The sequence below is a fragment of the Streptomyces sp. cg40 genome, assembly GCF_050320165.1.
In the GTDB taxonomy this organism is placed as follows: Bacteria; Actinomycetota; Actinomycetes; order Streptomycetales; family Streptomycetaceae; genus Streptomyces; species Streptomyces hokutonensis.
In genome coordinates, this window is sequence record NZ_CP190128.1 from 4,631,809 (window position 1) to 4,688,939 (window position 57,131).

Consider the following 57,131-nt stretch of genomic DNA (forward strand, 5'->3'; position numbering starts at 1 on the left):
TAGCCGTTCGCCTGCCCGAGCCAGAGCTGCTTGCCGTCGGGCGAGTAGGTCGGCCCTTCCTGGCCGACGGCGCCGCTGCTGATGCGCAGGTCGTCCGCCGTGCTGGTGCCGATCTTCTGCTTGATCTGACCGGTAGTCAGGTCCATGACCACCAGAGAGGCGTCGCCGTCGGCGATGGAGGCCGCGAGACGGGTGCCGTCCGGACTGACGGTCGACGACATGATCTTGCCGTCGTTGATGACGGTGCGGCTGCCGTACGGCTTGATGTACTGGTCGCTGGAGATGACCTGGCCGTCGGCGGTGGTCTGGCCGACCTGCTGGGTGCCGAACTGGTACGTCGAGGCGACCGCCGTGCCCGTGACGCCGAGGGCGACGGCGATACCCGTCGTCACCAGCAGTGCCCGGCGGCCGACGTGTCTGCCGAAGAGGTTGACCTGTTTCTTCTCGCTGATCCGACGCTGGCGGATTACCTGCACGGAACTGTTCCCTTCACTGGGTTTCGAGCAGCTCGACGTTGCCGTCGAACTGCCACAGCGGATTCGGGGCGTCACCGGTCGACGTCCGCACCAGGAAGTAGCCGTTGACTTCCTTGGGACCGTCGCCGTCCGCCACGAACCGCCCGTCCGAGGTGATGTCGAGCTGGTAGATCGCCGACCCGGTGACCGCGACCCCGGGGAGACGCCAGCTCACGACGCAGCGCCAGTCGTTGCCCGCGCCCTCCTGGGCGGCCTGGCCGTCGCTCTTGGTGCAGGCCGCCGAGGTCCGCAGCTGGGCCTCGGTGACGGCGGGCCGGTGCAGCTGCTCGGTCTGGAGCCGGTAGAGGTGGGCGAAGACGGTGGCGAGGGACTTCTGCACCTTCGCCTGCTCGATCCCGGAACCCGTCGAGGGTGTCGCCACGGCCACCACCCCCACGGTGACGGCGGTCAGCGCGGCCAGCGGCAGCACGCCGAAGGTGAACGCGCGGCGCCCGGAGCCGTCGTAGGCCGGGTTGGTGAAGTCCCGCCGTACGAACAGGAGATGGGCCAGCGCGGTGGCCAGTACGGCCCACGCGAGGCTGACCGCGACGGCGATCAGGAGCGGGGTGAGCTGGGCCGGGCTGGTGAACAGGCCGTTCCAGGAGATGAAGGCGTAGCCGGGGAGGGCGAGGCGTACGGCGACGGGCAGCGGCAGCATCTGGGCGACCTGCATCGCGAGCGCGACCAGCACCGGCAGCAGCAGGCCCATCGAGGACCGGCCCAGCGCGACCGAGCCGAGAAGTCCGATCGCGGCGAGGGCGAGGGTCGGGGCGAGGGCCGCGGTCCAGGAGAGCAGGACCGCGCCCGCCGCGTCCCCGGGCGTCAGCAGATGCCCGTCCAGTCCCACCAGCGGCTGGTTGCCGACGGCCAGGAGCCCGCCGACCGTACTGGAAGCGGCCAGCCCCGCCACCAGCGCGAGAATGACGGTGACGCTGGCCAGGGCCTTCGCCGCGAAGATCCGCGCCGGCGAACGGACCGCCACCAGCAGATGCCGCCAGGTGCCCAGCCGGTCCTCGGCCGCGAACACGTCACCGGCGACGAGCGAGGTCAGCAGCGGGAGCGCCCAGGTGCCCGCGAACCCGAGCATGACCAGCGGCCCGGCCCACCCCGTGGCGTGCATCCAGCGGCCGAAGAGGGTGTCGGAGGGGAGGGTGTCCTGTTGGCTCACCCCCGCGACGAAGAGCGCGGGCGCGACCCAACAGGCGAGCACCAGCAGCCGGATCCGCCACTGCGAGACGAGCTTGACGAGTTCGAAGCGGTAGCCGCGCGCGACGGAGACGCGGGGTGCCGTGACGGTCTGTTCGGCCTGTTCGGCAACGGCGGTCGCGGTCATCGACCCGCCTCCTGATCGGTGAGGGCGAGGAACGCGGCCTCCAACGGCGATACCACCGAGGCGAGTTCACGCACCGCGATGCCCGACCGCACGACCTGGGCCACGAGTTCGTCGAGGGCGGGTGTCAGTGCGCGTACGACGAACACGTCCGCGTCCTGCCGTACTCCGGCGCCGTCGACGATCCGGACGCCGACGCTGTCGGCGGCGAGCCGGCGCGCTCCCTCGGGGTCGGACGTCCGCAACCGGTACTCGAGCTCACGGCTCTCGGCGGCCAGCTTGCTCAACGGCCCGGAGAACACGACCCGTCCGGTCGCGAGGATGGTGACCTCCGAGCACAACGCCTCCAGGTCGTCCATACGGTGGCTGGAGAGCACCACGGCGGTTCCGTCGGCGGCGAGTGCGCTGAGCACCCTGTGCACATGTCTCTTGCCCGCCGGATCAAGGCCGTTGGACGGTTCGTCGAGCACGAGCAGCCGGGGTCTGGTGAGCAGTGCGGCGGCGAGCCCGAGCCGTTGCCGCATCCCGAGCGAGAACCCGCGCGCCCGGTCGTCGGCCACATCGGTCAGCCCGACCTGGTCGAGCACGTCGTCGATCCCCGCCGTCCGCGCGTCGTGGCCGCGCAGTGCGGCCAGCGCGGCGAGGTTCTGCCGGGCGGTGAGAGAGGGGTAGAGACCGGGCCCGTCCACGAAACCGGCGACGCCGTCAGGAGCGGCGAACGCCCGCCCGACCTGCTGACCGAGGATCTCCAGCCGCCCGCTGTCGGCGACGGCCAGCCCCAGCAGCAGACCGAGCAGGGTGGTCTTCCCCGCCCCGTTCGGCCCGACCAGACCGTGGATCTGACCCTGCGTCACATCCAGATCGACACCGTCGAGCGCGACGACCTCGCCGAAGCACTTGGTGATCCCGCCCGCCCGGACCGCGTGGAGTGTCTCCATGAGCCCCTTCTCTCCCGAATCCTCAGGGACCATAGGGGCACCACACACCCCACACACAGACAGCCGTCTGAACGCCCATGGAACGGATCGTCAAGTCGTCGGCAAGCCCGGTGAAGGAACGGTCAACCCGCCCGCAGCATCAGCCCGATCCCGGCCACCAGCAGCACGGCGGCGGCGATACGGGGCGCCCCGAACCGCTCCTTGAAGAAGACCGCCCCGATGGCGGCGCCGACGATGATCGATGTCATACCGGGCTCATACAGTGTTTGTCATGAGCCGATCGAAGTTAGCGAGGGCCGCCATCACCCCGGGCGAGCCTGCCGCCATCTACTGCCGCATCTCGCACACCAAGGACGAGGATCAGACCGGCGTCGACCGACAGGAACGCATCTGCCGGGAGATAGCCGACCGACTCCAACTCCGCGTCGAGGCAACCCACGTCTACGTGGACAACAACCGTTCGGCGTGGCAGCGCAACCGCAAGCGGCCTGGCTGGGAAGAGATGTTGAGGGCGATGGGAGACGGCGAGATCCGGCACGTCATCGTCTACCACCCCGACCGCCTCATGCGTCAGCCCAAGGACCTCGAAGAGCTTCTGTCGATAGCCGACGACAAGCGCGTACTCCTGCACGGCGAGGCGAACCGACGCGATCTGTCGGACCCCGACGACCGGTTCATCCTCCGCATCGAGGTGGCCCACGCGTGCCGCTCTTCTGACGACACGTCACGTCGGTTGAAGGAAGCGCTCAAGGACAAGGCCCGCGAAGGCAGACCGCACGTGGGCAACCGTCCGTACGGCTACACCAGCAACGGTCAGGCGATCATCGAGGAAGAGGCGGAGATCGTCCGCGAGGTCTTCCGCCGGTACCTGGACGGTGAGTCGCCCATGGGCATAGCCCAGGACCTGACCGCACGGGGAGTGCTGTCGTCCAAGGGCAAGACGTGGCAGCCGGAGAACGTCCGCCATCTGCTGTCGTCCAACTTCGTGGCAGGTGTCCGGATCCACCAGGGCGAGGAGGTGGGAACCGGGACGTGGCCCGCCATCATCGATCGCGGCCAGTGGGACGAGGTTCAGCGGTTCCGGGAGTACCGGGCCGCGCAGGCTAAGGACAAGCAGAAGCGGCCGACTCGGTACTACGTGCTGCGCGGAGTGGTGACGTGCGCATGCGGGGCCCGCATGGCCGGCACGAACAGCGTCCGGTACGCCTACTACCGGTGCACTCGTGCTGATGACGTCGATCAGCAGAAGTGCGATCGATCTGTGTCCGCTGTCCCTCTCGAAGCTTTCGCGCGGGATGTCGCGATCAAGGTCCTGACCAACTTGGACACCTCTGGCTACGAGCCCGCCGCGACCACACGTCCCGAGGCCGATGTTCTCGCCGACGAGAAGGACCGGGCGAAGTTGGAGGAGCTGAAACAACTGTGGCTCACAGACGACGACTTCACGACCGCCGACTTCCACGCCATGCGCGCCGTCGTCCTCAAGCGGGTGAAGGAGCGCCAGCGGAAGACCGTGAAGCGACCGGTCGTCGTCTTGGAGGGCATCGCCGGGCCGGACGCCGAGACCAACTGGCAGAGGCTGGAACAGGAAGAGGATTACGCGCGCATGAACGCGATCTACCGGTTCCTTTTCGCCGCCGTGGTTGTCCACCCACCGACGAGGAGGGGCAGAGGGTTCGACACCGACCGAGTGGACATCAAGCCGAACCCGCTGGACTAGGCAACCGTCTCAGGTAGTTGGTCACTCGCACGCTCAACGAGGGAGCCCCCACCGATTGGTGAGGGCTCCCCTTGTTAGGCCGCTCCGGTCTCGTCACTTCCTTGCGAGCCCGGTTCGCTTGGTGGCTTGCTGGTGTCGCCCTTCAGAACCTCAAGTACCTTACGGAAGGCATCAATGACGCGGATCAGGTCTGTACTCAGGCTGACCAACTGAGCGCAGATATGCCGTAGGACCGGAAAGCCACTGCTCGCTAGAACAGCAACTGCCGAGACCCATCCCACGGTGACCATGGAGGCTCACTCTCAACCCCCGGTGGCTGTCAGCCAACGGCCGACGATCAATCCACCCCGAGACCCCGATACCGGAGCCCGTCCTTCACAGGGCTATGTCTGTGCGCAAAGGGGCACAGAGCGGGATGGACTTGGCGCAGCAAGGGAGTTGGCTCACAGCACTCTCCTCGTCAAGGGCGGTACAGATCTTCACCCATACGGGCTAATGCGAGCCAAGGTAGAACCACATTGCACTTCTTGTCCAATGTGGCTTGATAGCAAGGGTGCTGAGCGTGGTCCAGACGCTTAGTCCCTCTGCACAGGGCCGAGAAGGCGTGCGAGTCGTGTAGCGCTCTTCGGTCCGATTCGGGTAGGGAACTTGGCCGCTTGGCGCTCTACGGCCCGAGCCCACTGCTCGCTGTGGCGTCTCGTCACAGGGGCGCCTCGCGCTCTTCGCGGGCGATCTCACGGTTCGTGGCGATGTCCTCAGCGATTCCAGCAGCCAGGAGCGCAGCACCAAGGGTGTGGCCAGAATCGATGTAGCGCCAGTGCCGTTCGATAACCGCGTCGGGCATGTCGGCGTGGCCCATGTGGTGGGCGCGTTCGGCGCGGAGTGCTGCGTATGTCGTCGAGTAGGCGCGGGACTTAGTGAGGATGTGGCCCCGGTAGCCGAGCGTGTGTGCCCAGGCCCGGAGGCGGAGAGACTCGTACTCGGGTAGACCGCCGAGGCGCCAGCAGGTGCGCATGAGGGTGCGAACGTGTTCGCTGACGGGTGCCGACTCGATGTCCGCCCAGGTGGTGAGCGGGTGGTCGGTGCCGGCGCCTGTCTCGCTCGCTCCCTTGGTGACGTACTTGGCCACGTAGGCGGCCACAGCGTCATCGTCCGGACCCTCGCCGTCGTCACACAATGGCCGGGCGTCGATCTGGGCGCCCCAGCGCAGGGCGAGTTCACCGACGGCAGGGCTGTAGGGCGTGCAGAGCAGGACCCGTTGTGCGGATGCCCGCACGGCTTCAACAAGCCGGTCGGTCGTGGCCCAAGCAGGGGGTTCATCGTCGGATCCCGCGGGTCCGTCGAGGCGGACGACGGCATGGACGTGGACGGCCGCCCGATTCTGGTACTCGGCGACTCGGGCGAAGGACAGCCGGGCGTACTGCGAGAAGCGGGACTGAACGATGCCTGCCGAGGAGGCCAGGCGCCGCCGTACGTCGATGACGAACCGGTCCCAGAGCTTGGCGGCGTGCGCGTGCCACAGCACGTGACCGGGGTAGTCGTAGCAATCAGCGCACAGCGGCTGACCGACGACCGGCGCATCCGGGATGTGGACGGCGCCGCAGCTGACGGAGCGTCCGTGTTCGCAGGTGCCGCTGTCCCGGCGCGGTCGGCACATCTCCCCAGCGCGGTGGACCGGCCCGAACGACGGTGCGGTCAGGGTGACGAAGAGCCGGGGCCGGTTGCGGACCGTGGCAGGGATGCTCTTGCCGCCGAGGAGACCGGCGCGGACGAGGTGGTAAGTGTCTCCGGCGTGAAGGCGGGAGCAGGGGGCGCAGACTGTTGCGCGTCGGTTGCGGCAGCGGACCAGGAGGCGTTCTCCGGGCTCGGTGCGGGTGTCGTAGTGGTGCAGGATCTCGCCGGTCGTGCCGTCCAGGGTGGTCGTTGAGCCGGAGAGGTGGACGGGGTGGGCACAGCCGCCGGTTGCGGTGATCTGCTCCAGCCAGCGCGGGAATTGAGCGTCTTGAGCGATGCGGATGGCGTCGCGGTCTGCTTCGGGAAGCTGACGCAGGCGCGCCGCGCGGTCGAGGACGGCGCGCCTGTCAGCCGGAGTGAATGCCGGGGTGATGGTGGTGACCTTCCAGGGTGGGCCGCCGAGGCGGCACGGGTGATGGCGGGTGGCGCGCAGTCGGTCATGGGGATCACGTCCTTCTCTGGGTGGTCGTGCGGGTGGGTCAGCGGATGGTTCCGGTACCCCGGCAGACGCGGCAGCGGCGCAGCCGTCCGGTCCAGGTCCTGCGGGCTCCGTCGCCCTTGCAGAACGGGCACCTCACGCGAGACATGGGCATGGTGGTGGGTCCCTTCTGCTCAGGTGTGGGAGAAGCCGCTGATCATCCAGATCACGAGGCCGTGGATGGTGAAGACCACAGGCGTCTGGCCGAGGTAGACACCGAACAGGCCGACACAGACCGCTTCCCAGACCCGTATGTCGCGGGAGCGGACGAGGAGGACGGTGATGATCCCGAAGATCACCGCGAACGTGAACGCCGTACCCTGACTGATCACATCTCCGCTGGTCACTTGTCGTCTCCTTCCAGCGCCGCAAGGGCGCGGTCGAGGGCGGGCAGTTCGGGGGTCATGCCGGAGTACTTCCCTGCCGTCGACACGGCCTCTTCGGTCGGGGTGAGGTGGGAGCGGGCGCGGCTCCACCCGCCGTCAGGTCCGGTGCAGACGGCTACGCCCCGTTCCTCCGCAGTGATCGTCTGAGCGACAGCCACAGCGTCTTTATTGAGGTCGCCCAGGGTCATCTCGGCGGTGCCGGGGTCGTTGACGCGGTGGCAGATCCGGCCGCCGAGTTGGGCGCGTAGGGCGGTGACGCCGGGGCCGAGGTCGGAGCCGACGCGTTGGCCGGCGACGACCAGGTGCAGGCCGAGCGCGGCCCCGAGCTGCCCGATACGCAGCAGGAGCGTGGAGCACTGCTCGGCTTCCGCCTTGCTCTCACGGGTGCCGTCGGACAGGTACAGTTCCGCGATCTCGTCGACGATCACGACGACCGGTGTGGGCCGCAGTTTCTCGGGCAGTTCCCAGATGGAGCGCACGCCGGCCGACCGGCACACGCTCATGCGCTCCTGCATGTCGACCACCAGGGCGGAGAGCACGGCGACCGCTTCGCGTCGGCAGGTGGCCAGCGCGCTCAACCGCCGGGTGAACAGGCCGAGTTCCATGCCGCCCTTGCAGTCGATGCCGACCAGGGCGACGGGCTGAATCGCAAGCTGTGTGATCAGCCGGGCCAGCAGGGTGGACTTGCCCGAGCGGGTGGCCCCGGCGATCAGCCAGTGCGGCACCAGTCTCAGGTTCATCACCCAGGCCCCGCCGGACTCCATCACGCCGATGAGCGCCGAGAGGAGTTCGGCCGGAGCGGTGGCTAAGCCGGGCCGTTGAAGCGGATCGGCAGCTGTCGCCGTGAGCAGCACCAGGCCGCGTTCCGGCGAGGTGACCCGCACCGCGTGGACTCTCCACGCATGGACGAGTGCGTCGGCCGCCTTTATGTACGTCATGGGCGTCTGGCCCGCGTGCAGCCGTACCGTCGCGGTCAGGCCCATGCGGGTGGCACGGGGAAAGGAGATCCGGGGTGCTATCGGGCGCAGCGGATCGCCCTTGACCACCAGGTCCCCGAGCAGTCCGCGCGGCGGACGGCGCGAGACGGCGAGGTCGTTGAGCATGGCCACCTTGCGCCAGGTCGCCAGGACCCTGCACACGGTCACCGGGTAGCCGGTCAGGTACCAGTGCCAGACCGGGCGATGCCGCCGTACCAGGTCGCCGACGACCAGCGCCCAGGCCAGCACGGCGAGTGCGAAGGCGAGCAGGATCGGCCCCATCACGCGTCACCGCCCTTGCCCTGCGCACCAGTTGAGTGCGCGGGCGTGATCGCGTCGGCGCGGAAGCTGACGCCGTGCCGCTCGCCCATCGACCACATGAACGCGGTCAGTCCGGTGACCTTGACGATCTGGCCCGCTTCGAGGCCCTTGGGCTCTCCGCTCACGGCGATCTCAATGACGGAGATCCGCCGCCCGTCCGGCCGTACGGTGACCGCGACGGAGTAGACCGGGTTGCCCTCCCGGTCCTTCTTCACCTCCTGCGTCTCGGAGTTGCTGAACTTCACTTCGGGCACGCCTGCGCACCGCAGTACGCCCAGCCGTGCCGTGTCCACGGGAATGGACTGCATTTCTGTGGCCTCCCTGGCCAGTTGGAACGCCAGTTCTGATTCTGACGTCACTTGTCCTTACGAGTTACGACTATGAGAGTCTGTACGGCGAGAGTGCAAGTACTTATGCTGACGAGTGATGTCGCGCGTGCGACGTGCCTATGACCTCAACTCACCCGGAGATGCCGAGATGTCGGAGATCCAGCGCCCCGGAGCCCTCTACCAGCAGGTCGCCGCCGTGATGCGGGAAGCGATCCTGTCCGGCGAGTTCGCCCCGGACTCCCTCCTGCCGTCCGAAGCCCAGCTGATGGCCCGCTACGGCGTTTCGCGCCCCACCGTCCGCAACGCCATCTCGGCACTGCGCGCGGAAGGCTTGATCGACGTCCGGCACGGCAAGGGCAGCTTCGTACGCTCCAGCGGACAGCCCGTCCTCACGGTCGAGCGCCGCATCAGCCGCACCACCGAGGGCAAGTTCGTGATGCCCAACGGTGACGTCTGGCAGGAGACCAAACAGCCCAGCACCTACCGCACCCACACCACCAAAGCCACCGGCCGACTCCTCCAACTCGACGAGGAGGAAGCCCTGTTCGGCTGTGACCGCCTGCTGATCGACCCCGGCACCGGGACACGCGCCATGCACCGCACGCTGATCCCCTTCGAGGTCGCCGAGGCCGTCCCGCTGCTCGGCAAGGAACCGTGCAAGCCCCCGGCAGCGATCTACTGGGTCCTCACCCAGGCCGGACACAAGCTGACGTGGACCGAGACGGTCCGCGCCCACATGCCGCTGCCCGACGAGCGCACCGCCCTCCAACTCCCCGACGCGACCCCGGTCCTGCACGTGGCCCGCACCGCGCACGACGCCGACGGCCGCCCCCTGGTCCTCGAAGAACTGCGCGTCGGTGCGGACCGTGCCGAACTCGCCTACCGGATCACCGCCGACAAACAGCCCGCCCGACGCACCCGCACCTGAACTCAACCGGGCATCGGTCGAAACAGTCTTCACTTCCTCAAGGGCGCGCCTGCGGCGCGCCGGGGCGCCCTGCCGCCCCGGCCGGGCATGCGGCGTGGCCGCCGGTCCCGTCCGGACGGCAAGCGCCCCGCACCGCAGCACGCTGGAGGAGTCGACGCGTCGAACGGCCGTCGTGGGCAGGGGTGTTGGGGGCTGGGGGTCGCCGGGTGTCGAGACTTTAGGCAGCTCCCATGGGGCGAGCCTCGAAGAACAGGGGGCCGATCGGGCTGAACGCGGGCAGGCTCCAAGAGACTGCCCGATCCGCCGGCGAGCGTAAGGCCCCCTGTTCACTCGCCCCATGGCAGCTACCGCCCAAAGTCTCAACACCCGACGACGTGCCCACCCGCACCGCTCACCAGCGGAAAGACAGTTCACCGCGCACCGCCGTCGGTGTCCGCGAGCGTCTCCAGGAGACCGGCGAGCCGATTCACTGCACCCGGCCACCCCGCCAGGCGGACCACACCGCCACCATCCTGGTTCGTTGAGGCCACAGCCCGAACGGTGGAGAGTTCGAAGCCCGCGCCCAGGAGCGCCCGGTTCAATCGGTCGGCAGCCTCGCGCGCCGCGCGCCACCCCGCGATGTAGTCGACGCCGGACACCCAGAAACCGAAGTCCAAGCCCGCAACGTCCAGACCGTCGTTCGGCCAGTCCTCACCGGAGCCAGTCACCTTGCCCACCTCTGCCCTGATCTAGGTAACGGATCGTCAACTTCTTTTGGGCCAGGGCCAGAACGCAGCACGGCGGCCCCGGTACCATCAGGCACCGGGAACCGCCGTGTTCCCAGCCGGGCCACCCGTTCGCTTACCAGGGCAGTGGGTGGCCCGGCCTATATGGGGGATGTGAAGCGCGGCCCCTCACTCGGGAGGGGAGCCTCCCGAATGTTCGAGAGACCGCGCCCCTTTGGTTGGCCGGAGTGGTCAAACTCCAGCCGGTAACCGGATCGCCGCCCGCTCCCGATCGCGAGGGAGCAAACAGGGGCGGTGACCCGGCGCTTGTCAGGCCGAGTTCTCAGCCCACAGCCGGTCGAGGTCGAGGCGACACCACACGGTCTTGCCACCCTTCACACCGGGCGACCACCACACCGCATCAGCCAGCCGCTGAACGATCAACAGCCCGCGTCCTCGCTCCGGCAACAGCGCCTCTGAGAAGTCACCCGCCAGCTCCGGTGAGATCCACTCGCCAGCCGGCAACTCAGGCGGGTCCGAGTCCTCATCCGAGACGCCGATAACCAACACCTCAGGCACCGTCATGAGCGACACGTCGATCCTCCGCGAGGCACCGGGCGTGGCCAGGGCGTCATCCGGCACCGCGTGATGCACAACGTTGCCGACCAGCTCCGACACGATGAGCTGAGCGTCGACAACCGCGTGCTCCAACCGCCAGGTTCGGAGGTAGGAGCCCACCGTGTCGCGCGCAGCCTTGGCGCAGCCGGAGTCCTCGGCGTAGAGAGTGAGCGCCCGGAAGTGACCGTTGGACGGGTCGTTCACGGACCGGCGTGGAGCACCCTCCGCCGAAGCGTTCACCGGGTGTCTGCTGTGTCGCACTTCCACCGCGTTCCCTCCCGCGCGCCGATGGGCCCGTAGCCCGCTGATCTGTGTCGACCAGTGAACGGCGCGGGAGACTCTGTCGGCAGCGTTCACCTGGGGGTTCATGTGAACACCGGCAAATGCAAAGGGGGTTCAGGAATGAACCCCCCAGGGTGAGGCTGCTGTGACACGATGAATACTCGCCGTCATTCTCGGGTTGGCAGGGGAGCATGAGCCGAGAGCCAAACGCGCAGTTGATCGCGGTCATGGACGAAGCGAAGGTCTCGAACAAAGGCCTTGCGAAGCGCATGACAGACGAGGGCGCCCAGCGCGGCATGGCCCTGGGAACGACGCACGTCGCTGTGAAGCGCTGGCAAGAAGGCGCAGGCACCAGGCCTCAGACAGCGGCGCTCATGGCAGACGTTCTCTCGAACAAGCTCCGCCGCCGCATCACCCCGGGCGATCTCGGCTTCTTCGACCACACCAAGTCGATGGCCCCGGAGCCTGTCGGCTACCCGAGCAGCGTTCCCGACGTCCTGTCCGTGCTCGACGGACTCACCCACGAGCACGCCGACGCTCCCGCTTCGAGCCCACTGGCCGTCGCGGACGCCGACCTCAACTCCGCCGTCCTGTCATGGATGATCGCGCGTCCCGACGGCATCCAGGCCGACAGACCCGATCACCGACGCATCGGCATGCGCGACGTCCGCGCGATCAAAGAGGCCGCCGGCCTGTTCATGCAACTCGACTTCAAGTACGGCGGAGGCCACGGCCACAAAGCACTTCGCCACTACTTCCGCGAAGACGTACTGCCGCTGCTGAACGCCAGTTACAGCGAGAAAGTCGGCACCTCGTTATTCGGCGCAGCAGCCGAGATCTCCCAGTTGCTCGCATGGACCGCCTACGACGTCGGAAACCACCGACTCGCCCACCGCTACCTGACCTCAACACTGCGCCTGTCCCAGGTCATCGACGACCGCATGTTCGGCGCCCGCATCCTCGGCAACCTCAGCCACCAGGCCAACTACCTGGGCAACCACGCCCAAGCCATCCAGCTGGCCCGCGCCGCCGTCGAGGGTGCCAAAGGCCGAGCAACCCCGCGTGTCATGGCGCTGAGTTCGGCGATGGAGGCCCGTTCCCTCTCCAACGCAGGCGACCCCATCGCGGCAGGGCGCGCCATGAACGAGGCCGAACGCCACTTCGAGCGCGCCGACACCGCCGAAGACCCGGCATGGATCAGCTACTTCGACGAAGCAGAACTCATGGGCGAACTGTGCCATTGCTTCCGCGACCTCAAGATGCGCCGAGACGCCGTCGCCCAGGCCCAGCGCGCCGTGGACAGCACCAACCCCAAGTACGCCCGAACCTTGGGCTTCTGCCGCATGGTGCTCGCCCAAAGCCAGCTACTCAACGGCGAGTTGGAAGCCGCCGTCACCACCGCGAGCCTCGCAGTCGACGGCGGCGACTCCCTCCAGTCCAACCGCTTCCAGCGCTACGTGACCGACTTCCAGAACGAAGTCAGCGTGCACGCGGCGAACCCCACGGTGGCCGCCTTCAACGAGAAGGTACGCGACGCGCTCAATCGCCTGGACGAGGACGACGAGTAGCCCCTACCAGGGCCGCCAGTCCCGAGGCCCATCGTCATCACGCAGACCAGCAATCCGGCGGCGGTACTCGGCCGCGGTCTCCTCATCCTCCTGAACGTTCTGCATGAGCCAGGTCGTCATCCCGAACTCTTGGATGCCTCGCAGCGTCTCGTAGCCCGGCCAATCGTGCAGGTCCCGCCCGTACGCAGCCACGAAGTCGCCGTACTGTTCGTCGGTCTGCCACCCAAGGCTGTAGTGCTCCACAGCCGTAACCATGAGATCCCACTCAGGATGGTCATAGCAGAACATCTCGAAGTCGATCAGAATCACGCGGCCGCGATCGTCCACCATGAGGTTCTGCACATGGGCATCCCCGTGCACCGGCCCCTTCGGCGTCTCGAACCGCAACTCGGCGTACTTGTCCTGTAGTTCACGCCAGCGTTTCCGCAAGAAGACCTTGTCATCGTCTGGGATCACCGCCCGATCAAGCCGCAGCGCCTGCTTGTCGAAGGGATCGTACGACGGCAGCACGAGACCATCAGGCAAAGTCAATGAGTGCAACTCTCTCAGGATCTCGCCCAGTTCCCCATACTTCGCCTTGCGATCTCCTTCAACGATCAGGTGCCAGAAAGTCACCGGGTGGCCAGCGATCAGCAGAGGCTGTTCCAGGTCCTCAACGATCCGTGCCGCCGGGAACCCCTCCTCAGCCAGCCACTGCGACACGGCCACCTCGGTGCGAGCTTTGGGCAACCACTCTTCACCCCGTGCAACGCGCACGATCAACGGCACGGAGGCCAGCCGAAACAGCGCGTTCTCCCCGAGGCGGATCAGCTCCGCGCCTCTATCGTCGAGCCCCGCAGCCTGGCACGCGTCGACCATGACCCGCGTAGCCCTCGCCGACGTGAACCCTTCCTCCGTGCGAGCAGCGTCAACCGCCATGCCCGTACCAGCTCCCCTAGTCGCGCGCGATCAACCAGCGCACGCCTACGGGTGACCAACCCGACGTGCGCCGGACACGACCATGACCGTATCGGGAGCGACAACGAGGGTCGAGACCCGGTGGAGGGCGTCAGGCGCGACGGCACACCACGCGTTTCCAGCTGACGTAATCGATATAAGCGCATAAAGTAGGCCGCTGGCCTGACACCACGGTAATTCGCCATCCGTAGCTAATCCTGCGAAATTGATCCTTGGAATAGAGATTCACGTACACCATTTCGATCTTGCTCGGAAATCTTATCCAAAGCAAGCAGTGCGTAAATTAGTTCACCCCCGCTACCCAACCTCAAACCAGGGAGGTCCCATTTCATTGAAGCAAGGGCGAGACGGTCGGTTCTAATCGTCACACCTTTGAGCAAATTGTGACCAGTAATGAGAGTGTTCAGTTCGTCGTAGGTGCTCCACGTGTTCCATGACGAGATTTGCGGTTTGAAAGGATCGACGTCCGGGAGAGGGGAATTCTCGTTATCGCCAATCAATGCAAGAAGAACATATTGCCTCCAGGTTAGTTCGCGAGCCACGCTGAGGGCACGGCCCGCCGTCAGTCCGTCGATTTGCTCCTCGAAGCCGATGTTCCCAAGCATGTATCCGAGGTGCCTAACCTTCCTCTCCTCCCATTGCTGTTGAGCCGTAATTAGTACACCTTCTGCAAAATCTTGTGCAGCCGAACGACCTTTAGGTTCCTCTGCGAAAAATTCATCTGACCTAACTTCATCGCCTTCCCGAAGGCGCTCCTCATACACCTCCCCAGCAAATTCAAGTGCCGCGCCAATCCGGACCCCTTCCCTTTTACCTAGCATCCTTTGGGCGATTTCTTGCAACGCTAGTCGCACCGGAACGGCGGCTGCGGAGCCGACCATGGAACCTGCGGGGCCGCCGAGAGCAAACCCGATTCCGGCTCCAGCCGCCACCCCCGTCAGCTCACTGCCAGCATCCAGGATCTTCCGCATTCGTGATTTTTCATCTTCCGACACGCGACACCCTCCTCGCCCAGAATCGCACGGCCCGGCTTCCCCGAGACAGCTACGAAAACACGGCCCTATAAATAGCAGCGAGTTCCAACCGTGGAAATATTACCGGAACAACTCGCTTTCAATCTCCCACAGAAAATAAATCATTGCGGCATCAGACTCAGATAATCTCCCCTTAATAATCTCACAGTCAGCATCGCGTCAATCCTGAAAGATTTAGCCGAGCATTATCACCTACTGCTGGGAGCCTTGACAGGTCGGCAAGAGCGGCGCTGCTTCCCCTCCGTCGGCGAGTCCGGTTGCATCATGCGATGTTGGCGTACCACGCACACCGGCAAAAGATACCCAGCCTGACCCATCCGACAGGTGGAACCATACATCATTATTGAAGGGCGCCCTATTGGTGGAGTAGGCGACAGCGCCGTGAACCCAACCGTCCACGCTTATGCTGTGATTTCCGGCGAAGTCGCCGATCTCTTTTGAAAGTACCGTGGGGGCTGTTCGAATTGCTGTCCCATACGGGGCCCAGCGATTCTGTGCGTAAACCTGAAAGGGTGAACATCCGCCCTCAATGGCGATGACACCGACCCCGGTAGCCGAAGCTTTGTGTTGCGACGGCCACCACATAGGGGGCCCAGTAAGCAGCGCGATCCCGAGGAGTATCGGAAAGATGATTGACCAAATGATCACCACGCTATGCTTCTTGATCCATTCACGCACCTACCCATAGTGGCCTATTGAGGCGCCTGAAGGGAACAGAAGTTGAGGGAAAGCGCTGCGCAGGTACGGTACCCGGCACCAGGCGACTCCGTTTCAACATCCCCGGCACCTGACCAGTGACGTTATTACTGCATGAGCAAGGGTTGACTGACGACTCGCGCAGGGCGGCGATGGGAGCGAGGTCCGCGCGGGTCTGGGCCCACAGGACGAGTCCGTACGCCAGCACGGACAAGGCGGCGCCGAGAAAGCCGACGGCGGCGAACGGCCTTAGCTCGGAGAGGAGTTGACCGCGTCGAAGGAAGAAGGCGCAGACCGGGATCATCCACCCCTCCGCCGCCATCAGCCAGGCGATGTACCCCATCGACGACCCCGAGGCGCGTACACCGAGCCCGTCCACGACCGTGTACGCGGCGATCGACAGCCCCGTCGCCAACGCGGCACCGATCGCAGCCCAGTTGGGCCGCCGCCCGCGCATCCCCCACAGCGCGACACCGGTAAGTCCCGTACAGGACAACGCGATACCGGCCGCCGCCCACCCGTCGGGCACCTCGTGCGCGAAGACGGCGGCGAAGACCGTGACGACGAGGGGTGCGGTGCCGCGCGCGATCGGATACGCCTGCCCGAAGTCCCCGAGCCGGAACGACTTCATCAGCAGCAGTGTGTAGGCGAGATGGATGAGCGCGGAAGCCCCGAGATACGGCCACGCGCCGGCCTCCGGAAAGGCCGTGAACGGCACGAGCGCCAGCCCGATGACCGTCCCGCCGCCCGTGATGAGCGTGAACCCGACCAACTTGTCGGTGATCTGGTGCGCGAGGGCGTTCCAGCTGGCGTGGGTGACGGCGGCGAGCAGGACGGCGGCTGCGACCAACGGCGTCACGAGATCTGCTCGCGCACGTCCACCAAGGTGGCACCGGCGTACGCGACAAGTTCCTTCGGCTCCATGGGAAACACGGCATGCGGATTGCCCGCGGCGGCCCACACGACGTCGTGCGCGAGCAGCGAACGATCGGCGAGCACACGAGTCTTCGTACGGTGCCCGAACGGGGGCACGCCTCCAATGGCATACCCCGTCGTCTCCCGTACGACATCTGCCTTGGCCCGCGTGACCTTATCGACGCCGAGCTCCTCCCGGACCCGCTCCACGTCCACCCTCGACGCCCCGTCCATCAGCACCAGCACCGGTACCCCGTCGGCCGCGAAGATCAGGGACTTGCAGATCTCACTCAACTCGCAGCCGATCGCGGCGGCGGCCTCCGCTGCGGTACGGGTCGCGTCCGGGAAGCGGCGGATGCTGCCGAGGAGTTCCCCGAGTCCCAACTCCCTTACGGCTTCGGCGAAACGAGGGTTGGCGCCGGAGTCTGAGTCCTGGGAGTTTTCGCTGCCGTTCGTGGTCATGTACCGCACGCTAGCGGGGGGTGTACTGGGCCTGCGACTGAGTTCTTGCCGTTGGGCCACTCGCTTCTTTGCCAGTGTCGGGCTTCCACGGACCGAGTAAAGGGCGCTGCGCGTCGCCTACGGCGATTCCGCTCCGCTCCACCCTTGACTCGCTCCGCTCCAGCCCGTCTGAGAAGCGAGCGAGCGGCCCGGAGGAATGGGGGGCCGAGGTACGTCGGCCCCCCACGTCGGCTGCGTCCGCAACCAGCGGAGAGGATGCGCACCCGCGCCCCGCCAGCACGCCGGGCCGGCTCAGCGGCCAACCCCGAGCGGGGACTTCCCCAGACAGCAGACGACCCCGGACCGGTCCGGCCTGGGCCGGGCAGGGTAGCGTGGCCGGGGTGCGGCAGTCGGCAGAAAGCAGAAATGCGGCAGTCGGTCGGGGACCGACGGGTGTCACATCCCCCCCCCAGTCCCCGCCCCAGCCAGGCCTGTCCTCCCTGGAAGCCGGGGCCATTTCTAACCAGTCACGGTGCACGTCAGTGGTTAGCTTTACCCCCAGCCTCCAGCACCCCCCATCCCCTCCCCCGCCGGTCCCGGAAGCCCCACCGGCCGCTGGCCGCTAAGCCCAGGCGGCGTGCAGGCGAGACGCGGACGCGCCCGTAACACCGGCCCACAACGCAGCCCACGTAAGGGCCGGCATGCCCCGGCCCCCCACTCCTCCCGGCCACTCGCTCGCTTCTCCAACGGGCTGGAGCGGACCTAGTCAAGGGTGGCCCGCAGGGCCATCGGCGAAGCCGACGCGGAGCGCAGCGCAGCGCCCTTTACTCGGTCCGCGGAAGCCCGACACTGACAAAGAAGCGAGTGGCCCCACGTTCACTGGAAACGAACGCGACAAAACCGCTCCGGGCGATGCGGAGTCGGGCCGCGTCCGCGCAGGACGGTCCGGGTCGAGGTCAGGTTGTGAGGGGGACGTCCTTCGTGGTCTCGACTCCCGCCGTGCGGCCGGGGCCGGTGTGGTACTTCCAGTAGAGGTTCGTGTGGGCGATGACCTGCTCCGGCGGCGGCGCACCCCACTGGCTGAGGTCGGTCGTGGTGTGGGCGTCGCCGACGAGTGTCACGTCGTAGCCGCGGGTGAACGCGCTGTGGAGTGTGGAGCGGATGCACTGGTCGGTGGACGCGCCCGCCACGACGAGGCGTCCGACCTGGGCGGCGGCCAGTGCCGCTTCCAGAGTGGTGTCGTCGAAAGAGTCCGGGTAGAGCTTGTGGATCAGGGGTTCCTGGTCGCCGGGGGTCAGTTCGGGGACGAGCTGCCAGCCCTCGCTGCCCTTCGGCACGTTCTCGTCGGAGTGCTGGACCCAGATGACCGGGACGTCTTCCTCGCGTGCCCGGTCGGCGAGTGCGGCGATGTTGGCGACGACCGCGTCACGGTCGTACGCATCGGCCACGACGGCCACCTGGACGTCGATCAGCAGGAGTGCGGTGTGGGGCCGTTCTGCGAGTGTGGTCATGCTCGACACGCTAGTCCGGCCCACTGACATCGGCCCGGTTCAGATCGGTCTGAAGCCCGGTTCCACGGATTCCGGTTCGTCCGGATCAAAGCCGTCCGGATCGAATTCGTCGTCCGCCGGTTCCACCTCCCGCAGCCGCTCGGCGAAGTCGAGGACGAACGCGGTGAACGGCCCATCGAAGACCTCCAGTTCCAGGCCGTGGCTGTCGGTGACGACCTTCCACCGGTCGGGGTCCGGGTCGCAGGGCCAGAAGAAGTGCTCGTTGCCGGAGTGGTCGTAGCCCCAGGAGATCAGGCCGCCGGGTTCCGGGTGGACGGGGAAGGTGTGCAGGTCCGGAGCGCGACGCCGGGCCGTAGCGCGCCGCTCGTGGACCTGGCGCATCCGGTCAAGGAGCGGGCTGTCGCCGCGCGGGTGGAAGACCACCAACTCCTCGCAGATCACGCCCGTGCCGTAGGTGTCGAGGAACGTCTTGAAGTCGGTGGGCAGTGGCGAGGCGACGTATGCCTCTGTCTCGGTCCAGTCGTCGGGCGACGGTGTCCGTGCCGCGGTCGACGGGCCGAGCAGCCGCACCAGTTCGTCCAGTGCTGTCACGGCCGTAACCCTGTCATCGACGCGATCTGCCGCGCCACCCGAACCCGGTGGCGCGGCAGATCAGTTGTCCGGTGCCTCAGTGCCTCGCGGCAGCCGCCTCAGGCCCGGACCAACTCCCGGTCCTCGTCGGGATCCGAGTCCTTGGCGTCGAGGTCGCGCAGGCCTTCGCCCTCGACGTCGACGTTGGGCAGTGCCCGGTCCAGCCACTTCGGGAGCCACCAGGCCCGCTTGCCGAGCAGGGCCAGTACCGCGGGGACGATCGCCATGCGGACGACGAACGCGTCGAAGAGGACGGCGACCGCCAGGCCGAAGCCGATCATCTTGACCATGGCCTCGCTGGAGGTGATGAAGCCCGCGAAGACCGCCATCATGATGACCGCCGCGGCCGTGACGACCCGGGCACCGTGCTTGAACCCGGTGACGACGGCCTGGGTGGGCTTCTCACCGTGGACGTACGCCTCGCGCATCCGGGTCACGAGGAACACCTCGTAGTCCATCGCCAGGCCGAAGACCACGCCCACCAGGAAGATCGGCATCATCGACATGACGGGGCCGGTCTCCTCCACGCCGATCAGGCCCGCCAGCCAGCCCCACTGGAAGACGGCGACGACCGCGCCGAGCGAGGCGAGCACGCTGAGCAGGAAGCCGAGGGCCGCCTTCAGCGGGACCAGGATCGAGCGGAAGACGACGATCAACAGCAAGAACGCCAGGCCCACGACCAGTGCCAGGTACGGGATCAGGGCGTCGTTGAGCTTCTGCGAGAAGTCGATGTTCATGGCTGTGGTGCCGGTGACCAGGACCTGTGCGTCCGTGTCGGCCTTGATGCCGGCGCCCTCGCCCCGGATGGAGTGCACCAGGTCCTCGGTGGTGACCGACGACGGCTTGGAGTCGGGCACGACGGTGATCGTCGCGGTGTCACCGGCCTTGTTGAACATGGCCGGGCTGACCGAGACCACGTCGTCGAGAGTCTTGATCTTGTCGGTCACCGTCGTGACGGCGGCCTTGGGCGCGTCGCTGTTCTTGGCGTCCACGACGATCATCAGCGGGCCGTTGAAGCCGGGACCGAAGCCCTCCGCGAGGAGGTCGTAGGCCCGTCGCTGGGTGGTGGACGTCGGCTGCGAACTGTCGTCGGGCAGGCCCAGTTGGAGCTGGCTGGCCGGCAGCGCGATCACGCCGAGGCCGAGCACGCCGAGGATCAGGACGGCCGCGGGACGTCGTACGACGAAGCTCGCCCAGCGGGTGCCCATGTTGGGCCTGGCCGCCTTGGCCGCCTCCTTGGCGCTGCCGCCGCCGAGCCACTTGGCCTTCTCGCCTGTGGGCTTGATCCTGCGGCCCGCGTAGCCGAGCAGCGCGGGGATCATGGTCAGGGCGATGAGCACCGCGACCACGACCGTGCCGGCCGCCGCGACGCCCATCTTGGTGAGCATCGGGACGTTGACGACCGCGAGACCGGCGAGCGCGATGACGACGGTGAGGCCGGCGAAGACCACCGCCGAGCCCGCGGTTCCTACGGCCCTGCCCGCCGCCTCCTCGCGTTCGCGGCCCTCGGCCAGTTCGGCGCGGTAGCGGGAGACGATGAACAGCGCGTAGTCGATGCCGACGGCGAGGCCGATCATCATCGCCAGGGTTGACGTCGTCGAGCCCAGGTCCAGGGTCTTCGCGAGGGCGGTGATCGTCGAGACGCCGATGCCGACCCCGATGATCGCCGTCAGCAGCGGCAGGCCGGCCGAGACGAGTGAGCCGAGGGTGATGAGGAGGACGACTGCGGCGAGGGCGATGCCGATGATCTCGCCTACGCCCATCTCCGCGGCGGCCTGGAGCGCGTCACCGCCGACGTCGACGGTCAGTCCGGTGGCCCGGGCCTGGGCCGCGGTGTCCTCCAGGGCGTCCTTGCTGGCGTCCTTGAGTTCCATGCCTGAGACGTCGTACTTCACCGAGGTGTAGGCGACCGTCCCGTCCTTGCTCACGGCGTTCGTGGTGAACGGGTCGGAGACGGAGACGACCTCGGAACCGTCGGCCAGTTCCTTCACCGTCTTCTCGACGGTCGCCTTGTTGGCGGCGTCGGTCATCTTCTCGCCGCTCGGCGCCTTGAAGACGACGCGCGCGGTGGCGCCGTCCGAACTGGAGCCGGGGAAGCGCTGGTCCAGCAGGTCAAAGGCTTTTTGGGCCTCGGTGCCGGGGATGGAGAAGGAGGTGGAGCCCGCGGCGGGCGCGCTGGCCGCGCCGACTCCCGCGAGCGTCAGCAGGGCGATCCATATGAGGGCGACGAAGTGGCGTCGCCTGAAGGCGAGACGGCCGACTTTGTAGAGGAACGTGGCCACTAGGGCGTACTCCCGGTCAGGTCGTGGGGTTCTTCGGGGCAGGTGTGACCGGCCGGTTGGGGACACGGCTGATCGGCCCGACGACGTGAGCGGTTACGTCAGGTGGGCTTGCTGGGTGGTGTGGGGTGTGTCAGGTGGTGGGTACGCCCAGTGCGGGGAGCACTACGGCGTCGATGTACGAGGCCAGATACGCCTGGGTCGGCGGCAGGTCCTCGATCACCGCGCGGGTGGCGAAGGCGCCGATCATCATGTGCACCACGAACTCGAGCCCGGGGCAGTCCGCGCGGACCTCGCCCCGGTCGATGGCACGCTGGGTGACCCGGCGGAACTCTTCCATCTCCGGCTCGATGAGCAGCTCCCGGAACGCCTGCAACAGGTCCGGGTGGTTGTGCGTCGCCATGGCCAGACCCCGCATCAGCGCGGAGGTCTGCTCGATCCGGCAGTCGTCCTCGCGGGCCACCATGGCGTGCATGTCGCCCCGGAGCGATCCGGTGTCGATGTCGGCCGCCCGGCCCGGCTTGCTGTGCCGTACCGCTTTCGCCACCAGCTCGGCCTTGCCGCCCCACTGGCGGTAGAGGGTCGCCTTGCTGGAGCGGGTGCGGGCGGCGACGGCGTCCATGGTGAGGGCGTCGTAGCCGACTTCGCGGAGCAGGTCGAGCACGGCCTCGTACAACTCGGCCTCGCGCTCGGGCGTGATGCGACTGCGACGCGCCGTTGCGACTTCAGTCATGCGACTCACCTTCCGGCTCCGAACGACACGGTTTCGTACATGACGAATGTAGCGCACCCTCCTACGAAACGAAACCGTTTCGTACGTGTGTTGAGTCACCCGCCGAGTCACCTCGGTGATTTTTCACAAGTTGCTCCGGTCCGTCCCGCGGAAAAGCATAGGGACGTGAGCTATCTGCGCCTGCCACACCTCAACGGAGACCTGCTGAGCTTCGTCGCCGAGGACGACCTCTGGCTGGCCCCCCTCGACGGCGGGGGCCGCGCCTGGCGCCTCACCGTCGACCGCACCAAGGTCGGCCACCCCCGCTTCTCCCCCGACGGCCGCCACCTCGCGTACACGACCTGGCGGAGCCTGGTCCCGGAGATCCACCTCGTGCCGGTCGACGGCGGACCCGGCCGCAGACTCACCTACTGGGGCAGCGCCGACACCCAGGTCTGCGGCTGGACACCCGAGGGCGACATCCTGGCGGTGGCCTCACACGGCGAACCGTTCTCCTATTTCACCTGGGCCCACAAGGTCCCCACCGACGGCGACCCCGGCGGCCGGCTCCCCTGGGGCCCGGTCTCCGACATCCAGCTCGCCGACATCGGCGGCGAACGCCAGACCCTCCTCCTCACCGGCACCCCACCCCACGAACCGGCCGCCTGGAAGCGCTACCGCGGCGGCGCCATGGGCCGCCTCTGGCTGCACGGCCGCCGCCTCCTCGCCGACCTCGAAGGCCATCTCCACTCCCCGATGTTCGTCGACGGCCGCATCGCCTTCCTCTCCGACCACGAGGGCATCGGCAACCTCTACTCCTGTTCCTACGACGGCTCCGACCTCCGCCGCCACACCGACCACGACGCCTTCTACGCCCGGCACGCGGCGAGCGACGGCACCCGGGTCGTGTACCAGTGCGCCGGCGACCTGTGGATCGTCGACGACCTGTCGCCGACCTCGGTCCCACGCAAGCTCGACGTCCGCCTGAGCGGCCCCCGCCCCGGCCGCCGTACGTACCAGGTCCCCGCCGCCCAGCACGTCGACGGCATCTCGGTCGACGAGACGGGCCGGGCGAGCGCAGTGGTCGTACGGGGAAGTCTGTACTGGCTGACCCACCGCGACGGGCCCGCCCGCACCATCACCGACACCCCGGGCGTACGGGTCCGGCTCCCCGAGATGCTCGGCAGCGGCGGACAGGTCGCCTACGTCACCGACGCGGACGGCGAGGACGCGATCGAGATCGCCTACCTCCCCCGCGCCACCGGCGACCGCGCCCCCCGCCGACTCGCCTCCGGCGAACTGGGCCGCGTACGGGAGCTGGTCTCGGACCCGGCGGGCGAACGCCTGGCCATCGCCGCCCACGACGGACGACTGCTGCTCCTCGACGCGACGGAGGACTCCAACGGCGAGGTCACGGAACTCATCTGCTCGATCAACGGCCCGGTACGGGATCTCGCCTTCTCCCCCGACGGCAGCTGGCTGACCTGGTCCCACCCGGGCATCGGCCGCTCGCTGCGCCAGATCAAGATGGCCCGCATAAAGGACCGCCTGATCGTCGACGTCACCAACGGCCGCTTCGAGGACGAGAATCCGGTCTTCACCAGGGACGGCCGGTACCTCGCCTTCCTCTCCTGGCGCGGCTTCGACCCGGTCTACGACGTCCACACCGGCGACCTGTCCTTCCCGCTGGGCTGCCGCCCCTACCTGGTCCCCCTCTCCTCGGCCACCCCCTCCCCCTTCGCCCTGACCCCGGAGGGCCGCCCGGCGGCCGGGGGCCTCGACGCGGCGGAGGACGACGAGGGCGCGGACGGCGCGGTGACGGTGGAGGTCGAGGGCCTGGAGAGCAGGGTCACCCCCTTCCCGGTCTCGGCCTCCAAGTACTCGGCGCTGTACCCGGTTTCGGGCGGCGGCCTGGTCTGGCTGCGCTGGCCGATCTCGGGCGCGCTGGGCGAGACCTTCGCGAATCCGGACGACACCAGCGGCCGGCCGACCCTCGAGTACTTCAACATCAGCAAGGCGAAGAAGTCCGAACTCGTGGACCACCTCGACTGGTTCGCGGTGAGCGGCGACGGCTCGCGGCTGGTCGTGGTCGACGAGGACGAACTGCGCGCGGTCCCCTCGACGGAGTCCGGCGACGGCGACTCGACCGTCTGGATCGACCTGCGCCGCATCCTGCACGAGGTGGACCCGCCCGCCGAGTGGCGCCAGTCCTACGAGGAGGCGGGCCGCCTGATCCGCGCCTACTACTGGGACCCGCAGATGTGCGGCATCGACTGGAACGGCGTCCTGGACCAGTACCGCCCCCTGGTCGAACGCGTCGCGACCCCCGACGACTTCGCGGACCTCCTCCGCGAAGTCCTGGGCGAACTGGGCACATCGCACGCCTACGTCACCCCGTCCCGCCGCAACGAGGGCCCGCCCCACTACCAGCGCCGCCAGGGCCTCCTGGGCGCCAACCTGGTCCGCAGGGAGGGCGGTTGGACGGTGGCCCGCATCCTCCCCGGCGAGTCCTCGGACTCCAAGGCCCGTTCGCCGCTGGCCGGCACGGGCATCCGCGAGGGCGCGGTCCTCACCCACGTCGACGGCCGCCCGGTGGACCAACTCACCGGTCCCTACCCCCTGTTGGCGGGCGCGGGCGGCACGACGGTGGAGCTGACGTTCACTCCCGCGGAGGGCGAAGGCAGATCCCGCCGCGTCGCGGTCGTCCCCCTCATCGACGAACGCCCCCTCCGCTACCAGGACTGGGTGGCCAAACGCCGCGCGGTGGTACGGGAGTTGAGCGGCGGCCACTGCGGCTACCTCCACATCCCCGACATGGGCGGCTCCGGCTGGGCCCAGTTCAACCGCGACCTGCGCCTTGAGGTCTCCCGCCCCGCCCTGATCGTCGACGTACGCGGCAACGCGGGCGGCCACATCAGCGAGCTGGTCGTGGAAAAACTCACCCGCACCATCCTCGGCTGGGACCTGACCCGCAACGCCCAGCCGGTGTCGTACGCCTCAAACGCCCCCAGGGGCCCGGTGGTTGCGCTGGCGGACGAGGCAACGTCCTCGGACGGCGACATGATCACGGCAGCGTTCAAGCTCCTGAAGCTGGGCCCGGTGGTCGGCCAGCGCACCTGGGGCGGAGTGGTCGGCATGACCGGCCGCCACCAACTCGGCGACGGCACGGTGATCACGGTCCCGATGAACGCGGCCTGGTTCGACGCGTACGGCTGGTCGGTGGAAAACCGTGGCGTCACACCGGACTTGGAGATCCTGCGCACCCCATTGGACTGGGCGGAGGGCCGCCACGCCCAGTTGGACGACGCGATCAGACTGGCGCTGGACCTGCTGGCCATCCACCCCGCGGCAACACCGCCCGACTACTCGGCCGTACCGGACAGGAGCAGGCCGAAGTTGCCGCCACGTTCTTGAGGGACAGCAGGGCAACTCCCTGCTTTTCAGGGGCGCGGGGAACTGCGCGACAAGCCCCCACGGGGCCGGCACCCGACAACGCAACGTGGGACGCCCCAAAGAAACAGGGCGTCCCACGCAATCGGACAGCGACTAAACGTCGTAGTCCTGGTCCATCCGGTCCTCTTCACGCTGCATGCGCTCGGACGCCTCGTCCCGCTGCGCGCCGCGCTCCGACGCCTCGTCCTGACCCTGGCCCATCCTGTCCTTGGCCTTGTCCGCGAGGTCCTTCGCCTTGTCCTGGAACTGGTCCTTCATACCCATGTGGGTTCACTCCCGTAGTGGGGGGGAAACGGCCCGCGACCGGGCCTCGACCAGATTCACACGGGCGGACACAGTTCGCATTTCGGTCAGCTACGTTCCGTAGCGCGAGCCTCCTCGTCAGCGGCTCCACCCGCCCCGACAAGCCCGGAACGCATCCCTTCCAGCCGCGCCCCGAACCGCCGCATCTCCCGCTGCCCCACCGACCCGATGATCCCCGGCAGATACCCGCGCACGCCCTGCGTGCCCCGCAGCCACCCCTGCCCGTACACATGGCTCGACCGCCGTTCGATCCCGGCGACGATCCGGTCCACGGCCGGCCCCAGCGGATACGTCTTGTTGGCCGGCCACGGCAGCCGCTGCCTCAACTCCCGCATGACGTCGTCCTGATCGGCCCCGCGCACCATGTCCGTGTCGGTCCAGGACAGATAGCCGACGCCGACGCGTACGCCCTTGTAGCCGACCTCGGCGCGCAGGCTGTGCGCGTACGCCTCGACACCGGCCTTGGACGCGCAGTACGCGGTCATCATCGGCGCGGGCGTGATCGCGGCCAGCGAGGCGATCTGGAGCAGATACCCGCGGCTCTCCATCAGCACCGGCAGGAACGCCCGCGCGGTCACGGCGGACCCGATCAGATTGACCTCGATCACCCGCCGCCACGCGACCGGGTCGGAGTCGACGAAGGGCCCGCCGGTGGCGACACCGGCGTTGGCGACGACGATGTCGACCTTCCCGAACCGTTCCTTGACCTCGGCGGCGACCCGCGCCATGGCCTCGTCATCCGTCACGTCCGCGTACCAGGAGGCGCTGTCGGTGTGCAGCCGCTCGGCGACCTGCTTGAGCGCGTCCGGCTCCAGCCCGACCAGCACCACCTTCGCGCCGCGCGCGGAGAGCTTGCGGGCGAGCAGTTCGCCGACGCCCCGCGCGGCCCCGGTCACGACCGCGACCTGACCCTCCAGGCTCACCTTGCGGCTCATGCGCCCTCCTTGATCTGATCGCTCGGGTCCAACTCGATGTAGGTGGCGGCCAGTTCGCGGATCTTCCCGCTGACCAGCTCGGGCGCCTCGACGGGGGTCATGTGCCCGAGTCCCGTCAGCTCGGTGCTCCCGACGCACTGCGGCAGCGCGGCGACCAGCGCCCGCGCGTGCACCGGCGGTGTCATCCGGTCCGCCGTACCGACGACGACGGCCGTGGGCACCGCCAACTCCCGTACGCCGTCGTCGAGTTCGAGGGAGTCGAGGACCTGCGACCACGCGTGCCGCACCGTCCTCGGACAGGCGTGCACGATCCGTGCGCACGCCTCGACCATGTGCGGCGCGGAACCGGGTCCCATCGTCGCGTACTTCAGGATCCGGCGCGCGGCGGGCGTGACCGGCCCGAGCGGCGCCCGGGTGCCGAGGACCTTCCGGGTCAGCCGGGTCCGGGTCCGCCCGGCCCGCATCGGCACCACGAGCGACTCGTCGACCAGCCGCGAACTGCCCGTACTGCACAGCAGCACGGCCACCGCGTGCTCCCGGAACCGGGCCCGCCCGGCCGCCGCCAGCACGGTCATCCCGCCCATGGAGTGCCCCACGACCACGGCCTTCTCGCCGGGAGCGAGGGTCGCTTCGAGTACGGCTTCCAGGTCGTCGGCGAGCGCGTCGGTGCTGTAGGTGTGGGCCGCCGGACTGCGCCCGTGGCCGCGCTGGTCGTAGACGACGACCCGGTGGTCGACCGCCAAGTCCCTTGTCTGCGCGGCCCAGAAGGCCGTGGAGCAGCACCAGCCGTGCGCGAGGACGACGGCCGGCGCGCCTTCGGGGCCGTGCACCTCGGCGTGCAGCCGGGAGCCGTCGGCCGAGGTGACGGTCACCTCGCGGACGGGGACGGGCGGGGCGTAGGGCCCGGAGACGACATGCAGGAGGCGGCTCATGCGTCCACCACCTCCGGCTTCCCGGTCTTCTTCGCGGCGGGCGCCCGTACGACCTCGTACTCGGCGAGGTTCACGCGCCGTGTGGCCGTGCGGAACTCGGTGGTCGTGCCGGGCCAGATGGTGGTGTTGCGGCCGTTCGCGTCGAGGTACCAGCTGGTGCAGCCGCCGGTGTTCCACACGGTCCGCTTCATGCGTTCCTGCACGCGCCGGTTCCAGCCGTCCACGGCGGCGGGCCGGGCGTCGAGGGCTACGCGTCCGCCGAGGACGTCCAACTGCCGTACGTAGTCGGCGAGATAGTTCAGCTGGGACTCGATCATCAGGATCATGGAGGAGTTCCCGAGGCCGGTGTTGGGCCCGATGATGGTCATCCAGTTGGGGAATCCGGCCGCCGAGGCGCCGCGCAGCGCCTGCATTCCGCCCCGCCAGGCCTCGGCCAGCGTCCGCCCGTCCGCGCCGACGACCCGGTCCGCGATCGGCATGTCCGTGACGTGGAAGCCCGTACCGAAGACGATCGCGTCGACCTCGGCCGTACTGCCGTCGGCGCCGACCACGGTCGAGCCGCGCACCTCGCTCAACCCGCTGGTGACGACGTCGACGTTGGGCTGGGCGAGCGCCGGATAGTAGGCGCTGGAGAGCAGGATGCGCTTGCAGCCGATGCGGTAGTCGGGGGTGAGCCTGGCGCGCAGGGCCGGGTCCTTGATGGAGCGGGCCATGTTGCGCTTGGCCAACTGCTCGATCATGCCCAGCTCGTTGGGCCGCTTGGTGAACGCCTGGACCTGCAACTCCCGCAGTCCCCACAGGAGTCCGCGGCGGGCCTGGGTGGTGAAGGGCAGCGCGCGGTGCAGGGCGCGTTCGGCGCCGCTGATGGCGCGGTCGACGCGGGGCATGACCCAGGGCGGGGTGCGCTGGAAGAGGGTGAGGCGTTCCACGTCGGGCTGGATCGACGGCACGATCTGGATCGCGGAGGCGCCGGTGCCGACCATGGCGACGCGCTTGCCGCGCAGGTCGTAGTCGTGGTCCCAGCGGGCGGAGTGGAAGACCTTGCCGGGGAAGGAGTCGAGGCCCGGGATGTCCGGGATCTTGGGGTCGGAGAGCGGTCCGGTCGCGGAGACGACGAGGTCGGCGGAGTAGGAACCGCTGCTCGTCTCGATGTCCCAGCGCAGCCGCTCCGCGTCCCAAGTCATCATCTTGACCTCGGAGTTGAAGCGGAGGTGGGGGCGGAGCCGGAAGACGTCGGTGACGTGCTCCAGGTAGCCGCGGATGTGCTCCTGCCCGGAGAAGGTGCGCGGCCAGTCGGGGTTCGGCGCGAAGGAGAACGAGTAGAGGTGGGACGGTACGTCGCAGGCGCACCCGGGGTAGCTGTTGTCCCGCCAGGTCCCGCCGACGCTGTCCGCGCGCTCCAGGACGACGAAGTCGGTGACGCCCTCGCGCCGCAGCCGCACCGCGGCCCCCAGCCCGCCGAACCCGGACCCGATCACCGCCACCCGCACCTGCTCGTGTTCGGTCATCCCGTGCCCTCCCATACGGCCGCACAATCGCGCCAGTGAACACTGGCGCAATCGGACTGTAGAACAGGTCCGTACTCATGGGTAGGGGGCGGGAGCCGGAAAGTTACCGGGGGTACGACGTAAGGTGCGGGCGTGGCGGAGAAGGCAGAACAGAAGCGCGAATACCGCATGGAGGAACTGGCCGAGCGGGCCGGCATCACGGTGCGCACCCTGCGCTTCTACCGCGAGCGCAAACTCATCCCCCCGCCGCGCCGGGAGGGCCGTATCGCCTGGTACGACGAGACGCACCTCGCCCGCCTGCGCACCATCTCGGCGCTCCTGGAGCGCGGCCACACCCTCAACGGCATCGCGGAACTCGCCGAGGCCTTCGACCACGGCCGCAACGTCGGCGAGCTGCTGGGCCTGGGCGCCCCCACCGAGGAGACCCCGGTCCGGCTCACTCCCGAGGCCCTCGCCGACTACTTCGGCGACCAGGCCACCCCGGAGAACTTCGCCGCCTCGCTCGAACTCGGCTACCTCGGCACCGACGGCAGCGAGATCGTCCACATCAGCCGCCGCCTCCTCGACGTCACGGCCGCCCTGGTCCGCGAGGGCATCCCCCTCGCGGCCGTCCTCGACGCGGGCCGCCGCGTGCGCGCCCACACGGAGTCCCTCGCCGGCCTCTTCGCCGACCTGGTCCTCGCGCAGGGCGGCACGGCGGAGGACCTGCAACGGCTGCGGCCGCTGGCGAAGAGCGTGGTGGAGGCGGAACTGTCGATGGCGATGGACCGCCGACTGCAACAAGGCGGTCAGGGCGGTCAGGGCGGTCAGGGCGGTCAGGACACTCAGAGGTCGTAGACGACCGTCACCGGCGCGTGGTCCGACCACCGCTCGTCGTGCGTGGCCGCCCGCTCGACATACCCCTTGATCGCCTTGGCGGCGAGCCCCTGCGTGGTCACGTGGTAGTCGATGCGCCATCCGCTGTCGTTGTCGAAGGCCCGCCCCCGGTACGACCACCACGAGTACGGCCCCTCCACGTCCGGATGCAGCGCCCGTACGACATCGACGTACGCGCCGTCCGCCGCGTCGAAGACCCGGCTCAGCCACTCGCGTTCCTCCGGCAGGAACCCGGAGTTCTTCTGGTTGGCGCGCCAGTTCTTGAGGTCGGCCGGCTGGTGGGCGATGTTCCAGTCGCCGCAGACGACGACCTCGCGGCCGTCGGCGGCGGCCCGCTCGCGCAGGTCCTTCAGATGGGCGAGGAACTCGTCCATGAAGCGGATCTTCTCGTCCTGCCGCTCGGTGCCGACCTCGCCGGAGGGCAGGTAGAGGCTGGCGACCGTGACGCCGGGGAGGTCGGCCTCGACGTAGCGGCCGCTGTCGTCGAACTCGGCCGATCCGAAGCCGACCTGGACGCGGTCGGGTTCGCGGCGGGTGTAGAGGGAGACGCCCGCGCGGCCCTTGGCGGCGGCCGGCGCGTGCACGACGTGCCAACCGTCGGGGGTGCGGACGTGCTCCGGCAGCTGCTGCGGCTCGGCTCGCACCTCCTGGAGGCAGAGCACATCGGCGGAGGTCCCGGCGAGCCACTCCACGAAGCCCTTCTTCGCGGCGGCCCGCAGTCCGTTGACATTTGCTGTAGTCACAGTGAGCACTCCGGCACGATACCGGCACACCGGACGGAGCCCTGATCTCCCTTTCGCGCAGGTATACGATTTTCGGCGTGAATCTACGCACTGTGCCCTTCGACCACCCCGACGCCGTGAAGCTGAACGACGAGGTCCAGGCCGAGTACCACGTCCGCTACGGCGACGGCGGCGACTCCACCCCGCTCGCCCCGACGGACTTCGAACCGCCGAACGGCATGTACCTGATCGCGTACGACGAGGACGACAGGCCCGTCGCCACCGGCGGCTGGCGCTCCCAGGACTCCAACGGCGAGGGCAACGAGGACGGCGACGCCGAACTCAAGCGGATGTTCGTGATCGAGCAGGCACGAGGCCGGGGCCTCGCCCGCCGCATGCTGTCCGCCCTGGAGGACGACGCCCGCGCCGCCGGCCGCACCCGCATGGTCCTGGAAACCGGCACCAAGCAGCCCGAGGCCATCGCCCTCTACACGTCCAGCGGCTACGAGCCCTGCGTGAAGTTCGGCTACTACCGCCACTTCGACGAGAGCCGGTGCTTCGCGAAGGCGTTGTGACGGCCATGACCGCTGTGACCTCGGACACCTGTCGGCTCCTCAGACGACAGGCGCCCGGGCCGGGGACGCAAAGATCCCGCCCGATCTTCCGATCGGACGGGATCTTGTTGCTTTGTGGGGTGTTCACCGGTCGACCCGATCAGGCACGACGTAGCCCCTCGGAGATCATTTCCCGCGGGGCGAGTGATCGTTCCCCGCCGACGGGCACCCGGCCACCCTCGTGGCGTCAGGATGATCACATCTGCGAACATGTTCCCGTCATCCACGCCGAGTCGCGCGCCCCGCGCAGCCACGCGCCCGCGCGAAGGAGAACCGCACCCCATGTCGCAGCCGCCACTGCCACCTCCCTCGCAAGGCCGTCCTCCGCAGCCGCCCCCGTACCCCCAGCAGGCCGGGCCATATCAGCCCACTCAGCCCTACGGCCCCTACCAGCCACCTCAGCCGGGCCCTCTGCCGCACGCTCAGAATCCTTATGCCCAGCCTCAGTTCCCGCCCCCGCCTCAGCAACCGCCCACCCGCGGACGGCGCCTGCCGCTCGTGCTGTGCGCAGTGGCCGCCGTCCTGGCTCTCCTCGCCACCGGCACGGTCCTCATGCTCCGCGGCGACGACTCCACCTCCTCCTCGGACGACAGGGCGAGCGCCACCTCCACGCACCCCACGCCCACCCCGACCACCATCGACGGCCGGCAGCTCCTGAACGTAGACCCGCCCCAGCCGAAGAGCGTCAGCGACTACATCCAGACTCCCGGAGCCTGGCTCACCTCCCGCGTCTACGCCACCGGCGCCGAGGAGGCCGTCACCGGCTACAACCTGACCACCGGCAAGCGCGCCTGGACCGTCCCGCTCTCCGGCGGGCTCTGCGGGGCCTCCCGCACGGTGACCTCCGCCGGTCTCGTCGCCGTCGTGTTCCACGCGACCGAGGACACCGTCAAAAGTCACTGCACGCGGTTCGCGGTGATCGACGTGAACAAGGGCGTCAAGGTGTGGGAGAAGCCGATCACCGACGAGAGCGTCAGCCTCGGGCTCGGGCTGAACGTCGCGATCAGCGACACCGTCGCGGCGGCCGGTTGGCCCGGCGGGTCCGCCGCCTACGACACCTCCACCGGCGCCCCCGCGTGGACCGCCCCGGCCGACGGCTGCACCCAGGAGGAACACCTCGGCGGCAAAGAACTCCTCACCCTGTCCTACTGCAAGACCTCCGCCGGCATGAAGTTCCGCATCGGCGAGCGCGATCCGGGCACCGGCAAAGCTACGTGGCGGTACGAGGTCCCGAAGGCCAAAGGCGCCTGGCTGGTGTCCAGTGAGCCGCTCGTGCTCGGCCTGCTCCAGAACGAAAAGGGCCTGGACGCCGACCAGTTGGTCACCATCTCCGACGAGGGCAAGGTGCAGTCCACCATCCAACTCGGCGACGACTACGTGGCGGGGTGCGGTGACGCCGGCGGCTGCGGCGCCACGGTCGTGAGCGGCGACACCGCCTACCTCGGCAGCGACCCCCACAACTACTCCGCGGGCAACCGGATCACCGCTTTCGACCTGACCACCGGCAAGGCCATCCGCAGCTTCCCGGCCCCGGACGACTCGACCCTCGTTCCGGTGCGCGCCGAAGGCAAGACCCTCGTCGCCGCGCAGAAGGCCGAACCCACCACCCCCGCCCGGGTCCTGCGCCTGGACCCCGCCACCGGCAGGAGCACCACGTTGATGGAGATGCCCGACGAACTGTCGCTCAACAGCACGCTGCACTCGTTGATCAGCAACGAAGTCAAGCAGCCCATGCTGTACGACGACGGGCGGTTCTTCCTGCACACGGGCAGCGGCTACTACGTGGGCGAGACAAGCCCCGATCCGATGACGCTCGCTTTCACGACCTGGTAGGCATCCGTCGGGCAGTTCGCGGAATTGTGCGGGCGTGCGATGCCGAGCATGGCGTGATGGACGCCTTCGCCGTTGGGGCGGCAGTCTCGGAGGATCTTCCAGCTCTTCATGCGGGCGAAGGCGTGCTCGACGTGAGCCCGGACTTGTTTGTGTGAGCGGTTGTGTTCCTCTTTCCAAGCAGGGAGCTCCTCGCCTTCGCGTCGGCGGTGCGGCATCACCAGCCCCGTGCCGGGATACCCGCCATCGGCAATCGTGGTCGTCTGACCGACGGCGGCCTTCGCGCCGGATTCCGCCCACGCCTTGCCGTCGTTGCGATCACTCGGCAGTGGTCGGCCGACCATCACGACCGGACGGGTGTCGGCGTCGATGACGACCTGATGGTTGGTGGGGACGATAGTTCTTGGACTGCTCAGCCACCGTGTGGTCGCAGGTGGGCACCAGGGAGCCGTCCGCGACGAGCACGGTGTCCTCAAGGAATCGCTTCCGGAGTTGGAGTGCGAGCAGCGGCGCCGCGACCAGCAGGACGCGGTCGTCCAACGGCAGACTCCACGGTCGGCCCGTCCGGCCCCCGCCGGCGCTCTCACGACGTAGTGCGGTCACCAACTTGGCAGAGCAGCGCGGGTTCAATCCGGTGAACGGGAAATCCAGGACGGCTCCGAGGCCGTGATCACAGCACCCACGCGCCTACGTTCGGATGACCAGGAGGGATATCGCTGCCGTCGCTCGACGGGCGTGGTAGCGCCACATCCCCTCTGACCAACCGCGCGTGGAACAGCCCCACATCACCTCAGCACGCCGATCAATCCAGTCGGCGTGCTTCCCCACGCCCAGGCGCAAGCAAGAACACGCAGCATCCTCGCCACGGCGCCCGACCGCCCGCACCCAGACCTCCCGTACAGTCCAGAAACGCCAAGATCCCGTCCGATCGAAGTGATCGGACGGGATCTCGTGAACCGTCTACGAGCTAACTCGTGAACGGCCTTGCAGTGGACCTGTGGGGATTTGAACCCCAGACCCCCTCGATGCGAACGAGGTGCGCTACCAGACTGCGCCACAGGCCCTTGCAACGAGTGAAACTCTAGCATCCCCGTCAGGGTGCTTGGAAATCCGTTCCTTGCCTGGTCACTCGTTGGCCGCGCGGGGCCGTTCGCCGTCCTCGTACTGGTCGAACAGCGGGGTGCGGCCGCGTTCACGGGCGCGGCGGGCGGAGGCTGCGCGGCGGGCGTCGGTGCGGCCGTCGGCCGTGGCTTTGTCCTCGTCCGACAAGTCCTCCGCCTCCTCCTCGTCCCGGGCCGCCGGCTGTGCCTCCTGCTCCGGTGCCACCGAGCTGGAGCGCGCGGAGCTCCACGCGTCGGGCGCCCCGAGGTCCACGTCGGAGGTGGCGCGCGGGGCGACCGGTGCGGTGACGTACGTCGGCAGGGGTACGGGTACGGGGTCCCAGCTGTCGCCCTGGCCCGGCCGGCGCTGCCGTTCGCGCTGCTGGTCGACCCACTCGGCGTGGTCGGTCTGTTCGACGAGGGCCCGGCGGTCGGCGGCGAGGGCGGACATCCCGGGGTCCGTCTCCGGTTCGGGTCCCTCCTCGGCGTCGTCGATCCCGGCGTCCACGGTCGCGCGCCGGCGCGGCTGACGCTCCCGCAGCCGTTGCGCGGCGGCCTCGGCCTGACGGCGGTCCATCTGGTAGGCGAAGCGGCTGCGTTCCTGGGAGCGCAGGTAGGCGATGTAACCGCTGAGCAGTACCGCCGGCACAGCGGGCGCCCAGAGCAGAGCGAGCCCGCCGACCGCCGCGACGATCGCGCCGAGCGTGAAGGCGAGGAAGAGCATCACGGTCGTACGCCGGCGGCGCGCGAGCACCTTCACACGCCGGGCGCGCGCCGCGGCGGCTTCCTCGGCGGGCGTACGCCGTCCGACCGGGACGCGCCTACGGGCGGACGCCGGGGCGGACTTGGCGGCCGGCTTGGACGCCTGGGCGGAGGCCGGGGCGGGGACGGGGGCGGAGACGGAGGCTTGCTGGGGTGCCGACTTGGCCGCCTGGTCCCGGGCTTGTTCACGGACCTGGTCGCGGGTCTGACCGCGGGCTTGGTCCCGGGATTGGTCTCGCGCGTGGTCCCGAGCTTGGTCGCGCGCCGGTTCGCGACCCGGCTCACGCGCGGGCTCGCGCGCTGCTTCGCGCTCCGGTTCCCGCGCCGCTTCCGACCGGTCCGGGCCCGGCCGGCGGACCTGTGCGTGCACCTGGGGACGGGCCGGGGGCATGGCGAAGGCCCGGACGTCCACCGAGTCGGTGACGGCGTCCGGCACGACGGCGCCCGACTCCCCCTCCTCGGTGGAGCGCGCCCGCAGGTCCTTGGCGTACCGGCGCTCCATTCCCGCCCGTCCGGACAGCAGCCGGATGGCGGTGCTGAAGCGTTCCGTCGGACGGGCCTCGTTCAGCTCGTCCTGCCTACGGAGCCACATCGGCACCAAGTAGGCGGCCCAGGCCCCGACAATGACTGCGTAGATGAGGCCGCTGCTGCTCACGCCTCACACGGTAGAGGGGTTTGCGTGAGGCCATCTGCCAATTGAGCCGGTGTGTCGCACGATCTGGCTGATATTTCGAGCTTTTTTTGTGACCGATGCGATCAACAGGCCGCGGAGTTGGCGAATTCATTGCCCCAAGGTGGTCATCCGTCGATCACTTTCGAACATTTATTCCATTTCCGGGGAGCCGGGCTTCCGGGCTTCCGTGCCGACAGGCTCCCCGTTACGCGGGATTGTCGTGCGGTGTGCTCCGGGAGCGTGCCCGCTGCCAGCGGGCCAGCAGCCCTTCGGGGACCTCTTCCGCGGTGAGCGCGAAGACGAGATGGTCGCGCCAGGCTCCGTCGATGTGGAGATAACGGGGCCGAAGCCCCTCCTCACGGAATCCGAGTTTCTCGACGACCCGGCGGCTGGGGCCGTTCTCCGGGCGAATGCAGACCTCGATGCGGTGCAGTCCGACAGCCCGGAAACAGTGGTCGACGACGAGTGCCACGGACGTCGGCATCACTCCGCGCCCGGCCACCGACTCGTCCACCCAGTAGCCGATGTGGCCCGAGCACATCGAGCCCCAGGTGATCCCGGCGACCGTCAACTGCCCGACCAGGCGCCCCTGGTACTCGATGACGAACGGCAGCATCCGGCCCGCGTTCGCCTCGGAGCGCAGGTGCCTGACCATCTGGCGGTAGGTCGGCCGGTGTGCGATCGGCCCGCTGGGCGTGGGCGGCGGAATCGTCGCCTCCCAGGGACGCAGCCAGTCACGGTTGCGCCGGTTGACCTCGCGCCAGTCCCGCTGGTCGCGGAGTTTTATCGGCCTCAGGACGATGTCGCCGTCCGCCAGTACGGCGGGCCAGGATGGGCTGTTCAGCTCGCACCCCCACTGGTGTCGGCGGGTCTGGGGTGATCGCCGCCTCGGATCTGGTCGACGGCGTGCGCCAGCAGGGGTTCCAGGACGGCGAGGCCGTCCCTCACCCCGCCGGTGGAACCCGGCAGGTTGACGATCAGTGTGCGCCCGGCGACCCCGGCCAGGCCACGGGAGAGCGCCGCGGTCGGCACCTTCTCCCGGCCGTACGCGCGGATGGCCTCGGCGATGCCCGGCACCTCGTAGTCGATGACCGCGCGGGTGGCCTCGGGGGTGCGGTCGGTGGGCGAGACGCCGGTGCCGCCGGTGGTGACGACCGCGTCGTAACCGGCCGCCACGGCGGCTCGCAGGGCGGCCTCCACCGGGTCGCCGTCGGGGACCACCCGCGGTCCCTCGACCGCGAAGCCGAAGCCCTTGAGGCCGGCGGCGATCAAGGGGCCGCCCCGGTCCTCGTAGACCCCGGAGGCGGCGCGGTTGGAGGCGGTGACCACCAGTGCCCGGTACGGCGCGGGCGGCGCGCCGCCGGCCGGATCGTCGGGGCTCATGTCCGGCTCCAGTCCCCCGACTTGCCGCCCGTCTTCTCCTCCACGCGTACGTCCGTGATGACCGCTCCCTTGTCGACCGCCTTGACCATGTCGATCACGGTGAGCGCGGCGACGGAGACCGCGGTGAGGGCCTCCATCTCGACGCCCGTGCGGTCCGTCGTCTTCACGGTGGCCCGGATGCGTACGGCGTCGTCCGCGACCGACAGGTCCAGTTTCACACCCGACACCGACAACGGGTGACAGAGCGGGATCAGATCGGGAGTGCGTTTGGCGCCCATGATGCCCGCGATCCGCGCGGTGGCCAGGGCGTCGCCCTTGGGGACCCCCTCGCCGCGCAGGAGTTCGACCACGCGGGGCGAGACGAGGACGCGTCCGCTGGCGGTGGCGGTGCGCGCGGTCACGTCCTTGCCGGACACGTCGACCATCCGGGCGGCGCCCGCGTCGTCGATGTGCGTGAGGCGGTGCTGCTCAAGGGGTCCGGGGGTGTCCCCCCGGAAAGGCTCAGTCATGCTGTGCGGCGCTCCCGGTCCGGGCGTGTTGTGCGCGACACGGTACCGCCAACCAGGAGTGCTCAGCCGAGCAGGACCACCTCGACCTCGGTGCCGGGCTCGACGGACTCGACGTCCTCGGGGACGACGATCAGCGCGTCGGCCAGCGCGAGGGCCGCGACCAGGTGCGATCCGGCGCCCCCTACGGGGGTGACCTCACCGTCGGTGTACGTCCCGCGCAGGAATTGTCTGCGCCCCTTCGGGGAGGTCAGCGCCTTGTCGGTGGTGAGGGTGGCGCGGGTCCTCGCGCGGTGGACGTCGTCGAGGCCCATCAGGGTGCGGATCGCGGGGCGGGCGAACAGCTCGAAGGAGACGTACGACGACACCGGGTTGCCCGGGAGGGCGAGCAGCGGGATGTGGTCGGGGCCGATGGAGCCGAAGCCCTGGGGCTTGCCGGGCTGCATGGCGAGCCTGCGGAAGTCGATCCCGGCGCCCTCCTCGTCCTCGTCGCCCACGGAGGACAGGGCCTCCTTGACGACGTCGTACGCCCCGACGCTCACGCCGCCGGTGGTGACCAGGAGGTCGGCGCGGACGAGCTGGTCCTCGATGGTGGAGCGGAGGGTGTCGGCGTCGTCGGCGACGGCGCCGACCCGGTAGGCGATGGCGCCGGCGTCGCGGGCGGCGGCGGTGAGGGCGAAGCTGTTGGAGTCGTAGATCTGGCCGGGGCCCAACTGCTCGTCGGGCTGGACAAGTTCGCTGCCGGTGGACATGACGACCACGCGCGGGCGGGGGCGGACGCGGACCGTGCCGCGGCCGATGGCGGCGAGCAGGGCGATCTGCGGCGGGCCGAGGATCGTGCCGGCGTCCAGGGCGCGGTCGCCGGCCTTCACGTCGCTGCCCATCGCGCGCACGTGCGCGCGTGCCTCCGCCGAGCGGTAGACGTGCACGTGTCCGGCGGCCGCCTCGGGGGCCTGGCTACGGGCGCGCATGCCGGTGACCGGGCCTTCGCCGAGGCCTCCGTCGGTCCACTCCACGGGGACAACGGCCTCCGCGCCGGGCGGCAGCGGGGCGCCGGTCATGATGCGGGCGGCCTGGCCGGGACCCACGTGGAGGGGTTCGGCCTGGCCCGCCGCGACGTCGCCGACGACCGTGAGGACGGCCGGGTACTCCTCGCTCGCGCCCGCGACGTCCGTGACCCGCACCGCGTAGCCGTCCATCGAGCTGTTGTCGAAGGGCGGGAGCGAGACCGGCACCGTGATGTCCTCGACCAGGACGCAGCCCTGGGCGTCGAGCAGTTGCAGCTCGATGGGTTCCAGGGGGCGGACGGTCGCGAGGATGTCCTCCAGGTGCTCGTCCACCGTCCAGAGGTGGTCGGGTCCTGTGGTGCGGGTCGCGGCGGTGCTCAACGTTGCTACATCTCCTCGGCTACGTAACTGCGAAGCCAGGCGCGGAAGTCCGGGCCCAGGTCTTCACGTTCGCACGCGAGTCTGACAATGGCACGCAGATAGTCGCCCCGGTCCCCGGTGTCATAGCGGCGGCCCTTAAAAACGACGCCGTGCACGGGGCCGCCGACCTTCTCGTCGGTGGCCAACTGCTGGAGGGCGTCGGTGAGCTGGATCTCGCCGCCGCGGCCGGGCTCGGTCTTGCGCAGTATGCCGAAGATGTGGGGGTCGAGGACGTAGCGGCCGATGATCGCGTAGTTCGACGGGGCGTCGGCGGCCTCCGGCTTCTCCACCAGGCCGGTGACCTTGACGACGTCGTCGTCCGCGGTGGCCTCCACGGCCGCGCACCCGTAGAGGTGGATCTGCTCGGGCGCGACCTCCATGAGGGCGACGACGCTGCCGCCGTGCTGCTCCTGGACCTCGACCATGCGGGCGAGGAGGGGGTCCCGGGGGTCGATCAGGTCGTCCCCGAGGAGGACGGCGAAGGGCTCGTGGCCGACGTGCGGGGCCGCGCACAGCACCGCGTGGCCGAGGCCCTTGGGGTCTCCCTGGCGGACGTAGTGCATGGTCGCGAGGTCGCTGGACTCCTGGACCTTGGCCAGCCGGCTCGCGTCGCCCTTCTTCTGGAGGGCCGATTCGAGCTCGTAGTTGCGGTCGAAGTGGTCCTCAAGGGGGCGCTTGTTGCGTCCGGTGATCATGAGTACGTCGTCGAGCCCCGCCGACACGGCCTCTTCGACCACGTACTGGATCGCCGGCTTGTCCACGACCGGCAGCATCTCCTTGGGAGTTGCTTTCGTGGCCGGCAGGAACCTGGTGCCGAGACCGGCTGCGGGAATGACAGCCTTGCTGATCCTGGGGTGCGACTGAGTCATGCCCGAACCTTATCCGGTGCCTTTGTGCTGAATCTGTGGCTCCGGTTAATACGCTCTCATATGAGCACATTGGGAAGGATGCGGGTGGGACCTGTGCGTCACCTAGGACATGAACCCGAGCCTGACAAGCGAATGTTGCGACGAGAGTTCCTCACGGTGAGGAACAGGTTGACGGCCGATGACGTGCGGGAAGCCGCCGTCGCGCTCGCCGATCGCGCGCTGGAGCTGCCCGAGCTGGCGCACGCCCGCACGGTGGCGGCGTACGTCTCCGTGGGGGGCGAACCGGGCACGCTCGCCCTGCTGGACGCGCTCCGCGCGCGGGACGTCGACGTCCTGCTCCCCGTGCTCCTCCCGGACAACGACCTGGACTGGGGCGCCTACGACGGTGAGGGCTCGCTCGACCGGGTCCAACACGGCGGAAAGATGGCCCTGTTCGAGCCGTCCGGCGAGCGGCTCGGCCCGGACGCCGTGACGGCCGCCGATGTCGTCCTGCTGCCCGGACTGGCGGTCGACGGGCGCGGGATGCGGCTGGGGCGCGGCGGGGGGTCGTACGACCGCGTGCTGGCGCGGCTGGAGCGGGCGGGCGCGTATCCCGCGCTGGTGGTGCTGCTGTACGACTCCGAGGTCGTCGCGCGCGTCCCGGCGGAGGCGCACGACCGGCCGGTGCGGGCGGCGGTGACACCGGGCGGCGTGCACAGGTTCCCCGGGAACTGAAATGGCCCTCCACGCGCGCGTGGAGGGCCATTTCGGAGGTCAGCCGCTCACGGCTTCAGCACCAGGGTGTCGCTCGTGCTGTTGTCGACCGCCTTGGACGAGAAGGACCACGGCAGCAGTTCGCCGTTGACCCACTTGCTCGTCTGGTCGGTGTAGTGGGCGCTGAAGGCGTGCCCGGAGGCCCCGGTGAGGTTGATCCACTTGGACTTGTCGAAGTTGTCCAGGTTGACCACCATGCGCATCGACGGCACCCAGACCACTCCGTAGCCGCCGGCCGCGTTCCAGCCGGTGGCGTTGACCGTGGCCTCGCCGCCGCTGAGCTTCCAGGGGCCGCGGTTGAGGATGTACTGGACGATGGCGGGGCCCTCGGTGCCCAGGGTCTGGTTCTTCAGGAACAGGCGGTGCAGCCGGCCCCAGCTCCAGGTGTCGATGTCCTTGCCGAGCTTGGCGGTCAGCTCCCAGCGGGCGTCGATCATAGCGCGCTTGAAGAGCTGGTTCATGTTGCTCGCGCCCGGGCGGGTGCCCGACTTGGGGGTCGTCCACCAGTCGCTGGTGGGGTCGTCCATGAGTTGGCGGACGACCTCGAACCAGCGGTCGCCGCCGTCCGGCTGCGCCTGGTCCGCGTCGCGCTCGCCGCACTCGCGGACCTTCTGGTTGGTCTCGTCGGCGGGACCGGTCGTGTCGACCGGCGAGACGAACAGACACTGGCCCTTGACCCGCAGCTCCTTGGGCAGCTTGTTGCCGAAGGCGAGCTTGAGGATGTTGCGCCAGACCGAGTTGAAGTAGGCGGCGGCCGCCGAGTCGGCGTCCTGGGTGTAGTCCCAGCCCTCCAGGAGCTTCTGCGCCTGGCGCACGTCCGGGTCGGGCTCGTCGATCTTCAGCAGCTTGGGCACCAGCAGCTTGGCGATCTCGCTGCTGTCGTCGAGCTGCATCTGCCGCATGTCGTCGGTGGAGATCTTGCCGCCGCCGTCGATCTTCGACTGGATCAGATCGGTGATGCGCTGACTACGGGTGCCGTATCCCCAGTCGGTGGTGAGGGTGTACGGGTACTTGTCCTTGTCGATCACGGCCTGGTTGGCGGTGACGATGTAGCCGCGCTTCGGGTTGTACTCGTACGGCAGCGCGGCCTGCGGGATGTAGCCGGTCCAGTCGTACTTGGAGTCCCAGCCGGGCACCGGCAGCGAGCCGTCGCCCTTCCCGCGCACCGGGATCTTTCCGGGCAGCGTGTAGCCGATGTTGTTCTTGGTGTCGGCGTAGACGAGGTTCTGCGAGGGCACGTCGAACTTCGTGGACGCCGCGCGGAACTCGCTCCAGTCGGACGCCTTGTCGATGGCGAAGACGGCGTCCATGGTGGTGCCCGGGTCCTCGGCGGTCCAGCGCAGGGAGATGGCGTAGCCGTCGCCTCTGTCGGGGGCCGCTGTGTCGACGGTGGCCTTCTTGCCGACCTTCACGAGCTCGTCGTTGCGGTCGGAGAGCAGCGGACCGTTGTTGGTCTCGCGGACGACGATCTTCTTGGAGGCGCCGCCTGCGACCTTGATGGTCTCCGTGCGGCTGGTGAAGGGCTTCGTCGTGCCGTCGTAGAGGTAGCCGTCGCCGGAGAGCTTCTCCAGGTAGAGGTCGGTGGTGTCGACCCCGGAGTTGGTCATGCCCCAGGCGATGTCCTGGTTGTGGCCGATGACGACTCCGGGCATGCCCGCGAAGGTGTAGCCGGTGACGTCGTACTGGCACTTGCTGGAGATCGCTCGGCAGTGCAGGCCCATCTGGTACCAGACGGACGGCAGCGACGCCTCCAGGTGCGGGTCGTTGGCCAGCAGGGGCTTGCCGGTGATGGTGTGCTCCCCGCCGACGACCCACGAGTTGGAGCCGATGCCCTGGCCGTTCACGCCGACGGCCGTCGGAAGGTCGTCCAGGACGTTCGAGAGGCCCGCGAGCTGGCTCGTGAGGGCCGAACCCGACGAGGACGACGTGGAGCCCGTCGTGCCGCTCGTGGACGTGCTGGTGGAGCCGTCACCGCCGTTGAACGTCTTGGTGTACTCGTCGTACTCGCCCACGGTGACGATCGGCTCGTTGCGGCTGTACGGATAGTCCGGGTACAGGTCCGCGATCTGCTTCGGGCCGAGGCGGGAGGTCATCAGCGCGCGGTCGATCTCGTCCTGCATGTTGCCGCGCAGGTCCCAGGCCATCGCCTTGAGCCACGAGACGGAGTCGACCGGGGTCCACTTCTCGGGCTTGTAGTCGTTGGTGAAACCGAGGGCCGCGTACTCCAGGGAGATGTCTTTCCCGTCCTTGCCCTGGAGGTAGGCGTTGACTCCCTTGGCGTAGGCCTGGAGGTACTTCTTCGTGGAGGCCGACAACTTGGTGTCGTACTCCTCCTTGGCGACCCGGTCCCAGCCCAGGGTGCGCAGGAACTCGTCGTTCTTGACCTGGCCCTTGCCGAACATCTCGGACAGCCGCCCGGCGGTCATGTGCCGTCGTACGTCCATCTCGTAGAACCGGTCCTGCGCCTGGACGTAGCCCTGCGCCATGAACAGGTCCTCGTCGGAGGACGCGTAGATCTGCGGGATGCCGTAGCTGTCGCGCTTGACGTCGACGGGCCCCGACAGGCCGTCGAGGGTGATCGAACCCGTGGTCTGCGGCAGGGAGGCCCGGACCGTACTGACGGACCAGTAGGCGCCGTAGGCGATGCCCCCGATGATGGCCATTACCAGGACGAGAACCAATAGACGGGCTTTGCGCCCCTTTTTCCTGCCGGACTTGCCGGGCTTATGACCCGATGAGGCGGTGGTGTTGGGGGGCATCGCTGTCCTTGCTGTCCTAACGCGAGCGGCAGGGCGGGCTGTGCTTTTGACTGAGCGCTGGAGCAACCATAGGCGCAGGCTTCCGAGCGACTTGACGCGGTGTCGGGTACCGGCGCGGACGGGCGTTCGATCTTGCCTCGGGAAGTGTCAAGAAAGCGTCAAGAGTTAGGTAAGGTAACGAAGTACTTGGATGCGTGGCGCCGCCGTCTCGCGTCCCCTGTACATGTGCTGCCGCCCCGGACGCGCGTCAGCCGAGGAAGGGAAGCCTTCTGACTGTCCACCACCTCGACCAGCTCCTGCTCGTCTGCTCGCTCGTCCTGCTCGTCGCCGTAGCGGCGGTCCGGATCTCCTCGCGCAGCGGGCTCCCCAGCCTGCTCGTCTACCTGGGGATCGGCATCGCCATGGGCCAGGACGGCATCGGCGACATCCATTTCGACAACACCGAGCTGACCCAGGTCATCGGATACGCGGCCCTGGTCGTGATCCTGGCCGAGGGCGGCCTCGGCACGAAGTGGACAGAGGTCAGGCCGGTGCTGTCGTCGGCCGCCACGCTGGCGCTGGCGGGAGTGGCGGTGAGCGTCGGCGTCACGGCCGCGGGCGCGCACTATCTGGTCGGACTGGAGTGGCGGCAGGCGCTCATCATCGGGGCGGTGGTGTCCTCGACGGACGCGGCGGCGGTCTTCTCCGTGCTGCGCAGAATTCCCCTCCCCGCGCGCGTGACGGGCACTTTGGAGGCCGAGTCCGGCTTCAACGACGCCCCGGTGGTCATCCTGGTCGTCGCTTTCTCCACGGCGGGCCCGGTCGAGCACTGGTACGCGCTGGTGGGCGAGATAGCCCTGGAGCTGGCCATCGGCGCGGCCATCGGCCTCGCGGTGGGCTGGCTCGGCTCCTGGGGGCTGCGGCACGTGGCGCTGCCCGCCTCCGGCCTCTACCCGATCGCCGTGCTGGCCATCGCGGTCACCGCGTACGCCGCGGGCGCACTGGCGCACGGCAGCGGCTTCCTGGCGGTCTATCTCGCCGCGATGGTGCTCGGCAACGCCAAGCTGCCCCACTGGCCCGCGACGCGCGGGTTCGCCGACGGGCTCGGCTGGATCGCACAGATCGGCATGTTCGTCCTGCTCGGCCTTCTGGTCACCCCGCACGAGCTCGGCGACGACGTCTGGCCGGCGCTGATCATCGGCCTGGTGCTGACGATGGTGGCCCGGCCGCTCAGCGTGGTGCTCAGCCTCACACCGTTCCGAGTCCCCTGGCAGGAGCAGACGCTGATGTCCTGGGCCGGGCTGCGCGGCGCGGTGCCCATCATCCTCGCGACCATCCCCATGGTGAACGGCGTCACCGGCAGCCGTCGCGTCTTCAACATCGTCTTCGTCCTGGTCGTCGTCTACACCCTCGTCCAGGGGCCGACGCTGCCTTGGCTGGCGCGCACGCTGAAGCTGGGCGAGGGGCCCGAGGCCGCCGACCTCGGCATCGAATCGGCACCCCTGGAGCGGCTGCGCGGGCATCTGCTGTCCGTCGCGATCCCCGCGGAGTCCAAGATGCACGGCGTCGAGGTCAACGAGCTCAGGCTGCCGGCCGGGGCCGCGGTGACCCTGGTCGTACGCGACGGAAAATCGTTTGTTCCGCTGCCCTCGACGGTTCTGCGGCGCGGCGACGAGCTCCTGGTCGTGGCGACGGATCCGGTCCGGGACGCGGCCGAGCGGCGGCTGCGGGCGGTGGGCCGCGGCGGGAAGCTGGCGGGGTGGCTGGGCACGGACAACGCCGCGGCCGGTCGTTAAGGGCATGTTTCGTACGGTTCACACGTTCACCAATCGCAGGTGAACGCACGCGCGGTGCCCGTTTTCACAGGTCCACCGGGCCTCTCTCCCTGTACGATGAAGGCACATTCTGATCGAACCAACTCTGCCTGACGCAGTGCTGACGCGACCGTATGGCGGCCGAATCCCTCCTCCGCAGTGGGCACCGGTATCTACCGCAGTTCCGCGCAAGAGGACAGTGCTCGGCGCCCCCCGCACAGGGCGCGCTACCAGGTGGCAGAAAGGCACGGGGCCGTGGCATCCACGGTCACCTCCAGGACGGGAGCCCGTCCTGGATACGGGCAGCTGCTGCGTACGCGCGGCGCCTGGACGTTCCTGCTTCCCGGCTTCGCGGCGCGCCAGCCGTTCGCGATGCTCACCATCTCCATCGTGCTGCTCGTCCAGCACACCACCGGCTCCTACGGCGCTGCCGGCGCCGCCGCGGCCGTCACCGGCGTCTCCATGGCCCTGTTCGCGCCCTACAGCGGGCGCCTGGCCGACCGCCACGGGCAGCGGGCCGTACTGATCCCCGGCGTCCTGGTGCACTCCCTGTCGGGCCTGACGTTCACCGCGCTCGCGCTCGGCCACGCCCCCATGTGGGCGCTGTTCGTGGCGGCCGTGCCGACCGGCGCCTCGGTGCCGCAGATCGGGCCCATGGTGCGCGCCCGCTGGGGCGTGAAGCTCCAGGACTCGCCCCTCATGACGACCGCCGCGGCCTTCGAGTCCGTCACCGACGAACTGACCTTCGTCTTCGGCCCGTTGCTGGCGACAGCCCTGTGCACCACCGTGAACCCGGCGGCCGGCCTGGTCACGGAGGCCGGGCTCACCCTGGTCGGCGGTCTGCTGTTCGCCGCCAGCAAGAGCACCCAGCCCACAGTGACCGCCGACGGGCACGCGCGCGTGGAGCACGTTTCCGCACTGCGCGTCCCCGGAGTGCGCGTACTGATCGTGACCTTCCTGGGCATCGGTTCCGTCTTCGGCGGCATGCAGGTCTCCCTGGCCGCCTTCACCGAGTCGATCGGCGAACCCGGCCTCAACGGCGTCCTCTACGGCACCTTCGCCGCCGGCAACATGCTCTCCGGGGTCGTCTGCGGTGCCGTCGCCTGGAAGGTCGCCCCGCAACGCCGTCTCCTGGTCGGCTACGCGGCCCTCGCGCTGACCGCGTCCGCCCTGTGGACCGCACATTCGGTGCTGCTCCTGGCCGGCCTCGGCCTCCTGGTCGGCATGTGCATCGCGCCCGCCCTGATCACCGGCTACACCCTGGTCGAGGGGCTCGTCCCGGCCGGCGCCCGCACCGAGGCCTTCACCTGGCTGACCGGCGCGGTCGCCCTCGGCCAGGCCGCCGCCGTCACCGTCGCCGGTCAGCTGGAGGACCGCCTGTGGGGCGGCGCGGGTTTCCTGGTGCCGATGGCCGGTACGGTGCTCGCCCTGGGGACCCTGATCGCGCTCCGGTCACGCCTCGCGACCCGGCCCCGCAGCCGCACCGTGGCACGTGGCGTCGGTCACCGCGTGCCGGTGGCAGTGGACTGATCCCCGGGAATAGGTCACTATGGACGCTCGTTAGCACTCATTGAGTGAGAGTGCCAGGAGGAAGACACAGTGCCGACCTACCAGTACCAGTGCACCGAGTGCGGCGAGGGCCTTGAAGCGGTCCAGAAGTTCACCGACGACGCGCTGACCGAGTGCCCCAATTGCGGTGGCCGCCTGAAGAAGGTGTTCTCCGCGGTCGGCATTGTCTTCAAGGGCTCCGGCTTCTACCGGAACGACAGCCGCGGCTCCTCGTCGAGCAGCTCGCCGGCCACCTCGAAGCCGTCGACGTCCTCGGACGCGAAGCCGTCCACCCCGTCGACCACTTCCTCGTCCTCGGACTCCAAGTCGAAGTCGTCGAACTCGGGCTCGGGCTCCTCCACCGGCAGCAGCAGCTCCGCCGCGTAGCAGGCCCCAGCCGCGCAGGACTTCACGACCGAAGACCCTGTGTCGTCGTACGACGACACAGGGTCTTCGGTGTTTTCCGAGCCGGTTTCGATGCCCGCACCCGGGACGGATCCTGCGCCTTTTCGGCGGCCGCTAGTGTGCTGCTCATGGCGAACGCAGAGATCGGCGTAATCGGCGGCTCCGGCTTCTACTCGTTCCTGGACGACGTGACCGAGATCCAGGTGGACACGCCCTACGGGCCGCCCAGTGACTCCCTCTTCCTCGGCGAGATCGCCGGCCGGCGCGTCGCGTTCCTGCCCCGGCACGGACGCGGCCACCATCTGCCGCCGCACCGCATCAACTACCGGGCCAACCTCTGGGCGTTGCGCTCCGTGGGCGTGCGCCAGGTCCTCGGCCCGTGCGCGGTGGGCGGGCTGCGCCCCGAGTACGGGCCGGGCACGCTGCTGGTGCCGGACCAGCTGGTAGACCGTACGAAGTCCCGCGCGGCGACATACTTCGACGGGTTGCCGCTGCCGGACGGCACGGTGCCGAACGTGGTGCACGTGTCCCTGGCCGACCCCTACTGCCCGACCGGCCGGGCGGCCGCGCTGAAGGCGGCGCGCGGGCAGGACTGGGAAGCGGTCGACGGCGGCACGCTCGTGGTGGTCGAGGGGCCGCGCTTCTCGACCCGCGCCGAGTCCCTCTGGCACCAGGCCCAGGGCTGGTCCGTGGTCGGCATGACCGGACACCCCGAAGCGCCGCTCGCCCGTGAACTGGAGCTCTGCTACTCCTCGTTGACCCTGGTTACCGACCTCGACGCGGGCGCCGAGACCGGCGAGGGCGTCTCCCACGACGAGGTGCTCCGGGTGTTCGCGGCCAACGTGGACCGGCTGCGGGGCGTCCTGTTCGACACGGTGGCCGCGCTGCCGGAGAACGGGGCACGCGACTGCCTGTGCGCGAACGCGCTGGGCGGGATGGATCCGGGCTTCGAGCTGCCGTAGCAGAGCGGAATCCGGGGGTGGGAAGTGCGGAACTTCCCGTTCGGGTGAGGGAGTTGTCCACAACCGGCGGGTAGCACACGGGCTCCGGCGGACCTCGGCGACTTCCCGCATCGTGGGACGGCAAGCCGATCCCTCGTCGCAGGTGGTGGTCCACATGTCCCTCTCCCCTCCCGGCTCTCCTCCCGTCTCCCCCTCCTTCCCACGCCCGTTGGGCACCGACGCCCCGGCCACGTGCGAGGTGCCGCACTTCGCGCCCGTGCGGGTGCGCGGCGGGTGGTACCAACTGCGCCGGCTACTACGGCACCGTAGGCGGGCCGTGGCCGCCGGACTCGCGGTGACGGCGGTCGCGCTCATCGCGGCGGGCCCGCGCGATGCGGTGGAGGCGCGGCACGACGAGCCGCCCAGCGGGCATCCGGTGGCCGATCCCGTACGGCAGCAGCGCCGGGCGGTCGAGTGGGTGTCGGCGCCGGTGCGGATCGCCGACGCCGCCACGGTACGGCTCCTGCGGGCCGGCGACCGGGTCGATGTGATCGCGGCGCAGGACACAGCGACGGGCGGTGACGCCGAAGTGGTCGCGCGCGGGGCACGGGTGACGAAGGTGCCCGAGCCGCTCGACGAGGCGGCCGGCAGCGGGGCGTTGGTGGTGCTGTCGGTGCCGCGCGCCACGGCGGCGCGGCTGGCCGGTGCGAGCGCCACGGCACGGCTGGCGGTGACGATGTGTTGAGCCGTGCTCTCCGTATCGTGAGCCGCGCCTTCCGGCGCATGTGCGAATTCGTGTCAAGTCCCTCGTTCGAGCTACCGAATTGGACACGGCGGCCACGCCTTGACGTAGGTTGCGGAGCTGTTCGTTCCACACCGTGCGCATGCGAGAAGAGGCTCCGAGTTGAGCGAGAAGAAGAAGGAACCGAGCGTCTGGCAGGGGTTCAAGACCTTCCTGATGCGCGGGAACGTCGTCGATCTGGCAGTCGCGGTGGTCATCGGCGCCGCCTTCACGAACATCGTCAACTCGGTGGTGAAGGGGCTCATCAACCCGCTCGTCGGCGCGATCGGCACGCAGAACCTCGACAGCTACAGCTCGTGCCTGAGCGACAGTTGCTCGGGGGACAAGGGCATCCAGCTGATGTGGGGCTCGGTCCTGGGCGCCGCCCTCAGCTTCGTGATCACCGCGGCGGTGGTCTACTTCCTGATGGTGCTGCCGATGTCGAAGTACCTGGCCCGGCAGGAGGCCCAGCGCAAGGCCAAGGAGGGCACCCACGAGGTCATCGAGATCACGGAGCTGGAGGTCCTCAAGGAGATCCGCGACGCGCTCGTCGCCCAGCGCGGCAACGGGCATCGGGAGCCGTAGCCGACGACTCGGACGTGCCGGCGGCTGAAGCCGAGGGCTCAGATGTGGTGGGGCGGCTTCTCGTCGAGGAAACGCTTGAGGTCGGCGGCGCCGCCCTCACCCTCGGCCCGCTCGCCCCACCCACGATCCGTGTCGTCCGAGGAGGGCCGGCTCAAGGGGTCGTCGAAGACCAGCGCGGGCTTCGGCCCGATCGGATCGCGCGGCTCGGAGGCGGGGGCGGTACTCATACCTCCAGGGTACGACCGAGGGGGCGCCTGACGTCGCCGCGGGCCGACCGGGCGGTCCCGGCCGAGCCGACCGAGCCGACAGCGTCTGAAATCCCTGCCGGTATCTGGTGTGCTTGTCCGCATGACGTCCGAGATTCCGAGACCCCTGCGCCCGCTCACCGCCCGCGGCCGGGACGAACCGCACCGGGTCGCCTCGCCGCTGGAGCTCTTCTTCGACCTGTGTTTCGTCGTGGCCATCGCGCAGGCGGGCGTCCAGCTGGCGCACGCCGTGGCCGAGGGGCACGCAGGGCAGGGCGTCCTCAGTTACGCGATGCAGTTCTTCGCGATCTGGTGGGCCTGGATGAACTTCTCCTGGTTCGCCTCGGCGTACGACAACGACGACGTGCTCTACCGGGTCGTCACCCTGGTGCAGATCTCCGGCGTCCTGGTCCTCGCGGCCGGGGTCTCGCGGGCCTTCGAACACCACGACTACCTGGTGGTCTGGCTCGGCTACGTGATCATGCGGCTGGCGATGGCCACACAGTGGCTGCGGGCGGCACGGGCAACCACCGGGCCGGAGCGGACGATGGCCTTGCGGTACGCGGGCGGCGTGCTGCTCTGCACGGTCGGCTGGACGGGCCTGGTGGTCCTGCCGGAACCGGCCCGGGGCTGGGTGTTCCTCGTGATGGCGATCGCCGAGCTGTGCGTGCCTCGCTACGCGGAGAAAGACTTCCCTACGCCGTGGCATCCGCACCACATCTCGGAACGGTACGGACTGTTCACGATCATCGTGCTGGGCGAGACGATCGCGGCGGCCACGGTGGCCGTGAAGTCGGGGGTCGACGAGCACGACGCACTGGGCGAGCTGCTGCCCATCGCGGCGGGTGGGCTGCTGATCGTGTTCGCCGCGTGGTGGATCTACTTCGTGGTGCCGATCCACGGCCATCTCCGGTCCAACCAGCAGGCGTTCCTGTGGGGGTACGGCCACTATCTGATCTTCGCGTCGGCGGCCACGATCGGCGCCGGCCTGGAGGTGGCGGTCACGGAGGCCACCGGCAAGGCGCACATCTCCACGCTGGCCGCGTCGGCCGCGGTGACCGTGCCGACGGCGCTGTATCTGCTCAGCGTGTGGGCGCTGCACGCCCGTCACTACAAGGTGGGCGTCGCCCAGCAACTGGTGCTTCCCGTCTCGGCGTTGCTGGTGATCTGCTGCACCTTCCTGGGCTCATGGGCGGTGCTCGCGGCGGGTCTGGTGTCGGCGCTGACGGTGGCGGTCGGCATGACCCTGACCGCACTCACGACCGCCGAGAAGAGCAGGGCCGAGGCGACGGCGTCGGTGAGCTGACCGGCACCCGCAACCGGCCGACCACCAGTGGAACAACCACCCACACCAAATCGACCAGCACCCCAACAACCGCCCCCACGGCGCCGACGGTCCCCGGATCCGCCGCGCGCTGCGTGAGACTGAGCGCCATGACAGTTGACGCATTGACGGACGTGGCCGGGGTGCGGGTGGGCCATGCGACGCGGTCGGGGGACGGTTGGCTCACGGGTACGACCGTGGTGCTCGCGCCGGAGGGCGGGGCGGTGGCCGCCGTGGACGTGCGCGGTGGCGGTCCCGGCACCAAGGAGACCGACGCGCTCGATCCGCGCAACGTGGTGCAGCGGGTGGAGGCGGTCGTGCTGACCGGCGGCAGCGCGTACGGGCTGGATGCCGCGTCCGGGGTGATGGCCTGGCTGGAGGAACAGGGGCGCGGGGTGCGCGTGGGCACGGAGCCGACGCATGTCGTGCCGGTGGTGCCCGCGGCCTGTGTCTTCGACCTGGGGCGGGGCGGCGACTTCAGGGCCAGGCCGGACGCGGCCACCGGGCGGGCCGCGGTGGAGGCCGCCGCGATCAGCGGGCCGGGGGTGCGGGTGCGCGAGGGGTGCGTGGGCGCCGGTACGGGCGCCGCGGTCGGGCCGATGAAGGGTGGGGTCGGGACCGCGAGCATCGTGCTGGAGTCAGGGATCACGGTGGCGGCATTGGTGGTGGCCAACGCGGCGGGGTCGGTCGTGGATCCCGAAACGGGCGTCCTGTACGGGGAGTTGTTCCAGGGGCGTGTGACGTATCCGGAAGCGCGCGTCCACGAGGCCGCGCGCCGGCGTCTCGCCGAGACCGCCGCGAAGCACACGCCTCCTCCGCTGAACACCACGCTCGCGGTGGTCGCCACCGACGCCGAACTCACCAAAGCCCAGGCGCAGAAGCTGGCCGGTACGGCGCACGACGGCATCGCGCGGGCCGTACGGCCGGTGCATCTGCTGCACGACGGGGACACCGTGTTCGCGCTGGCCACCGGAGCCCGCCCGCTCGACCCCGAACAGCCCCTCGCGCTCAACGACATCCTCGCGGCCGGCGCGGACGTGGTGACCCGGGCGATCGTGCGCGCGGTGCGTGCCGCCGAGTCGGTGGACGGGCCGGGCGGGGCGTGGCCGTCGTACGAGGAGCTGTACGGGAGGCGGTAGGGGCCCGGGGCCCTGTGGCGGTGCGCGTCCGGTGTTTTCGGTGTTCCGTCCCGGTGTTTGTCGCGGTTCTGTCACCGGATGGCGTTCGTGGGGAACGGCGGGAACCCGTGCGGGGGCGGGGACCCTCTTTGTCCACGCATCGCAGCGGATCACGCACATCACACGAACCTGGAGCAGCCCGTGACAACGCCGGACATAGCAGCGCGGCGCGTACTGGGGGCCATCGCCGCCCTGGTGGTCGGCACCCTCACCCTCAGCGCGTGCGGCGGCAACGCCAGCGCGGACACCGACACCAGCGGCAAGGGCGGCGGCGGGACGTCCGTCAAGACGTCCACCGCGAAGATCGTCATCTCCGCCAAGGACGGTTCGGCGAACGCGTCCATCAACGCGACCGGCGTGCAGGTCAGCAACGGCACGCTGACCGACGTGAAGATGACGGTCGCGGGCTCGGGACAGGCCGTGGAGGGCGTGGTCTCCGCGAACGGCGCGAGCTGGAAGCCTAAGGAGCAGTTGGAGCGCGGTACGAAGTACCAGATCTCGGCGACCGCGAAGGACGCGAGCGGCAAGACCTCCGCGGCCAACTCGATCTTCACGACGGTCAGTTCGGCCAACAGCTTCATAGGGACGTACACACCGGACAACGGGACGACGGTCGGTGTGGGGATGCCGGTGTCGTTCACCTTCGACAAGGTGATCGGCGACAAGAAGGCCGTGCAGTCGCACATCACGGTGACGTCCAGCAGCGGGCAGCAGGTCGTGGGGCACTGGTTCGGGGCTCAGCGGCTCGACTTCCGGCCGCAGGAGTACTGGAAGGCCGGCTCCAAGGTCACGATGAAGATCGACCTGGACGGTGTGGAGGGCGCGAACGGCGTCTACGGCGTGCAGAAGAAGACCGTGAGCTTCACCATCGGCCGTTCACAGGTCTCCACGGTCGACGTGAACACGCAGACCATGACGGTGGTGCGGGACGGCCAGACCCTGAAGTCGCTGCCGATCTCCTCGGGCAGCCCGGAACACACCACGTACAACGGGCAGATGGTGATCTCCGAGAAGTTCACGCAGACGCGGATGAACAGCCAGACGGTCGGGCTGGGCGGGGAGTACGACATCCCGGACGTGCCGCACGCGATGCGGCTGACCTCGTCGGGGACGTTCATCCACGGCAACTACTGGTACAACAAGTCCAATCCGCCCTTCGGCCAGACCGGCACCAGCCACGGCTGCGTGGGTCTCGCGGACGTACAGGGCGCGCAGGGCGCCACGAACGCCAAGTGGTTCTACGACAACTCCCTGATCGGGGACGTCGTGATCGTGAAGAACTCCCCCGACAAGACGGTCGCCCCGGACAACGGGCTCAACGGCTGGAACCTGGGGTGGAGCGAGTGGACCGCCGGAAGTGCCGCCTGACCGGCAGGTTTTGACGGATCTTCGGGCCGCGCGGGAACATCTCGCGCGGCCCGCGCGTTTTCCGGGCATACGTTTTCTCGGTTCACAGGAATGATGTCCGACCGAGGGGCTACGGTATGCACCCACAAGGTGACATGCAGCAACGCCGGGAGAAGCCTTGAGCGTTCCGTACGACACGGCAGCGTACGAACCACCCGAGTCGCACGAGTCTCCGGAGGAGCACCTCGCGCGACTGCTCGGCCGTGCCCTGAACTCCTTCGAGCTGCCGGACGAGACGATACGGCAGGTCTTGGACTGCGCGCTGGCGTACGACGGTTCGCTGCACTCGGCGCACCACAGCGCGGGCCTGCACCGGGAGACGTACCGGCACACGTGGCTGCTCACCGACGGTTCGGCGCTGACCCTGTGGGAGCTCGTCCACAACACCGTGCTGGGCCGGGAGGCGCAGCACGAGGTGTATGTCGACGAGGAGGAGCTGCGGACGGCGACCGCGCGGCTGCCGATGCCGCCGGACACGACGGACTTCGAACTCCCGGTGCTGGTGCACCTGTCACCGATCCCGGAGCCCCGGCACTCGTATCTGGCGGACAACTCGGCGGACCACGCGCGCCGTTTACTGCGCCGCGCGGAGAATCCGGACCGGCCGGACGAGGAGACGGCGGCGCTGCTGGCGACGGCGTTCGCGCACCAGATCATCCAGGCCTTCGGCCGCCCGTACCGAGCGGGTCGCGCGGCGGTGTGCTTCTCGCTCTACGAGCACGCGTTCCTGTTGCCCGACGGTGCGGAGATCTCCCTGTGGGAGGTCGAGCACACGGCAACACCCGACGGCCGTCACATGTGCGAGGTGTATGTCAGCGAGGACGCGGCCCGGGACGCGATGGAGCGGCGGGCGGCGCAGGTCTCGTAGAGCAGCCCCGGGCAGAACCCCCGGGCCCGGTTCAGCGCCCGTCGCTGAGCTGGCGTACGAGACCGGCGAAGGCGTCGCGCTCGGCGGGGGTCAGTTCGACGGACTCCAGGTGGGGGGCGGTGGCGCGCTGGCCCGGGAGGCCGTAGAGCGGGTGGGCCGCGTGCCAGACGGTGGGTTCGGCGAGGGCGCGGCGCAGGATGCGGGTCAGGCCGAGCACCCAGGCGACGGTCGCCAGGGCGAGAACGGCCACACCGGTCAGCTGGAGGATCGAGACGTGCTCAGGCATGCGTTCCAGTAGACACCACGGTCCGGGACCGTGGTCCCGGACCGTGACGAATCTCGCAGTTGCCGTGAACACCTCACAGCGGGACAAAAGCGGCTAGGCGGCGACCGGTTGCTTGGCGTCCGCCGCGGGGGCTGATATGTCCTCCGGTGCTCCGGGGGCCGCGGCACCGGCGGCCTGCTTGCGCATGCCCTTCAGTACGACGACCAGGGTGGTGGTGACGCACATGCCGACCGCGATGGCGATCAGGTAGAGGAACGGGCTGCCGATCAGCGGGACCACGAAGATGCCGCCGTGCGGGGCGCGCAGGGTCGCGCCGAAGGCCATCGACAGGGCGCCGGTGATCGCGCCGCCCACCATCGAGGACGGGATGACCCGCAGCGGGTCGGCCGCCGCGAACGGGATGGCGCCCTCGGAGATGAAGGAGGCGCCGAGCACCCAGGCGGCCTTGCCGTTCTCGCGCTCGGTCTCGGTGAAGAGCTTGCCGCGCACGGTGGTGGCCAGGGCCATCGCCAGCGGCGGGACCATGCCGGCCGCCATGACCGCGGCCATGATCTTCATCGCCGAGTCACTGGGGTTGGAGACCGCGATACCGGCGGTGGCGAAGGTGTACGCGACCTTGTTGACCGGACCGCCGAGGTCGAAGCACATCATCAGGCCGAGCAGGGCGCCCAGCAGGATGGCGTTCGAGCCGCTGAGGCCGTTGAGCCAGTCGGTCATGCCCTTCTGCGCGGAGGCGATCGGTTTGCCGATCACGACGAACATCAGGAATCCGACGACCGCCGTGGAGATCAGTGGGATCACCACCACCGGCATGATCCCGCGGACCGCCTTCGGGATCTTCACCCGCTGGATCGCCAGCACCACGCCACCGGCGAGCAGACCGGCCGCCAGGCCGCCGAGGAAGCCGGCGTTGATGGTGGAGGCGATCATGCCGCCGACGAAGCCGGGCACCAGACCGGGCCGGTCGGCCATGCCGTAGGCGATGTAGCCGGCCAGCACCGGGACCAGGAAGCCGAAGGCGACGGCGCCGATCTGGAACATCAGCGCGGCCCAGCTGTCGGTCTGCGTCCACACGAAGTGCTGCATGACCGAGGGCGCGGACTTGATCTCGTAGCCGCCGATCGCGAAGCCGAGGGCGATCAGCAGACCGCCGGCCGCGACGAACGGGACCATGTAACTGACGCCGGACATCAGCCACTTGCGGAGCATCGTGCCGTAGCCCTCGCCCGGCTCGCCGCCGCGTTCGACGGGGGTGGCGGCGCCCGTACCGGCGGTCACCTCGCCGCGTTCGGCCTTGCCGCGGACCTCGGTGATGAGTTCGGCGGGGCGGTTGATGCCCGCCTTCACACCGACGTCGACGGTCGGCTTGCCGGCGAAGCGGGCCTTGTCGCGTACGGGCACGTCGTGGGCGAAGATCACGCCGTCCGCCGCCGCGATGACCGCCGGGTCGAGCCGGGTGAAACCGGCCGAGCCCTGCGTCTCGACGACGAGTTCGACGCCGGCCTCGCGGCCCGCGTTCTCCAGCGACTCGGCCGCCATGTAGGTGTGTGCGATACCGGTGGGGCAGGAGGTGACGGCGACGATCCGGAACGGGCGGTCGTCGTCGCCCGCCGTGTCGGTGCTGCCCGCCGCGGCGCCGGCGGAGGCCGCCGCCGGCGTCGCGGCGGAGTCTGTCGAGCCCTCGGGCTCGTCGCCGCGGATGAGCGCCGCCGCGCTCTCCGCGTCGCCGACCGACCGCAGTGCGGAGGTGAAGTCGGCGTTCATGAGCTGCCGGGCGAGCGCCGACAGGATGGTGAGGTGGGCGTCGTCGGCCCCTGCGGGCGCGGCGATCAGGAAGATCAGGTCGGCGGGGCCGTCCGGGGCGCCGAAGTCGACGCCCTCGGCGCTGCGCCCGAAGGCGAGCGAGGGCTCGGTGACGTACTCGCTGCGGCAGTGAGGGATGCCGATGCCGCCGTCGAGGCCGGTCGGCATCTGCGCCTCGCGGGCGGCCACGTCGGCGAGGAAGCCGTCCAGGTCGGTGACCCGGCCCTGGGCGACCATGCGCTCGGCGAGGGCACGTGCCGCCGCCTCTTTGGTATCGGCGGACAGGTCGAGGTCGACCAGGTCCGCGGTGATCATCTCGCTCATCGCGGGCTCCTTCGCACGCGTATCGCCCGGGGGATGTCGTGGGCGGGGGTGGGGACGGGGGTACTGCGGTGGGTCACGGTGGGGGTGGCGGCGGCGGTTAAGAACGGGGAGTGCTGCCGCCTTGTGGCCGGTTCGAGGGGCGCGCCGAAGGCCGTGGAAACGTTCATGCGACCGGCTCCGTCAGGACGAGGTCCACCGGGACGTCGGCCGTGACCGTCACGGCGGCCGGGTCGAG

Annotated in this window: 52 protein-coding genes, 1 tRNA gene and 1 pseudogene (2 of these 54 only partly in view); 18 read left to right on the forward strand and 36 right to left on the reverse strand. The window is 69.1% G+C overall.

Translation table 11 applies throughout. From position 1 onward, the window contains the following. The 4 genes from ACQHII_RS20395 to ACQHII_RS20410 all read right to left on the reverse strand — a co-directional run. Positions 1-476 carry the 5' portion of an alkaline phosphatase family protein gene (locus ACQHII_RS20395; RefSeq protein ID WP_427920644.1) on the reverse strand. The gene continues 2,257 nt to the left of window position 1, outside the view, so only the first 476 of its 2,733 coding nucleotides appear in the window; its start codon is at positions 474-476; the stop codon falls past the left edge of the window. 13 nt (positions 477-489) lie between these two features. After that, entirely contained in the window at positions 490-1,848 is a 1,359-nt protein-coding gene (locus tag ACQHII_RS20400) for an ABC transporter permease (RefSeq protein WP_427920645.1), read from the reverse strand. Then, positions 1,845-2,783 (reverse strand): ABC transporter ATP-binding protein, encoded by a 939-nt coding sequence (locus tag ACQHII_RS20405; RefSeq protein ID WP_427920646.1) that lies wholly within the window; start codon positions 2,781-2,783, stop codon positions 1,845-1,847. The genes ACQHII_RS20400 and ACQHII_RS20405 overlap by 4 nt, the downstream gene beginning before the upstream one ends. Positions 2,784-2,905: 122 nt before the next feature. Further along, the gene (locus tag ACQHII_RS20410) at positions 2,906-3,031 is read right to left on the reverse strand and encodes a hypothetical protein (RefSeq protein ID WP_399115618.1); all 126 of its coding nucleotides are present in this window, start codon (positions 3,029-3,031) and stop codon (positions 2,906-2,908) included. Between the two features lie 23 nt (positions 3,032-3,054). Here ACQHII_RS20410 and ACQHII_RS20415 point away from each other — a divergent pair, with 23 nt between their 5' ends. Then, on the forward strand, positions 3,055-4,503 hold the full coding sequence (locus ACQHII_RS20415; RefSeq protein WP_427920647.1) for a recombinase family protein: 1,449 nt from the start codon (positions 3,055-3,057) through the stop codon (positions 4,501-4,503). A gap of 700 nt (positions 4,504-5,203) precedes the next feature. Here ACQHII_RS20415 and ACQHII_RS20420 read toward each other — a convergent pair. The 4 genes from ACQHII_RS20420 to ACQHII_RS20435 form a co-directional block, all read right to left on the reverse strand. Continuing rightward, complete coding sequence (locus tag ACQHII_RS20420) at positions 5,204-6,553, reverse strand: replication initiator (RefSeq protein ID WP_427925370.1); 1,350 nt, start codon at positions 6,551-6,553, stop codon at positions 5,204-5,206. A 296-nt stretch (positions 6,554-6,849) separates the two neighbouring features. Beyond that, entirely contained in the window at positions 6,850-7,047 is a 198-nt protein-coding gene (locus ACQHII_RS20425; RefSeq protein ID WP_427925371.1) for a hypothetical protein, read from the reverse strand. A gap of 11 nt (positions 7,048-7,058) precedes the next feature. Next, positions 7,059-8,360 (reverse strand): FtsK/SpoIIIE domain-containing protein, encoded by a 1,302-nt coding sequence (locus ACQHII_RS20430; protein ID WP_427925372.1) that lies wholly within the window; start codon positions 8,358-8,360, stop codon positions 7,059-7,061. Beyond that, positions 8,360-8,707: a hypothetical protein gene (locus ACQHII_RS20435; RefSeq protein WP_427920648.1), complete on the reverse strand. Its 348-nt coding sequence runs from the start codon at positions 8,705-8,707 to the stop codon at positions 8,360-8,362. The genes ACQHII_RS20430 and ACQHII_RS20435 overlap by 1 nt, the downstream gene beginning before the upstream one ends. A 169-nt stretch (positions 8,708-8,876) precedes the next feature. Here ACQHII_RS20435 and ACQHII_RS20440 point away from each other — a divergent pair, with 169 nt between their 5' ends. Further along, the gene (locus ACQHII_RS20440) at positions 8,877-9,656 is read left to right on the forward strand and encodes a GntR family transcriptional regulator (protein WP_427920649.1); all 780 of its coding nucleotides are present in this window, start codon (positions 8,877-8,879) and stop codon (positions 9,654-9,656) included. 410 nt (positions 9,657-10,066) lie between these two features. On the opposite strand, the gene ACQHII_RS20445 is transcribed toward ACQHII_RS20440, so the two are convergent. Both ACQHII_RS20445 and ACQHII_RS20450 read right to left on the reverse strand, forming a co-directional pair. Continuing rightward, positions 10,067-10,363, reverse strand: a complete 297-nt coding sequence (locus ACQHII_RS20445) for a hypothetical protein (protein WP_427920650.1) — start codon at positions 10,361-10,363, stop codon at positions 10,067-10,069. 327 nt (positions 10,364-10,690) lie between these two features. Continuing rightward, the gene (locus ACQHII_RS20450; RefSeq protein WP_427920651.1) at positions 10,691-11,182 is read right to left on the reverse strand and encodes an ATP-binding protein; all 492 of its coding nucleotides are present in this window, start codon (positions 11,180-11,182) and stop codon (positions 10,691-10,693) included. Positions 11,183-11,451: 269 nt separating this feature from the next. On the opposite strand from ACQHII_RS20450, the gene ACQHII_RS20455 reads away from it, so the two are divergent. Beyond that, positions 11,452-12,828: a sporulation protein gene (locus ACQHII_RS20455; protein WP_427920652.1), complete on the forward strand. Its 1,377-nt coding sequence runs from the start codon at positions 11,452-11,454 to the stop codon at positions 12,826-12,828. 3 nt (positions 12,829-12,831) lie between these two features. Here ACQHII_RS20455 and ACQHII_RS20460 read toward each other — a convergent pair whose 3' ends face one another. From ACQHII_RS20460 to ACQHII_RS20495, 8 genes are all read right to left on the reverse strand, one after another. Beyond that, the gene (locus tag ACQHII_RS20460) at positions 12,832-13,746 is read right to left on the reverse strand and encodes a phosphotransferase enzyme family protein (RefSeq protein WP_427920653.1); all 915 of its coding nucleotides are present in this window, start codon (positions 13,744-13,746) and stop codon (positions 12,832-12,834) included. Between the two features lie 230 nt (positions 13,747-13,976). Then, complete coding sequence (locus tag ACQHII_RS20465; RefSeq protein WP_427920654.1) at positions 13,977-14,780, reverse strand: hypothetical protein; 804 nt, start codon at positions 14,778-14,780, stop codon at positions 13,977-13,979. Between the two features lie 709 nt (positions 14,781-15,489). After that, the gene (locus ACQHII_RS20470) at positions 15,490-16,374 is read right to left on the reverse strand and encodes an EamA family transporter (protein ID WP_427920655.1); all 885 of its coding nucleotides are present in this window, start codon (positions 16,372-16,374) and stop codon (positions 15,490-15,492) included. Beyond that, positions 16,371-16,892 (reverse strand): YbaK/EbsC family protein, encoded by a 522-nt coding sequence (locus tag ACQHII_RS20475; protein ID WP_427920656.1) that lies wholly within the window; start codon positions 16,890-16,892, stop codon positions 16,371-16,373. Before ACQHII_RS20475 ends, ACQHII_RS20470 begins: the two co-directional genes overlap by 4 nt. A 935-nt stretch (positions 16,893-17,827) precedes the next feature. After that, positions 17,828-18,382: an isochorismatase family protein gene (locus tag ACQHII_RS20480; RefSeq protein ID WP_427920657.1), complete on the reverse strand. Its 555-nt coding sequence runs from the start codon at positions 18,380-18,382 to the stop codon at positions 17,828-17,830. A gap of 39 nt (positions 18,383-18,421) precedes the next feature. Further along, on the reverse strand, positions 18,422-18,973 hold the full coding sequence (locus tag ACQHII_RS20485) for a hypothetical protein (RefSeq protein WP_427920658.1): 552 nt from the start codon (positions 18,971-18,973) through the stop codon (positions 18,422-18,424). Between the two features lie 98 nt (positions 18,974-19,071). Beyond that, entirely contained in the window at positions 19,072-21,294 is a 2,223-nt protein-coding gene (locus ACQHII_RS20490; protein ID WP_427920659.1) for an MMPL family transporter, read from the reverse strand. 130 nt (positions 21,295-21,424) lie between these two features. Beyond that, entirely contained in the window at positions 21,425-22,024 is a 600-nt protein-coding gene (locus ACQHII_RS20495) for a TetR/AcrR family transcriptional regulator (protein ID WP_427920660.1), read from the reverse strand. Between the two features lie 165 nt (positions 22,025-22,189). Here ACQHII_RS20495 and ACQHII_RS20500 point away from each other — a divergent pair, with 165 nt between their 5' ends. Continuing rightward, positions 22,190-25,417: a S41 family peptidase gene (locus ACQHII_RS20500; RefSeq protein WP_427920661.1), complete on the forward strand. Its 3,228-nt coding sequence runs from the start codon at positions 22,190-22,192 to the stop codon at positions 25,415-25,417. A gap of 132 nt (positions 25,418-25,549) precedes the next feature. On the opposite strand, the gene ACQHII_RS20505 is transcribed toward ACQHII_RS20500, so the two are convergent. From ACQHII_RS20505 to ACQHII_RS20520, 4 genes are all read right to left on the reverse strand, one after another. Beyond that, positions 25,550-25,720: a hypothetical protein gene (locus ACQHII_RS20505; RefSeq protein WP_427920662.1), complete on the reverse strand. Its 171-nt coding sequence runs from the start codon at positions 25,718-25,720 to the stop codon at positions 25,550-25,552. A gap of 86 nt (positions 25,721-25,806) precedes the next feature. Then, entirely contained in the window at positions 25,807-26,694 is an 888-nt protein-coding gene (locus ACQHII_RS20510) for an SDR family oxidoreductase (RefSeq protein ID WP_427920663.1), read from the reverse strand. Further along, positions 26,691-27,626, reverse strand: coding sequence for an alpha/beta fold hydrolase (locus ACQHII_RS20515; protein ID WP_427920664.1), 936 nt, complete (start codon positions 27,624-27,626; stop codon positions 26,691-26,693). Before ACQHII_RS20515 ends, ACQHII_RS20510 begins: the two co-directional genes overlap by 4 nt. Further along, a complete protein-coding gene (locus tag ACQHII_RS20520; protein WP_427920665.1) occupies positions 27,623-29,134 on the reverse strand; it encodes a flavin-containing monooxygenase in 1,512 nt (503 codons plus the stop codon). The genes ACQHII_RS20515 and ACQHII_RS20520 overlap by 4 nt, the downstream gene beginning before the upstream one ends. A 132-nt stretch (positions 29,135-29,266) precedes the next feature. Here ACQHII_RS20520 and ACQHII_RS20525 point away from each other — a divergent pair, with 132 nt between their 5' ends. Beyond that, a complete protein-coding gene (locus tag ACQHII_RS20525) occupies positions 29,267-29,971 on the forward strand; it encodes a MerR family transcriptional regulator (RefSeq protein ID WP_427920666.1) in 705 nt (234 codons plus the stop codon). On the opposite strand, the gene ACQHII_RS20530 is transcribed toward ACQHII_RS20525, so the two are convergent. Continuing rightward, positions 29,959-30,762, reverse strand: a complete 804-nt coding sequence (locus ACQHII_RS20530; RefSeq protein WP_427920667.1) for an exodeoxyribonuclease III — start codon at positions 30,760-30,762, stop codon at positions 29,959-29,961. The genes ACQHII_RS20525 and ACQHII_RS20530 overlap by 13 nt on opposite strands. Before the next feature lie 68 nt (positions 30,763-30,830). Here ACQHII_RS20530 and ACQHII_RS20535 point away from each other — a divergent pair, with 68 nt between their 5' ends. Then, positions 30,831-31,307 carry a GNAT family N-acetyltransferase gene (locus ACQHII_RS20535; protein WP_427920668.1) on the forward strand — a complete coding sequence of 159 codons (477 nt, stop codon included), beginning with the start codon at positions 30,831-30,833 and terminating at the stop codon, positions 31,305-31,307. Between the two features lie 549 nt (positions 31,308-31,856). Then, positions 31,857-33,179, forward strand: coding sequence for a PQQ-binding-like beta-propeller repeat protein (locus ACQHII_RS20540; RefSeq protein ID WP_427920669.1), 1,323 nt, complete (start codon positions 31,857-31,859; stop codon positions 33,177-33,179). 17 nt (positions 33,180-33,196) lie between these two features. On the opposite strand, the pseudogene ACQHII_RS20545 reads toward ACQHII_RS20540, so the two are convergent. From ACQHII_RS20545 to galU, 8 genes and pseudogenes are all read right to left on the reverse strand, one after another. Then, positions 33,197-33,859: pseudogene (locus ACQHII_RS20545) on the reverse strand (transposase); the annotation flags it as partial. A 307-nt stretch (positions 33,860-34,166) separates the two neighbouring features. Continuing rightward, a tRNA-Ala gene (locus ACQHII_RS20550) sits at positions 34,167-34,240 on the reverse strand. 61 nt (positions 34,241-34,301) lie between these two features. Continuing rightward, on the reverse strand, positions 34,302-35,693 hold the full coding sequence (locus ACQHII_RS20555; RefSeq protein ID WP_427920670.1) for a hypothetical protein: 1,392 nt from the start codon (positions 35,691-35,693) through the stop codon (positions 34,302-34,304). Positions 35,694-35,916: 223 nt separating this feature from the next. Further along, positions 35,917-36,555, reverse strand: coding sequence for a GNAT family N-acetyltransferase (locus ACQHII_RS20560; RefSeq protein ID WP_026178195.1), 639 nt, complete (start codon positions 36,553-36,555; stop codon positions 35,917-35,919). Further along, positions 36,552-37,094, reverse strand: coding sequence for a MogA/MoaB family molybdenum cofactor biosynthesis protein (locus tag ACQHII_RS20565; RefSeq protein ID WP_427920671.1), 543 nt, complete (start codon positions 37,092-37,094; stop codon positions 36,552-36,554). The genes ACQHII_RS20560 and ACQHII_RS20565 overlap by 4 nt, the downstream gene beginning before the upstream one ends. Further along, complete coding sequence (gene moaC / locus ACQHII_RS20570; RefSeq protein ID WP_427920672.1) at positions 37,091-37,603, reverse strand: cyclic pyranopterin monophosphate synthase MoaC; 513 nt, start codon at positions 37,601-37,603, stop codon at positions 37,091-37,093. Before moaC ends, ACQHII_RS20565 begins: the two co-directional genes overlap by 4 nt. 62 nt (positions 37,604-37,665) lie before the next feature. Beyond that, on the reverse strand, positions 37,666-38,988 hold the full coding sequence (glp, locus tag ACQHII_RS20575) for a gephyrin-like molybdotransferase Glp (protein WP_427920673.1): 1,323 nt from the start codon (positions 38,986-38,988) through the stop codon (positions 37,666-37,668). Between the two features lie 5 nt (positions 38,989-38,993). Then, positions 38,994-39,896, reverse strand: a complete 903-nt coding sequence (gene galU / locus ACQHII_RS20580) for a UTP--glucose-1-phosphate uridylyltransferase GalU (RefSeq protein WP_093628497.1) — start codon at positions 39,894-39,896, stop codon at positions 38,994-38,996. A 132-nt stretch (positions 39,897-40,028) separates the two neighbouring features. On the opposite strand from galU, the gene ACQHII_RS20585 reads away from it, so the two are divergent. Further along, positions 40,029-40,610, forward strand: a complete 582-nt coding sequence (locus ACQHII_RS20585) for a 5-formyltetrahydrofolate cyclo-ligase (RefSeq protein ID WP_427920674.1) — start codon at positions 40,029-40,031, stop codon at positions 40,608-40,610. Between the two features lie 47 nt (positions 40,611-40,657). Here the strand turns inward: ACQHII_RS20585 and ACQHII_RS20590 are convergent, their stop codons facing one another. Continuing rightward, on the reverse strand, positions 40,658-43,408 hold the full coding sequence (locus ACQHII_RS20590; RefSeq protein ID WP_427920675.1) for a penicillin acylase family protein: 2,751 nt from the start codon (positions 43,406-43,408) through the stop codon (positions 40,658-40,660). 194 nt (positions 43,409-43,602) lie between these two features. On the opposite strand from ACQHII_RS20590, the gene ACQHII_RS20595 reads away from it, so the two are divergent. The 6 genes from ACQHII_RS20595 to mscL all read left to right on the forward strand — a co-directional run bounded on the left by ACQHII_RS20595 (position 43,603) and on the right by mscL (position 49,461). After that, positions 43,603-45,183 (forward strand): potassium/proton antiporter, encoded by a 1,581-nt coding sequence (locus tag ACQHII_RS20595; RefSeq protein WP_427920676.1) that lies wholly within the window; start codon positions 43,603-43,605, stop codon positions 45,181-45,183. A 273-nt stretch (positions 45,184-45,456) separates the two neighbouring features. Further along, complete coding sequence (locus ACQHII_RS20600) at positions 45,457-46,731, forward strand: MFS transporter (RefSeq protein ID WP_427920677.1); 1,275 nt, start codon at positions 45,457-45,459, stop codon at positions 46,729-46,731. Positions 46,732-46,800: 69 nt separating this feature from the next. Continuing rightward, the gene (locus ACQHII_RS20605; RefSeq protein WP_427920678.1) at positions 46,801-47,136 is read left to right on the forward strand and encodes an FmdB family zinc ribbon protein; all 336 of its coding nucleotides are present in this window, start codon (positions 46,801-46,803) and stop codon (positions 47,134-47,136) included. 146 nt (positions 47,137-47,282) lie between these two features. Then, positions 47,283-48,116: an S-methyl-5'-thioadenosine phosphorylase gene (locus ACQHII_RS20610; protein ID WP_026178191.1), complete on the forward strand. Its 834-nt coding sequence runs from the start codon at positions 47,283-47,285 to the stop codon at positions 48,114-48,116. Between the two features lie 154 nt (positions 48,117-48,270). Beyond that, a complete protein-coding gene (locus ACQHII_RS20615) occupies positions 48,271-48,840 on the forward strand; it encodes a hypothetical protein (RefSeq protein ID WP_427920679.1) in 570 nt (189 codons plus the stop codon). A 159-nt stretch (positions 48,841-48,999) separates the two neighbouring features. Next, positions 49,000-49,461: a large conductance mechanosensitive channel protein MscL gene (gene mscL, locus ACQHII_RS20620; RefSeq protein WP_200715037.1), complete on the forward strand. Its 462-nt coding sequence runs from the start codon at positions 49,000-49,002 to the stop codon at positions 49,459-49,461. 38 nt (positions 49,462-49,499) lie between these two features. On the opposite strand, the gene ACQHII_RS20625 is transcribed toward mscL, so the two are convergent. Next, positions 49,500-49,688, reverse strand: coding sequence for a hypothetical protein (locus tag ACQHII_RS20625; protein WP_427920680.1), 189 nt, complete (start codon positions 49,686-49,688; stop codon positions 49,500-49,502). A 121-nt stretch (positions 49,689-49,809) separates the two neighbouring features. Here ACQHII_RS20625 and ACQHII_RS20630 point away from each other — a divergent pair, with 121 nt between their 5' ends. The 4 genes from ACQHII_RS20630 to ACQHII_RS20645 all read left to right on the forward strand — a co-directional run bounded on the left by ACQHII_RS20630 (position 49,810) and on the right by ACQHII_RS20645 (position 54,483). Next, entirely contained in the window at positions 49,810-51,012 is a 1,203-nt protein-coding gene (locus tag ACQHII_RS20630; protein WP_427920681.1) for a low temperature requirement protein A, read from the forward strand. A 128-nt stretch (positions 51,013-51,140) separates the two neighbouring features. Then, complete coding sequence (locus tag ACQHII_RS20635; RefSeq protein ID WP_427920682.1) at positions 51,141-52,169, forward strand: P1 family peptidase; 1,029 nt, start codon at positions 51,141-51,143, stop codon at positions 52,167-52,169. 180 nt (positions 52,170-52,349) lie between these two features. Continuing rightward, positions 52,350-53,576 (forward strand): L,D-transpeptidase, encoded by a 1,227-nt coding sequence (locus ACQHII_RS20640; protein ID WP_427920683.1) that lies wholly within the window; start codon positions 52,350-52,352, stop codon positions 53,574-53,576. Positions 53,577-53,733: 157 nt separating this feature from the next. Next, positions 53,734-54,483 carry a DUF6227 family protein gene (locus ACQHII_RS20645; RefSeq protein ID WP_427920684.1) on the forward strand — a complete coding sequence of 250 codons (750 nt, stop codon included), beginning with the start codon at positions 53,734-53,736 and terminating at the stop codon, positions 54,481-54,483. A 31-nt stretch (positions 54,484-54,514) separates the two neighbouring features. On the opposite strand, the gene ACQHII_RS20650 is transcribed toward ACQHII_RS20645, so the two are convergent. The 3 genes from ACQHII_RS20650 to pfkB all read right to left on the reverse strand — a co-directional run. Continuing rightward, on the reverse strand, positions 54,515-54,769 hold the full coding sequence (locus tag ACQHII_RS20650) for a hypothetical protein (RefSeq protein WP_427920685.1): 255 nt from the start codon (positions 54,767-54,769) through the stop codon (positions 54,515-54,517). A 93-nt stretch (positions 54,770-54,862) separates the two neighbouring features. Then, positions 54,863-56,896: a PTS fructose transporter subunit IIABC gene (locus tag ACQHII_RS20655; protein WP_427920686.1), complete on the reverse strand. Its 2,034-nt coding sequence runs from the start codon at positions 56,894-56,896 to the stop codon at positions 54,863-54,865. Positions 56,897-57,059: 163 nt separating this feature from the next. After that, on the reverse strand, positions 57,060-57,131 hold the 3' portion of the coding sequence (pfkB, locus tag ACQHII_RS20660; RefSeq protein WP_427920687.1) for a 1-phosphofructokinase. It continues 876 nt past the right edge of the window; the window shows 72 of its 948 coding nt (coding positions 877-948); the start codon falls outside the window, past its right edge; it ends in the stop codon at positions 57,060-57,062.

Bases quoted from the DNA above. Each gene is read 5' to 3' on its own strand.
- ACQHII_RS20400 (WP_427920645.1), bottom strand. From the start codon at position 1,848: ATGACCGCGACCGCCGTTGCCGAACAGGCCGAACAGACCGTCACGGCA.
- ACQHII_RS20405 (WP_427920646.1), bottom strand. From the start codon at position 2,783: ATGGAGACACTCCACGCGGTCCGGGCGGGCGGGATCACCAAGTGCTTC.
- ACQHII_RS20410 (WP_399115618.1), bottom strand. From the start codon at position 3,031: ATGACATCGATCATCGTCGGCGCCGCCATCGGGGCGGTCTTCTTCAAG.
- ACQHII_RS20415 (WP_427920647.1), top strand. From the start codon at position 3,055: ATGAGCCGATCGAAGTTAGCGAGGGCCGCCATCACCCCGGGCGAGCCT.
- ACQHII_RS20430 (WP_427925372.1), bottom strand. From the start codon at position 8,360: ATGGGGCCGATCCTGCTCGCCTTCGCACTCGCCGTGCTGGCCTGGGCG.
- ACQHII_RS20435 (WP_427920648.1), bottom strand. From the start codon at position 8,707: ATGCAGTCCATTCCCGTGGACACGGCACGGCTGGGCGTACTGCGGTGC.
- ACQHII_RS20440 (WP_427920649.1), top strand. From the start codon at position 8,877: ATGTCGGAGATCCAGCGCCCCGGAGCCCTCTACCAGCAGGTCGCCGCC.
- ACQHII_RS20455 (WP_427920652.1), top strand. From the start codon at position 11,452: ATGAGCCGAGAGCCAAACGCGCAGTTGATCGCGGTCATGGACGAAGCG.
- ACQHII_RS20460 (WP_427920653.1), bottom strand. From the start codon at position 13,746: ATGGCGGTTGACGCTGCTCGCACGGAGGAAGGGTTCACGTCGGCGAGG.
- ACQHII_RS20475 (WP_427920656.1), bottom strand. From the start codon at position 16,892: ATGACCACGAACGGCAGCGAAAACTCCCAGGACTCAGACTCCGGCGCC.
- ACQHII_RS20480 (WP_427920657.1), bottom strand. From the start codon at position 18,382: ATGACCACACTCGCAGAACGGCCCCACACCGCACTCCTGCTGATCGAC.
- ACQHII_RS20495 (WP_427920660.1), bottom strand. From the start codon at position 22,024: ATGACTGAAGTCGCAACGGCGCGTCGCAGTCGCATCACGCCCGAGCGC.
- ACQHII_RS20505 (WP_427920662.1), bottom strand. From the start codon at position 25,720: ATGGGTATGAAGGACCAGTTCCAGGACAAGGCGAAGGACCTCGCGGAC.
- ACQHII_RS20510 (WP_427920663.1), bottom strand. From the start codon at position 26,694: ATGAGCCGCAAGGTGAGCCTGGAGGGTCAGGTCGCGGTCGTGACCGGG.
- ACQHII_RS20515 (WP_427920664.1), bottom strand. From the start codon at position 27,626: ATGAGCCGCCTCCTGCATGTCGTCTCCGGGCCCTACGCCCCGCCCGTC.
- ACQHII_RS20520 (WP_427920665.1), bottom strand. From the start codon at position 29,134: ATGACCGAACACGAGCAGGTGCGGGTGGCGGTGATCGGGTCCGGGTTC.
- ACQHII_RS20565 (WP_427920671.1), bottom strand. From the start codon at position 37,094: ATGAGCCCCGACGATCCGGCCGGCGGCGCGCCGCCCGCGCCGTACCGG.
- moaC (WP_427920672.1), bottom strand. From the start codon at position 37,603: ATGACTGAGCCTTTCCGGGGGGACACCCCCGGACCCCTTGAGCAGCAC.
- galU (WP_093628497.1), bottom strand. From the start codon at position 39,896: ATGACTCAGTCGCACCCCAGGATCAGCAAGGCTGTCATTCCCGCAGCC.
- ACQHII_RS20585 (WP_427920674.1), top strand. From the start codon at position 40,029: ATGTTGCGACGAGAGTTCCTCACGGTGAGGAACAGGTTGACGGCCGAT.
- ACQHII_RS20590 (WP_427920675.1), bottom strand. From the start codon at position 43,408: ATGCCCCCCAACACCACCGCCTCATCGGGTCATAAGCCCGGCAAGTCC.
- ACQHII_RS20610 (WP_026178191.1), top strand. From the start codon at position 47,283: ATGGCGAACGCAGAGATCGGCGTAATCGGCGGCTCCGGCTTCTACTCG.
- ACQHII_RS20615 (WP_427920679.1), top strand. From the start codon at position 48,271: ATGTCCCTCTCCCCTCCCGGCTCTCCTCCCGTCTCCCCCTCCTTCCCA.
- ACQHII_RS20625 (WP_427920680.1), bottom strand. From the start codon at position 49,688: ATGAGTACCGCCCCCGCCTCCGAGCCGCGCGATCCGATCGGGCCGAAG.
- ACQHII_RS20630 (WP_427920681.1), top strand. From the start codon at position 49,810: ATGACGTCCGAGATTCCGAGACCCCTGCGCCCGCTCACCGCCCGCGGC.
- ACQHII_RS20635 (WP_427920682.1), top strand. From the start codon at position 51,141: ATGACAGTTGACGCATTGACGGACGTGGCCGGGGTGCGGGTGGGCCAT.
- ACQHII_RS20650 (WP_427920685.1), bottom strand. From the start codon at position 54,769: ATGCCTGAGCACGTCTCGATCCTCCAGCTGACCGGTGTGGCCGTTCTC.
- ACQHII_RS20655 (WP_427920686.1), bottom strand. From the start codon at position 56,896: ATGAGCGAGATGATCACCGCGGACCTGGTCGACCTCGACCTGTCCGCC.